The organism is Paraburkholderia tuberum STM678, from assembly GCF_902833905.1.
GTDB classification, from domain to species: domain Bacteria; phylum Pseudomonadota; class Gammaproteobacteria; order Burkholderiales; family Burkholderiaceae; genus Paraburkholderia; species Paraburkholderia tuberum.
Genome location: NZ_CADFGP010000004.1, coordinates 173014 through 228006, shown reverse-complemented (window position 1 = coordinate 228006; position 54993 = coordinate 173014). Strand labels below are relative to the sequence as shown.

Annotated in this window: 56 protein-coding genes and 1 riboswitch (2 of these 57 cut by a window edge); of the genes, 23 read left to right on the top strand and 33 right to left on the bottom strand. The window is 65.6% G+C overall.

What is annotated here, in order from left to right:
* A protein-coding gene (locus HWY30_RS05030; RefSeq protein WP_090802597.1) for an alkaline phosphatase family protein crosses the window boundary here: on the bottom strand, positions 1–641 show its 5' portion. 595 nt of this gene lie to the left of the window's left edge; 641 of the gene's 1236 nt are visible here — the first part of the coding sequence; its start codon is at positions 639–641; the stop codon falls past the left edge of the window.
* A 240-nt stretch (positions 642–881) separates the two neighbouring features.
* Here HWY30_RS05030 and HWY30_RS05025 point away from each other — a divergent pair, with 240 nt between their 5' ends.
* Positions 882–1142, top strand: coding sequence for a DUF6723 family protein (locus HWY30_RS05025; RefSeq protein ID WP_090805534.1), 261 nt, complete (start codon positions 882–884; stop codon positions 1140–1142).
* A 51-nt stretch (positions 1143–1193) separates the two neighbouring features.
* Here the strand turns inward: HWY30_RS05025 and HWY30_RS05020 are convergent, their stop codons facing one another.
* The 6 genes from HWY30_RS05020 to HWY30_RS04995 form a co-directional block, all read right to left on the bottom strand.
* Complete coding sequence (locus HWY30_RS05020) at positions 1194–1793, bottom strand: rhomboid family intramembrane serine protease (protein WP_090802595.1); 600 nt, start codon at positions 1791–1793, stop codon at positions 1194–1196.
* A 162-nt stretch (positions 1794–1955) separates the two neighbouring features.
* A complete protein-coding gene (glmS, locus tag HWY30_RS05015; protein WP_090802594.1) occupies positions 1956–3773 on the bottom strand; it encodes a glutamine--fructose-6-phosphate transaminase (isomerizing) in 1818 nt (605 codons plus the stop codon).
* A 59-nt stretch (positions 3774–3832) separates the two neighbouring features.
* Positions 3833–5194 (bottom strand): bifunctional UDP-N-acetylglucosamine diphosphorylase/glucosamine-1-phosphate N-acetyltransferase GlmU, encoded by a 1362-nt coding sequence (gene glmU, locus HWY30_RS05010; RefSeq protein WP_090802592.1) that lies wholly within the window; start codon positions 5192–5194, stop codon positions 3833–3835.
* A gap of 141 nt (positions 5195–5335) precedes the next feature.
* Entirely contained in the window at positions 5336–6337 is a 1002-nt protein-coding gene (ttcA, locus tag HWY30_RS05005) for a tRNA 2-thiocytidine(32) synthetase TtcA (protein WP_090802590.1), read from the bottom strand.
* Positions 6338–6340: 3 nt separating this feature from the next.
* Positions 6341–6736 (bottom strand): dihydroneopterin aldolase, encoded by a 396-nt coding sequence (locus HWY30_RS05000; protein ID WP_090802589.1) that lies wholly within the window; start codon positions 6734–6736, stop codon positions 6341–6343.
* Between the two features lie 91 nt (positions 6737–6827).
* Complete coding sequence (locus tag HWY30_RS04995) at positions 6828–7655, bottom strand: SDR family oxidoreductase (RefSeq protein ID WP_090802588.1); 828 nt, start codon at positions 7653–7655, stop codon at positions 6828–6830.
* A 13-nt stretch (positions 7656–7668) separates the two neighbouring features.
* Here HWY30_RS04995 and HWY30_RS04990 point away from each other — a divergent pair, with 13 nt between their 5' ends.
* Together HWY30_RS04990 and HWY30_RS04985 are read left to right on the top strand one after the other, a co-directional pair.
* Positions 7669–8871, top strand: a complete 1203-nt coding sequence (locus HWY30_RS04990) for a class I SAM-dependent methyltransferase (RefSeq protein WP_090805533.1) — start codon at positions 7669–7671, stop codon at positions 8869–8871.
* Positions 8872–8902: 31 nt separating this feature from the next.
* Complete coding sequence (locus HWY30_RS04985; protein WP_018418711.1) at positions 8903–9097, top strand: DUF2905 domain-containing protein; 195 nt, start codon at positions 8903–8905, stop codon at positions 9095–9097.
* 34 nt (positions 9098–9131) lie between these two features.
* On the opposite strand, the gene HWY30_RS04980 is transcribed toward HWY30_RS04985, so the two are convergent.
* The 4 genes from HWY30_RS04980 to HWY30_RS04965 all read right to left on the bottom strand — a co-directional run bounded on the left by HWY30_RS04980 (position 9132) and on the right by HWY30_RS04965 (position 14045).
* Complete coding sequence (locus tag HWY30_RS04980) at positions 9132–10364, bottom strand: multifunctional CCA addition/repair protein (RefSeq protein WP_090802586.1); 1233 nt, start codon at positions 10362–10364, stop codon at positions 9132–9134.
* Positions 10361–11014, bottom strand: a complete 654-nt coding sequence (locus HWY30_RS04975; protein ID WP_090802585.1) for a glutathione S-transferase family protein — start codon at positions 11012–11014, stop codon at positions 10361–10363. The genes HWY30_RS04980 and HWY30_RS04975 overlap by 4 nt, the downstream gene beginning before the upstream one ends.
* Positions 11015–11041: 27 nt before the next feature.
* Positions 11042–11995: a complex I NDUFA9 subunit family protein gene (locus HWY30_RS04970; RefSeq protein ID WP_090802583.1), complete on the bottom strand. Its 954-nt coding sequence runs from the start codon at positions 11993–11995 to the stop codon at positions 11042–11044.
* Between the two features lie 82 nt (positions 11996–12077).
* Complete coding sequence (locus tag HWY30_RS04965; protein WP_090802581.1) at positions 12078–14045, bottom strand: lytic transglycosylase domain-containing protein; 1968 nt, start codon at positions 14043–14045, stop codon at positions 12078–12080.
* Between the two features lie 20 nt (positions 14046–14065).
* Here HWY30_RS04965 and HWY30_RS04960 point away from each other — a divergent pair, with 20 nt between their 5' ends.
* The gene (locus tag HWY30_RS04960; protein WP_167368669.1) at positions 14066–14665 is read left to right on the top strand and encodes a 5-formyltetrahydrofolate cyclo-ligase; all 600 of its coding nucleotides are present in this window, start codon (positions 14066–14068) and stop codon (positions 14663–14665) included.
* Between the two features lie 51 nt (positions 14666–14716).
* Here the strand turns inward: HWY30_RS04960 and HWY30_RS04955 are convergent, their stop codons facing one another.
* Complete coding sequence (locus tag HWY30_RS04955; RefSeq protein WP_018418717.1) at positions 14717–15229, bottom strand: winged helix DNA-binding protein; 513 nt, start codon at positions 15227–15229, stop codon at positions 14717–14719.
* A gap of 210 nt (positions 15230–15439) precedes the next feature.
* On the opposite strand from HWY30_RS04955, the gene pxpB reads away from it, so the two are divergent.
* The 3 genes from pxpB to pxpA are packed head-to-tail and all read left to right on the top strand — an operon-like array spanning position 15440 to position 17915.
* A complete protein-coding gene (pxpB, locus tag HWY30_RS04950) occupies positions 15440–16093 on the top strand; it encodes a 5-oxoprolinase subunit PxpB (RefSeq protein WP_090802580.1) in 654 nt (217 codons plus the stop codon).
* Positions 16090–17142, top strand: coding sequence for a 5-oxoprolinase subunit C family protein (locus tag HWY30_RS04945; protein ID WP_090802578.1), 1053 nt, complete (start codon positions 16090–16092; stop codon positions 17140–17142). Before pxpB ends, HWY30_RS04945 begins: the two co-directional genes overlap by 4 nt.
* Before the next feature lie 20 nt (positions 17143–17162).
* A complete protein-coding gene (pxpA, locus tag HWY30_RS04940; protein WP_090802577.1) occupies positions 17163–17915 on the top strand; it encodes a 5-oxoprolinase subunit PxpA in 753 nt (250 codons plus the stop codon).
* 119 nt (positions 17916–18034) lie between these two features.
* On the opposite strand, the gene HWY30_RS04935 is transcribed toward pxpA, so the two are convergent.
* The 15 genes from HWY30_RS04935 to HWY30_RS04865 form a co-directional block, all read right to left on the bottom strand.
* Positions 18035–18313 (bottom strand): hypothetical protein, encoded by a 279-nt coding sequence (locus HWY30_RS04935; RefSeq protein ID WP_090802575.1) that lies wholly within the window; start codon positions 18311–18313, stop codon positions 18035–18037.
* Positions 18310–18792, bottom strand: a complete 483-nt coding sequence (locus tag HWY30_RS04930) for a DUF2778 domain-containing protein (RefSeq protein WP_090802573.1) — start codon at positions 18790–18792, stop codon at positions 18310–18312. Before HWY30_RS04930 ends, HWY30_RS04935 begins: the two co-directional genes overlap by 4 nt.
* 4 nt (positions 18793–18796) lie before the next feature.
* Positions 18797–19273: an Hcp family type VI secretion system effector gene (locus tag HWY30_RS04925; RefSeq protein WP_090802572.1), complete on the bottom strand. Its 477-nt coding sequence runs from the start codon at positions 19271–19273 to the stop codon at positions 18797–18799.
* Positions 19274–19489: 216 nt separating this feature from the next.
* Positions 19490–20740 carry a TraB/GumN family protein gene (locus HWY30_RS04920; protein ID WP_090802570.1) on the bottom strand — a complete coding sequence of 417 codons (1251 nt, stop codon included), beginning with the start codon at positions 20738–20740 and terminating at the stop codon, positions 19490–19492.
* A complete protein-coding gene (locus HWY30_RS04915) occupies positions 20733–21752 on the bottom strand; it encodes a peptide ABC transporter ATP-binding protein (RefSeq protein WP_090802569.1) in 1020 nt (339 codons plus the stop codon). The genes HWY30_RS04920 and HWY30_RS04915 overlap by 8 nt, the downstream gene beginning before the upstream one ends.
* Positions 21749–22753, bottom strand: a complete 1005-nt coding sequence (locus tag HWY30_RS04910; RefSeq protein ID WP_090802567.1) for an ABC transporter ATP-binding protein — start codon at positions 22751–22753, stop codon at positions 21749–21751. Before HWY30_RS04910 ends, HWY30_RS04915 begins: the two co-directional genes overlap by 4 nt.
* Positions 22754–22755: 2 nt before the next feature.
* On the bottom strand, positions 22756–23673 hold the full coding sequence (locus HWY30_RS04905) for an ABC transporter permease subunit (protein WP_090802566.1): 918 nt from the start codon (positions 23671–23673) through the stop codon (positions 22756–22758).
* Between the two features lie 6 nt (positions 23674–23679).
* On the bottom strand, positions 23680–24690 hold the full coding sequence (locus tag HWY30_RS04900) for an ABC transporter permease subunit (protein ID WP_090802564.1): 1011 nt from the start codon (positions 24688–24690) through the stop codon (positions 23680–23682).
* A gap of 155 nt (positions 24691–24845) precedes the next feature.
* On the bottom strand, positions 24846–26477 hold the full coding sequence (locus HWY30_RS04895; RefSeq protein ID WP_090802563.1) for an ABC transporter substrate-binding protein: 1632 nt from the start codon (positions 26475–26477) through the stop codon (positions 24846–24848).
* A gap of 205 nt (positions 26478–26682) precedes the next feature.
* The gene (locus HWY30_RS04890; protein ID WP_090802561.1) at positions 26683–28341 is read right to left on the bottom strand and encodes an ABC transporter substrate-binding protein; all 1659 of its coding nucleotides are present in this window, start codon (positions 28339–28341) and stop codon (positions 26683–26685) included.
* Between the two features lie 158 nt (positions 28342–28499).
* On the bottom strand, positions 28500–29330 hold the full coding sequence (gene metF / locus HWY30_RS04885) for a methylenetetrahydrofolate reductase [NAD(P)H] (protein WP_176078847.1): 831 nt from the start codon (positions 29328–29330) through the stop codon (positions 28500–28502).
* Positions 29331–29341: 11 nt separating this feature from the next.
* On the bottom strand, positions 29342–29695 hold the full coding sequence (locus HWY30_RS04880; RefSeq protein WP_090805530.1) for a phage holin family protein: 354 nt from the start codon (positions 29693–29695) through the stop codon (positions 29342–29344).
* 173 nt (positions 29696–29868) lie between these two features.
* A complete protein-coding gene (ahcY, locus tag HWY30_RS04875) occupies positions 29869–31287 on the bottom strand; it encodes an adenosylhomocysteinase (RefSeq protein WP_090802559.1) in 1419 nt (472 codons plus the stop codon).
* Between the two features lie 33 nt (positions 31288–31320).
* Positions 31321–31455: riboswitch (S-adenosyl-L-homocysteine riboswitch) on the bottom strand.
* 65 nt (positions 31456–31520) lie between these two features.
* Positions 31521–32246: an LrgB family protein gene (locus HWY30_RS04870; RefSeq protein ID WP_090802557.1), complete on the bottom strand. Its 726-nt coding sequence runs from the start codon at positions 32244–32246 to the stop codon at positions 31521–31523.
* A complete protein-coding gene (locus tag HWY30_RS04865) occupies positions 32243–32734 on the bottom strand; it encodes a CidA/LrgA family protein (protein ID WP_090802556.1) in 492 nt (163 codons plus the stop codon). The genes HWY30_RS04870 and HWY30_RS04865 overlap by 4 nt, the downstream gene beginning before the upstream one ends.
* Before the next feature lie 112 nt (positions 32735–32846).
* Between HWY30_RS04865 and HWY30_RS04860 the strand changes: the two genes are divergently transcribed.
* Entirely contained in the window at positions 32847–33815 is a 969-nt protein-coding gene (locus HWY30_RS04860; protein WP_090802554.1) for a LysR family transcriptional regulator, read from the top strand.
* 66 nt (positions 33816–33881) lie between these two features.
* On the opposite strand, the gene HWY30_RS04855 is transcribed toward HWY30_RS04860, so the two are convergent.
* Positions 33882–35543 carry a GMC family oxidoreductase gene (locus HWY30_RS04855; protein ID WP_090802553.1) on the bottom strand — a complete coding sequence of 554 codons (1662 nt, stop codon included), beginning with the start codon at positions 35541–35543 and terminating at the stop codon, positions 33882–33884.
* Between the two features lie 314 nt (positions 35544–35857).
* On the opposite strand from HWY30_RS04855, the gene HWY30_RS04850 reads away from it, so the two are divergent.
* Positions 35858–37546, top strand: coding sequence for an isovaleryl-CoA dehydrogenase (locus HWY30_RS04850; protein WP_090802551.1), 1689 nt, complete (start codon positions 35858–35860; stop codon positions 37544–37546).
* Positions 37547–37655: 109 nt separating this feature from the next.
* On the top strand, positions 37656–39074 hold the full coding sequence (locus HWY30_RS04845) for a coniferyl aldehyde dehydrogenase (RefSeq protein WP_090802550.1): 1419 nt from the start codon (positions 37656–37658) through the stop codon (positions 39072–39074).
* A gap of 675 nt (positions 39075–39749) precedes the next feature.
* Here the strand turns inward: HWY30_RS04845 and HWY30_RS04840 are convergent.
* The 5 genes from HWY30_RS04840 to fliE all read right to left on the bottom strand — a co-directional run bounded on the left by HWY30_RS04840 (position 39750) and on the right by fliE (position 42922).
* Positions 39750–40109 carry an EscU/YscU/HrcU family type III secretion system export apparatus switch protein gene (locus HWY30_RS04840; protein WP_090802548.1) on the bottom strand — a complete coding sequence of 120 codons (360 nt, stop codon included), beginning with the start codon at positions 40107–40109 and terminating at the stop codon, positions 39750–39752.
* Positions 40109–41518: a flagellar hook-length control protein FliK gene (gene fliK, locus HWY30_RS04835; RefSeq protein WP_090802546.1), complete on the bottom strand. Its 1410-nt coding sequence runs from the start codon at positions 41516–41518 to the stop codon at positions 40109–40111. The genes HWY30_RS04840 and fliK overlap by 1 nt, the downstream gene beginning before the upstream one ends.
* 106 nt (positions 41519–41624) lie before the next feature.
* The gene (locus tag HWY30_RS04830; RefSeq protein WP_090802544.1) at positions 41625–41951 is read right to left on the bottom strand and encodes a flagellar protein FliT; all 327 of its coding nucleotides are present in this window, start codon (positions 41949–41951) and stop codon (positions 41625–41627) included.
* Entirely contained in the window at positions 41948–42382 is a 435-nt protein-coding gene (gene fliS, locus HWY30_RS04825) for a flagellar export chaperone FliS (protein ID WP_090802543.1), read from the bottom strand. Before fliS ends, HWY30_RS04830 begins: the two co-directional genes overlap by 4 nt.
* Before the next feature lie 204 nt (positions 42383–42586).
* Positions 42587–42922, bottom strand: a complete 336-nt coding sequence (fliE, locus tag HWY30_RS04820; protein ID WP_090802541.1) for a flagellar hook-basal body complex protein FliE — start codon at positions 42920–42922, stop codon at positions 42587–42589.
* A gap of 236 nt (positions 42923–43158) precedes the next feature.
* Between fliE and fliF the strand changes: the two genes are divergently transcribed.
* The 13 genes from fliF to fliR form a co-directional block, all read left to right on the top strand.
* Positions 43159–44955 carry a flagellar basal-body MS-ring/collar protein FliF gene (gene fliF, locus HWY30_RS04815; protein ID WP_090802540.1) on the top strand — a complete coding sequence of 599 codons (1797 nt, stop codon included), beginning with the start codon at positions 43159–43161 and terminating at the stop codon, positions 44953–44955.
* Positions 44945–45940 (top strand): flagellar motor switch protein FliG, encoded by a 996-nt coding sequence (fliG, locus tag HWY30_RS04810; RefSeq protein WP_018418745.1) that lies wholly within the window; start codon positions 44945–44947, stop codon positions 45938–45940. Before fliF ends, fliG begins: the two co-directional genes overlap by 11 nt.
* Positions 45927–46616 carry a flagellar assembly protein FliH gene (gene fliH, locus HWY30_RS04805; protein ID WP_176078844.1) on the top strand — a complete coding sequence of 230 codons (690 nt, stop codon included), beginning with the start codon at positions 45927–45929 and terminating at the stop codon, positions 46614–46616. Before fliG ends, fliH begins: the two co-directional genes overlap by 14 nt.
* Entirely contained in the window at positions 46610–48253 is a 1644-nt protein-coding gene (fliI, locus tag HWY30_RS04800) for a flagellar protein export ATPase FliI (protein WP_090802537.1), read from the top strand. The genes fliH and fliI overlap by 7 nt, the downstream gene beginning before the upstream one ends.
* A gap of 17 nt (positions 48254–48270) precedes the next feature.
* A complete protein-coding gene (gene fliJ, locus HWY30_RS04795; protein ID WP_090802535.1) occupies positions 48271–48720 on the top strand; it encodes a flagellar export protein FliJ in 450 nt (149 codons plus the stop codon).
* A gap of 61 nt (positions 48721–48781) precedes the next feature.
* On the top strand, positions 48782–50317 hold the full coding sequence (locus HWY30_RS04790) for a flagellar hook-length control protein FliK (RefSeq protein ID WP_090802534.1): 1536 nt from the start codon (positions 48782–48784) through the stop codon (positions 50315–50317).
* A 751-nt stretch (positions 50318–51068) separates the two neighbouring features.
* Positions 51069–51569, top strand: a complete 501-nt coding sequence (gene fliL / locus HWY30_RS04785; protein WP_090802533.1) for a flagellar basal body-associated protein FliL — start codon at positions 51069–51071, stop codon at positions 51567–51569.
* 58 nt (positions 51570–51627) lie between these two features.
* Positions 51628–52626 carry a flagellar motor switch protein FliM gene (gene fliM / locus HWY30_RS04780; RefSeq protein ID WP_090802531.1) on the top strand — a complete coding sequence of 333 codons (999 nt, stop codon included), beginning with the start codon at positions 51628–51630 and terminating at the stop codon, positions 52624–52626.
* Positions 52619–53083: a flagellar motor switch protein FliN gene (gene fliN, locus HWY30_RS04775; protein ID WP_090802529.1), complete on the top strand. Its 465-nt coding sequence runs from the start codon at positions 52619–52621 to the stop codon at positions 53081–53083. Before fliM ends, fliN begins: the two co-directional genes overlap by 8 nt.
* Complete coding sequence (gene fliO / locus HWY30_RS04770; protein ID WP_090802528.1) at positions 53080–53607, top strand: flagellar biosynthetic protein FliO; 528 nt, start codon at positions 53080–53082, stop codon at positions 53605–53607. Before fliN ends, fliO begins: the two co-directional genes overlap by 4 nt.
* The gene (fliP, locus tag HWY30_RS04765; protein WP_090802526.1) at positions 53607–54416 is read left to right on the top strand and encodes a flagellar type III secretion system pore protein FliP; all 810 of its coding nucleotides are present in this window, start codon (positions 53607–53609) and stop codon (positions 54414–54416) included. Before fliO ends, fliP begins: the two co-directional genes overlap by 1 nt.
* A 35-nt stretch (positions 54417–54451) precedes the next feature.
* Positions 54452–54721 carry a flagellar biosynthesis protein FliQ gene (fliQ, locus tag HWY30_RS04760; protein WP_090802525.1) on the top strand — a complete coding sequence of 90 codons (270 nt, stop codon included), beginning with the start codon at positions 54452–54454 and terminating at the stop codon, positions 54719–54721.
* Between the two features lie 31 nt (positions 54722–54752).
* A protein-coding gene (fliR, locus tag HWY30_RS04755) for a flagellar biosynthetic protein FliR (RefSeq protein ID WP_090802523.1) crosses the window boundary here: on the top strand, positions 54753–54993 show its 5' end (the start). Its footprint extends 542 nt past the window's final position; 241 of the gene's 783 nt are visible here — the first part of the coding sequence; it begins with the start codon at positions 54753–54755; its stop codon lies beyond the right edge, outside the window.

The following is a 54993-nucleotide window of genomic DNA, read 5'->3' as shown; positions in this document are numbered from 1 at the left end:
GAATCGATGATCGAGTGGAAGTACATGAACGGATTGTGGCGCGTCGCATACTGGTCGCCGAGCGGCACGGCCGCGCTCGGCGCTTCGGCCGACTGCGTGAGGTCCGTCGTGTTCAGCGTCGGATGGCCGCAGGTGGCCGCTTCGCGCGACGGATCGTTGCCCATGTCGCCTTCATAGCCCTTCCACGTATAGCCCGCTGCCTTCAGTTGGTCCGGCAACGTCTTCACGCTCGCCGGATACACACAGCCCGAGCCGATCGCCTGGCCATCGGACGTCATGCCGGTCAGCTTGAAGTCCTGATAGGTCATGCAGTCGTTGTCGGTCTCGTTGGTCGGCGACTGGCCGCTGATCATCGAGATGTAGTTGTCGAGACTCACGTGGCCCGTGCCGTAGTACTGCTGCACGAGCGCGCCTTGCGATGCCAGTGTTTGCGCGAGATACGGCGCTTTGGTGTTGGCGCCGAATGTGGTCGCGTAGTTTTCGTTTTCGAGCGTGATCACGAAGACGTGGCGAATCTGCTGCTGTCCGGTCAGTTGCAGCCCACCGGACGAAGAAGACGAGCCGCAGGCGGCCACGATCAAAGCGATTAAAGCCGCGCAAGCGGCCATGATGAGTGCGCGTAGCCCAATGCGGTGTGACATGTTCGTGGCCCTCTGTTGCTGTCTCTTTGTTGCCCTGTCGGGAATGCGGTTTTATTTGCGGGCAGACTTTATGGAGCGCCTATGACATTGCCGTGAAAGTTGACGTTAGTTCACCGATAAAACCATTGGCGAACCAGCGGGTTGCCGACTCGATTCACGCTTCGCGCCGATTTGAGACAATGCGCGTCGGCCGCGCGCATCGTTGCATGCCGCCTCAACGAACAACCGATGTTTTCAGCTATGAGCAAGACCGCGTTTATTCCCAGCGTCCCCGGCACGTCGGAGGACGACTTCGAGATTTCGGCGAGCGCGAAAATGGCCGGCTACCGGCGCTTCTTCGGCGTATTGAAAGTGGTGCGCACGACCGACGGCCGCGTGCTGTTTCCATTCGATGGCGCACCCGAACTGGGCCCACACGCGAGCCGACTCGAAGCGCTCGCGGCCGCGCAGGTGTATGGCGAACACATCGTCGCGAGCGATCTGGCGCGGCCGGAGTTATAGGATTCGTCGATCACCCGGCGATATGCCGATACGCGAAAAAATGCGGGTGGGTCAGCGCACGCGTACCCGGTTTGCCGCGCCGGCCCCCGCACGCGCGGCGAGCACCCCACCGAGCACGCCGCCGACATGGCTCTGCCACGACACATCCGGATAGATCGGCAGTACGCCGAACAGCAGGCTCAGACCGTAGCTGCTGACGACGACCAGGGCCACGAGGATCGACACGAGATTGCGCGTGTAGTAACCACGCGCAACCAGGTGACCCGCATAGCCGAACACCAGCCCGCTCGCGCCGATATGCACCGAATACGGCGCGCCGAATAGCCACGCGCAAAGACCGGCGCCGAGCATCGCGCCGATGGTCGCGCGCCAGAAGCCGGCGATGTTCGGCCACGTACACAGCCAGCCGAGTACGACGAGCCCGCTCGTGTTGGCGGCGATGTGTCCGACGCTCGCATGCAGCCACGGCGCGAACAGGATGCCCTGCAAGCCGTCGAGCGAACGCGGCACGACGCCGTGCTCGTTCAGATGCAGGAACGGCAACGCAACCGACAGAAAGAACACCGCCCACATCGAACCGACGAACAGCGCGATCAGCACGACGCGTGACTTCAGCTTTTCGGTTAGCGTGTTGGGAGATGAGGTCTTCATGATGACGAGGCCACGTGGGATGTCGACAGAGGGTAGTCGATGTGGCGTCGTCACGTCGAGGCATCGTGGCAAGACAGATGCCGATGGTGTTTCGTCCGCCGGACCGCACGGCAGTGCGGCTGATTGCGTGAGCTTGCGGCCCGGTTTGCCGCTACGTCTTCGTCACTCCACCGTCACCGACTTCGCCAGGTTCCGCGGCTTATCCACATCCGTGCCACGCGCACAAGCGGTGTGATACGCGAGCAACTGCAGCGGCACGACGTGCAGGATCGGCGACAGCAAGCCATAGTGCTCTGGCATCCGGATCACATGCAGCCCTTCGCCGTTGACGATCTTCGTATCGGCATCGGCGAACACATAAAGCTCGCCGCCGCGCGCGCGCACTTCCTGGATGTTCGACTTCAGCTTTTCGAGCAGCGCGTCGTTCGGCGCGACCGTCACCACCGGCATCGCTTCGGTCACGAGCGCCAGCGGCCCGTGCTTCAGCTCGCCAGCCGGATACGCCTCGGCGTGGATATACGAAATCTCCTTGAGCTTCAGCGCGCCTTCGAGCGCGATCGGATAGTGCATGCCGCGGCCGAGGAACAACGCATGTTCCTTGCGCGAAAACTCCTCCGACCACGCGATGATCTGCGGCTCCAGCGCGAGCACGCTGTTGAGCGCCGCCGGCAGGTGGCGCAACTGCTTCAGATAACTCGCTTCCTGCTCGTCGTTCAAACGTCCGCGCAGCTTCGCGAGCGTTGCCGCCAGCGTGAACAGCGCAACCAGCTGCGTCGTGAATGCCTTGGTCGACGCGACGCCGATCTCGCGGCCCGCGTGCGTGAGGAACGACAACTCGGTCTGCCGCACCATCGCGCTCGTGCCGACGTTGCAGATCGCGAGCGTGTGCTTGTGGCCGAGCTCCTGCGCGTGCTTGAGCGCCGCGAGCGTGTCGGCGGTTTCGCCCGACTGCGAAATCACCACCACCAGCGACTTCGGATTCGGCACCGACTCGCGATAGCGATACTCGCTCGCGATCTCGACCTGAGTCGGAATCTTCGCGAGCGATTCGAGCCAGTACTTGGCGGTGAGCCCCGAGTAGTAGCTGGTGCCGCACGCGAGAATCAGCAGGCTGTCGATGTCCGCGAACACCTGGCGCGCGCCTTCGCCGAAGATCGACGCATCGAACGCGTCGGCCTGCGGAATCGTGTCGGTGATCGCGCGCGGCTGCTCGAAGATTTCCTTCTGCATGAAGTGGCGATACGGGCCGAGTTCGACCGCGCCGCCATAGGCGGCGACCTGGCGCACCTCGCGTTGCGCGGCCTCGCCCTGGCGATCGGCGATGCGCACGCCATCGAGCGACAGTTCGCAGACGTCGCCTTCCTCGAGGAAGATGAAGCGCTCGGTGCTGCCTGCGAGCGCGAGCGCGTCCGATGCGAGGAAGTTTTCGCCGTCCCCGAGCCCGACCACGAGCGGCGAGCCCTGACGCGCGCCGACCACCGTATGCGGCTGATCCTCGTGCAGCACCGCGATCGCATACGCGCCGTGCAGTTGCGCGATCGCCTCGCGCACCGCGGCGAACAGGTCGCCGCGATACAGGCTATGGACCAGGTGCGCGATAACCTCGGTGTCGGTCTGCGAGACGAACTCGTAACCCTTGCCGCGCAGCATTTCGCGCAAGGCCTCGTAGTTTTCGATGATGCCGTTGTGTACCAACGCCAGCGCATCCCGCGAGAAGATCGGGTGCGCGTTGTCGGTGACCGGTGCGCCATGCGTGGCCCAGCGTGTATGCGCGATGCCCGTCACGCCTTCGAGGCGACCGTCGCGCACCTGGCCTTCGAGGTCGGCCACGCGCGCGACGCTGCGCGCGCGGCTCGGCCCGCGAGCGCCGAGCACGGCGACGCCGCACGAATCGTAGCCGCGATATTCGAGGCGTCGCAGTCCTTCGATCAGGACGGGAACGATATTACGTTGCGCAACCGCGCCGACAATGCCGCACATGGTGTATTCCTTTTCAGTGCCGGATTCAGTGAGCGCGCCTCGTGGGCACGCCGTATCGATCAGCTTTTCTTTTTGACAGGGCGCACGTAGCCCGTCTTGCTCGTCTGGGTTTTATCGTTCAACACCAGCGCGTCGGCGGCGACGTCCTTCCACACCGTGGTGCCGGCCGCGATCGTCGCGCCGCGCTGCACGCGCACCGGTGCGACCAGTTGCGTGTCCGAGCCGACGAACACGTCGTCCTCGATCACGGTGCGGAATTTGTTGGCGCCGTCGTAGTTGCAGGTGATCGTGCCCGCGCCGATATTCACGCGCGCGCCGACATCCGCATCGCCGAGGTAGGTGAGGTGGTTGGCCTTCGAGCCATGACCGAGCACCGCGTTCTTGATCTCGACGAAGTTCCCTACATGAGACTCGTCTTGCAGCGCCGCGCCTGTGCGCAAGCGCGCATATGGACCGACAACGGCCTTCGCGCCGACTTGCGCGCCTTCGATGTGCGTGAACGCATCGACACGCGTACCGGCGCCGATACTCGCGTTGCGAATCACGCAGTTCGGCCCGATGCTGACGTTGTCGGCCAGCGTCACACGGCCTTCGAACACGCAGTTGACGTCGATCGACACGTCGCGGCCGCATTCGAGCGTGCCGCGCACGTCGACGCGCGCCGGGTCGGCGAGCGTCACGCCCGCGACGAGTAGTGCGTCGGCGACATTGCGCTGATGAATCCGCTCGAGCTCGGCGAGCTGCTGCTTGCTGTTGACGCCGAGCGTTTCCCACTCGTCGTCGGGCTGCGTGGTGACGACTTCGAGGCCGGCTTCGATCGCCATTTCGACCGCGTCGGTCAGATAGAACTCGCCTTGCGCGTTGTCGTTTTTGAGCGCCGCGAGCCAGCCGGCAAGGCGCGCGGTCGGCGCGACGATGATGCCGGTGTTGATTTCGGCGATCTTCAGCTGCTCGGGACTCGCGTCCTTCTGCTCGACGATGCGTTGCACGTTGCCGTGCTGATCGCGCACGATGCGACCGTAACCGGTCGGGTCGTCGAGCGTGACGGTGAGCACGCCGTAGCCGTCCTGGCCGGCACGCCCGGTCAGTGCGCGCAGCGTCTGGGCACGCGTGAGCGGCACGTCGCCATAAAGCACCAGCGTGGGCAACGATGGATCGAGCAGCGGCAGCGCCTGCTGCACCGCGTGGCCGGTGCCGAGCTGTTGCTCCTGCACCGCGAACTGGATATCGGGCGCCGCGACGGCTTCGCGCACGGCTTCGGCGCCGTGGCCGATCACGACGATCAGGCGGGCGGGCTTCAGCGCGCGGGCGGTGTCGATGACATGAGCGAGGAGCGGCCGGCCGGCCAGAGGATGGAGCACCTTGGGAAGCGCGGACCGCATGCGCTTGCCGGTACCTGCCGCCAAAATGACGATGTTCATGGCGTCGGCAAATAGACGAGTTTGGAGCGGACGATTCTATCATGCTGCACCTGCAAAAAAGGCCGCAGACGCGGCCTCGGCAGGGCTTGCAAGCCAGCGGAAAAGCGCCGGAATGCCGCCGGAACAGGCACTTTTCGCTCGTTACAGGTCGTCGAACTGGACCAGCGAAATGGTCTTCGCACTGGTGAGCGGCGCACCTTCGTCGCCGCTCGAGCATGGTTCTTCGTCGAACGCGATGTCACCTTGCGGGTCGGCTTCGCCGCTCGCGCGCAGCCCCGCGAACGCAAACAGCTGGTGATCCATCAGATGCGACGGCACCACGTTCGACAACGCATTGAACATGTTCTCGATGCGGCCCGGGAAACGCTTTTCCCAGTCGCGGACCAGCGCCTTCATTTCCGCGCGCTTAAGGTTTGGTTGGCTACCGCACAGATTGCACGGAATGATCGGGAATTCACGCAGCTCGGCGTACTTCTCCAGATCGGTTTCCTTCACGTAGGCGAGCGGCCGGATCACGATGTTCTTGCCGTCGTCCGATTGCAGCTTGGGCGGCATGCCCTTCAACTTGCCGCCGTAGAACAGGTTCAGCAGCAGCGTTTGCAGGATGTCGTCGCGATGATGGCCGAGCGCGATCTTGGTCGCGCCGAGCTCGCCGGCGACGCGATACAGGATGCCGCGCCGCAGCCGCGAGCACAGCGAACAGGTGGTCTTGCCCTCCGGCACGAGCCGCTTGACGATGCTGTAGGTGTCCTGATTCTCGATGTGAAACGGGATGTCGAGTTGGGTCAGATACTCGGGCAGCACGTGCTCGGGGAAGCCCGGCTGCTTCTGGTCGAGGTTTACCGCGACGATGTCGAAATTGATCGGCGCGCGCTCGCGCAGCCGCATCAGGATCTCGAGCATCGCGTAACTGTCCTTGCCGCCCGACAGGCACACCATCACCTTGTCGCCGTCCTCGATCATGTTGTAGTCGCCGATCGCCTGGCCGACCTGGCGCGCGAGACGCTTGAAGAGCTTGTTGTTCTCGTACGCTTCCTTCTGCTCGCGGCGCGTGAGCGGCGATTTCGGGGCGCGGGCGGCGCTCGGTGCCGCGGTGGCGTCAGCGGCTTCGTTGTCTGCGGTCAGGATTTCCGGTGCGTTCATCGCTCAGTCCTCCTTGATGCGGAAGACTTCGACGCCGACCGCATCGCAGTCCGGATACACGTCCGGCTTTTCGGTCGACACGCGCGCGCCGCGCACCTGCGGATGTTCGAGCATCGCGCGCACGAGGTCGTCGCACAGCGTTTCCTGCAGATGAATATGGCCTTGCGAGACGCGCCTCGCGATCGTCGAGCGCATGAAGTCGTAGTCGACGACTTCGGTGAGCTTGTCGTGCACCGGCGTGGACATCGCGAGCGGCACGAACAGTTCGACGTTGATCACGACGCGCTGCTCGCCGCGCTTTTCGAAGTCGTGCACGCCGATATTGATGTGCACTTCGTAATTGCGCAGAAAAAGCCGGCGGCAATCGGCGAGCCGGGGGTGCGAAAGAGCGGCAAACATGTTCGTTCCAGTCCAAAAAAGCGTGCGGGGCACGCAAAGGGGCGCTTCGCCACACGCGATGACCGCCTCGAAGGCCGGCCACGCGCACGTGTCAGGCGCCCGTCAAAAACATCACGTCGCGCGGCAGCGGCACGAGATGCTGCCCGCCGTCGACCACCAGCGTCGTTCCGGTCACGCCGGCTGCATCCGCGAGATACAGCGCGGCGGCGACGATATCCTCGGGCCGCGACGCACGGCCAAGAGGCGTCATACGGTGAGCGGCCTCGAACCCGTGCTGGGTCTGGTCGCCCGATTGCATGGTCAGCCCGGGCGCGAGCCCGACCACCCGGAGCTTCGGCGCGAGCGCCTGAGCGAGCGCGACCGTCGCGGTCTGCAGCGCCGCCTTCGACAGCGTGTACGACAGATAGTCCGGGTTCATGTTGTACAGCTTCTGATCCAGCACATTGATGACGACGCCGCGCTGGCTTTCGTCGCGCAACGCCGCATCGGGCGTCGCGTCGTAAAGCATGCGCGCGAGCACGAGCGGCGCGCCGACGTTCGTCGCGGTCAGCTTCAGCAGCAGCTCGTAGCCGACGTCGCGCGCCGTGTCTTCCTCGAAGCGCGACGCGTTATTGACGATGCACGACGGCCGCCCGAGCGCAGCGGCGCAGTCCGGCAGCAACCGGGCGACCTGCGCCTCGTCGCCGAGCTCGGCGTGCAGCGCGACCGCGCGGCGGCCGAGCGCGACGATCTGCGCGACCACTTCGTCGGCGTCCTCACGCGAGGCACCGTAGTGCACGGCCACGTCCCAGCCGCGCGCGGCGAAGCCGAGGGCGAGCGCGCGCCCGATGCGGCGCGCGGCGCCCGTAATCAGCACGACGCGGGGCGTTTCGGGCGGCAGTTCAGCCGCGCGGGCAGCGATGTCCGGAGAAACGGTCATTTACAATGCGGGGATGAATCCCAAAGCTCACCAACCCGATAGTTTACCTGCTCCCGGCCCGAGCGCGCTCGCGCAGTCCGACGCGCTCGTCGCCGAGATCCGCGCGCAGCTCGACGCGGCCGGCGGCTGGCTGCCGTTCGACCGCTACATGGAGCGCGCGTTGTACGCGCCGGGTCTCGGCTACTACAGCGGCGGTGCGCGTAAATTCGGCCTGCGCGCCGACGACGGCAGCGACTTCGTCACCGCGCCGGAATTGTCGCCGCTGTTCGCCGCGACGCTCGCGCGCCCGCTCGCCGAAGCGTTGGAGGCGAGTGGCACGCGCGATGTGATGGAGTTCGGCGCCGGCACCGGCAAGCTCGCCGCGGGCTTGCTCAATGCGCTCGACACGCTCGGCGCCGGGTTCGACAGCTATTCGATCATCGATCTATCGGGTGAGCTGCGCGAGCGGCAGCGCGAAACGATCGCGGCGGCCGCGCCCGCGCTGCTCGCGAAAGTGCGCTGGCTCGACGCGTTGCCGCAGCGCTTCGAAGGCGTGGTGATCGGCAACGAGGTGCTCGATGCGATGCCGGTGCGGCTCTTCGCGCAAAACGGCGGTGTCTGGCGCGAGCGCGGCGTGGTGTGGCGCGACGGCGCCTTCGCGTTCGACGACCGGCCCGTCGCGGCCGCCGCGGACCTCGCGCTGCTGACCGAAATCGATGCGACCCGCGAACCGGCCGGCGACGACTACGTGACAGAAACGCACGAAGCCGCGCGCGCCTTCACGCGCACCATCTGCACGATGCTCGCGCGCGGCGCGATCTTGCTGATCGACTACGGTTTTCCGCGCCACGAGTACTACCACGACCAGCGCGCGCAGGGCACGCTGATGTGCCACTACCGGCACCGCGCGCACGGCGACCCGTTCCTGTACCCCGGTCTGCAGGACATCACCGCGCACGTCGAATTCACCGGCATCGCCGAGGCGGGCGTCGAGACCGGCGCGGACCTGCTCGGCTTCACATCGCAAGCGCGCTTCCTGCTGAACGCGGGCGTCACCGAGGTGCTCGGCGAAATCGATCCCGCCGACGCCGCGCGCTTTCTTCCCGCCGCCAACGCGGTACAGAAGCTGCTGTCCGAGGCGGAGATGGGCGAGCTCTTCAAGGTGATCGCGTTTTCGCGCGGACTCGACGATACGCTGCGCGCCTTTTCGAGCGGCGATCGTTCGCATACGCTGTGATCGTGAATCCGCTCTGGATCGAGGACTCGCGATGATTCGCTGGCTTTTGACTACCTTCGTTGCCGTCGCGGTGCTGTCGTCGTGCTGGCCGTGGCTGAGGAAGCTCGGCATCGGCCGGATGCCCGGCGACGTGACCTTGCGGCTGTTCGGCCGCGAGTATCCGTTTCCGTTCATGTCGACGCTGGTGCTGTCGATGCTGTTGTCGCTGTTGGCGCGGGTGTTGTAGGCGCCGTCGCGCGCTACTTTACGCCCGCGCGACTTCAAGCCAGCGCAGCCTCTACCGCACGCACGCGCTCCTCATGCACGGCGTCCTTGATGCCGGCCGGCGCATCGGCGAGCCGCTGCGCCACTGCCCCTGCATCCACGCCTCGCGCGGCCACCAGTGCAAGCCTCAGCCGCTCGGCCTGCGGGTACGCGCTCATCTCGAGGCCGAGCCGCCCGCGTGCATCCGACTCGCAGGCCTGCAGCGCCTCGGCGAAGCGCGCCGGCTTCCTGATCGCGTCGCTGCGCTCGAGCAGGCGCACCAGAGCCGCCGCCCCCATCTCCATCACGCGATGAATATTGCCGTGCTCGCGCGCGACCAGCACCGCCAGATCGCGGCACTCGTTCGGCACGCGCAGCCGCTCGCACAGCGGCTTCAGCAGATCGACGCTGCGGCCCTCGTGGCCGATGTGCCGCGGCAGCAGGTCCTCCGGCGTGGTCGCCTTGCCGAGGTCGTGCGTCAGCGCCGCGAAGCGCACCGGCAGCGCGTAGCCCTGCTGCGCGGCATGGTCCAGCACCATCATCACGTGGACACCGGTATCGACCTCGGGGTGATAGTCGGCGCGCTGCGGCACGCCGAACAGCGCGTCGATCTCCGGCAGAATCCGCGCGAGCGCGCCGCAGTCGCGCAGCACGCCGAACATCCGCGACGGCTTCTTCTCCATCAACCCGCGCGACACCTCCTGCCACACGCGCTCGGCCACCAGCGCATCGGCTTCGCCGTCGGCGACCATCTCGCGCATCAGCGCCAGCGTTTCCGGCGCGACCGTGAAATCGACGAAACGCGCCGCGAAACGCGCGATGCGCAGAATCCGCACTGGGTCTTCGAGGAACGCGGCGCTGACATGGCGAAAAAGCCGCGCCTGCAAGTCAGCCTGGCCGTTGAACGGATCGATAACGGGGCCGGTCAGCTCGCCGTCCGGGCGCACCTCGCGCGCCATCGCGTTGATCGTCAGATCGCGGCGCGCGAGGTCTTCTTCGAGCGTCACGTCGGGCGCATAGAAAAACTGGAAGCCGTGATAGCCGGCCGCCGTCTTGCGCTCGGTGCGCGCGAGCGCGTACTCTTCCTGCGTCTGCGGATGCAGGAATACCGGAAAGTCCTTGCCCACCGGCCGATAGCCCTGCGCGACCATCTGCTCGGGTGTCGCTCCCACCACCACGTAGTCGCGGTCCTGCACCGGCACGCCGAGCAGCTCGTCGCGGACCGCGCCACCTACCGCATAGATGTTCATGGGCATTCGTCTTGATAGGCGATCGCGTGCGTTTCGCGGCGCGAGGCTTCGATCCATGCATTGACCGCGGGCAGCTCGGTGAGCCGCTCGACATAGGCGGCTGCGGTCTCCGACAACGCCGGCTTCCACGTGTTGAAGCGCATCGCGACCGGCGCGAACATCGCGTCGGCAATGCCGAATTCGCCGAACAGGAACGGACCGCCGTAGGTCTCGAGGCAGTCGCGCCAGATCGTCTCGATCCGCGCGATATCGGCGAGCGCGCCCGGCGTCGCGTTCTTGCCCGGGAACGACGCACGGATGTTCATCCACATCTTCGAGCGCAACTCGCCGAACCCCGCATGCATCTCGGCGCTGACGCTGCGCGCATGCGCGCGCGCCGCCGCGTCTCGCGGCCACAGCGCGTGTTGCGGGAAGCGCTCGGCGAGCGTTTCGGCGATCGCCAGCGAATCCCACACGGCCTGCCCGGCGTCGTCGATCAGGCACGGCACCTTGCCCGGTCCGCGCGGCGCCTGAGCGCGGATCTTCGCATTCGTGTCCGCTTCGTACAGCAGGATCAGTTCCTCGTCGAACGGAATGCCGAAGTGCGTGAGCAGCAGCCACGGACGCATCGACCACGACGAATAGTTCTTGTCACCAATCAGCAGTTTCATACTTGTTATCAGGTAGAGGGAAAGGCTTCAGCGCCCGGCGTTGGCGCGGAACGTGTCGAGTCGCGAACCCGAGGCAGCACCGGTCAGGTACGTCGGCACGATCGCTTCGATGCTGACCGGTTCGAGTCCGAGCTCGGGCGCGAGCGGCCCGCTCAGAATGTTGGCAACCTTCATCGAATCGAGATTGTCGCGCGAAATCACCGGTTCGCCCGGCGCCATTTCGAAGCTCAACGCCTGCAGGCGCGCGAGCGGCTCGGGCAGACGGATGATGCGCGCATGCTTGCCGATCACGTCGCCGCAGTACGAAACCAGGTCTTCGAGCGTGTAGACGGTCGGACCGCCGAGCTCGTAGGTGCGGCCGCTCGCGCCATCGAGATCGAGCACGTTGACGATCGCCTTCGCGACGTCGCCGACATAGACCGGTTGGAACTGCGCGTCCGGCATCGCGAGCGGAATGGCCGGAAACACGCGCTGCAGGAACGCGAACTTGTTCAGAAACGCGTCCTCGGGTCCGAACACGACGGACGGCCGGAAGATCGTCCACGCGACGTTGGCCGCATGCACGGCTTTCTCGCCGTCGGCCTTCGAGCGCGAATACATGCTCGGGCCGTTCGGATTGGCGCCTAGCGCGCTCAGATGAATCAGCCGATGCACGCCCTTGCCTTCGCAGGCGGCGACGATGCGCGTCGGCAGCTCGACGTGCGCATGCGCGAACTCCCGCCCATAGGGCTTGCCGCGTTTGCCGTTCAGGATACCGACCAGATTGATTACGCAATCCGCGCCCTCGACGAAGCGCGCGAGTTGCACCGGATCGAACACGTCGGTTTCGAGCACGTCGATCGGCAGCATGGTCAGATGTCGCGCGTTGTAGCGTCGCCGTGTGGCGACGCGCACGTCCTTGCCCGTCTCGACGAGCGCGTTGACGAGGTAGCTGCCGATAAACCCTGAACCGCCGATGACCGCGATGGCTTGATGTCGCATTTTTCGACTCCCTGATGGAAGCCGCGGCAACGGCTGGCGAAGCGCGCCGCAACCTCGAAGCGAGATTGCGGCGCCAAGGCGCTTACGGTGCGATGTAACCCAGGCGCGCCTTCAGCGATTGCGGACGGCCTTCGAACAATGCCGCGTAGTAGACCGTGTTGGACAACACATTTTTCACGTAGTCGCGAGTTTCCTGAAACGGAATCGCCTCGGCGAAGACCGCGCCTTCGACCGGGCGCTGCAGCGACTGCCGCCAGTTGCGCGGACGGCCCGGACCTGCGTTATAGCCAGCGGTGGCCAGCACGGCGGACCCGTCGAACTGATTGTAGATCATCGCCAGGTAGTTCGTGCCGAGCAGGATGTTGGTGTTGATGTCGTTCATCTGCTCGCGCGACACCGGTCCCAGACCGATCTTCTTCGCGACCAGTTGCGCGGTGGCGGGCATCAGCTGCATCAGTCCGCCCGCGCCGACCTCAGAGCGCGCGTTGATGATGAAGCGCGACTCCTGGCGAATCAGCCCGTACGCCCACTCGACGTCGAGCCCGCTCGACTGCGCATCCTGCTCGACGATGTTGCGGAACGGCGATAGATAGCGCAGCGAAAAATCGTGCTCGCTCTTCGTGCGGTCCGCGGTGTTGACGGTGCGGTCGTACAGCTCGATGCGGCGCGCGTACTCGGCGGCGGCGAGCAGTTGCCGGTCGGACATGTTGCGCAACGGCCAGTTCCATTCGCGATTGCCTTCGAGCCGCAGATTCAGCCCATAGAAGCGCTGCGCGAGACCGAAGCCCGGCGTGGTGCCGGCTTGCTGCACTTCGGCGTCGGTCACGGTGGTTTTCGGCGGCACGGTGATCTTCTGGCCGAGCTCTTCGAGCGCGAGCTGGCCGTAGAAGTTGAAGTTCGACGCGATCGACTGGAATTCCTGACTGGCCGTAGCCGTGTCGCCGGCCTGCTTCAGCGCGCGCGCGTGCCAGTACACCCACGACGGTTGCTTGCGCAGCGACTCGGGCATCTGCTCGATCGACCAGCGCACCATGTTCCAGTCGCCTGCGAGTAGCGCGCTGCGTGTGCGCCATTCATACGCGGGATTCGACAGCGGCGCGTTGGCCGACAGCCGGAACCAGTCGACCGCGCCAGGCATCTGCTTGAGCGCGCCCTGATAGCCGATCGTGCCCCAGCCGATCGCGCGCTCCGGCGAATTCAGCGACGGCGCGACCGACGCGAACGTGGCCGCGGCCATGGCCGGATCGTTGCGCGCCATGCGTGTGATGGCGAGCAGCGCCAGTTGATGCGATTGCGCATCCGGTCCGACGCCGCGCGCGAGCAATAGCGGCGGCGCATTGGTCGCCTGGCCGAACAGCACCGGGTCGGGCGGCTGGTCGCCGAGCGCGTCGACGAGCTTGCTGCCGGTGCTCGTGTAGTTCTGCTCGTACGCGAGACGAATTTGCGCCCAGATGTCGTCGGCGCTGAACTGGTGGTTCACGCCGAGCACCGTGATCAGATCGACGCAGCCGTCGCCGTACCACTTCGGCTCGACGAGCAGCGCGCGCGCCGCGTCCGCGACGTTCTCGCCGCGCGACGCGCGCGATTCGAGCGCGTAGCACTTGACCTGAGTGTCGTCGTCGAGCACGAACTTCGCGTACTGCTGGTCGAAGTTGCGCCAGTCGTGACGCGTGCCGAGCACCGTCAGGTAGTCGTTGCGCATGCGATCGGCGATCGCCTGGCCGTCGTACTTCTGCAGGAACGCGAGCACGGGCGCGTCCGGCGCGTCGATGCGCGCATGGCCGGTCGAATCGAACAGTTGCGGCTTGATCTGGAAGTACTCCAGATACGAGGGCGCCGGATAATTCGGGATCATGCTCGCGAGCTGGGCTGCGCGCGCCGCGTCGTTAGTACGCGAGGCTTCGCGAAGCTGGACGAAAATCTGGTCGTCGTTCGTGAGTTGCGAGATCGGAAGGGGCTTGACGGCCGAGGCAGTGCTGCAGGCCACGAGTGCCGCTGCGGCAAGCGCGATACTGGCCGCGCGATATACTCGAAAAAGGCGTTTTGACATCGTTGTTTCTGGAGCGCGAATTGGACCCAAGCATAGCATGCAACCCTGTCCCGGCAACGAAAAAGGCGCTGCGCCGGAGGTTGCTGGAAAGCCGTCTGCAAGCGGCTTCCGAGCCGGCGAAGAATGCCGCGCTCGGGCGTCGGATGCTCGACGCGCTGAAGCACTACGCGGTACGCAGCGCGGGATTCTACTGGCCGCTTGCCGGCGAGTTCGACGCGCGCGGGGCGATTGCGCTCTGGCTTGCCGCGGACTCGCACCACGAAGCCAGCCTGCCAATCGTTAAAGAACGTGGCATGGCGCTCGAATTCCATGCCTGGACGCCCGCGACGCCGATGAAAATCGGCCATCACAAGATTGCCGAGCCCACCTCGGGGCGCGTGGTGCTGCCCGAGCTGCTGTTCGTGCCCTGCGTGGGTTTCGACTCGGACGGCTACCGCCTCGGCTACGGCGGCGGCTATTACGACCGCACGCTGGCCGGCTGGCCGGCGGCGCACAAGCCGATCACGGTCGGCATCGCCTACGAAGCGTGCCGCACCGACACGCTGGAACGCGAGGCGCATGACATTGCGCTCGATCTGATCGTCACGGAGGCGGGGTTTCATCCGGCGCTGCCGGGCTGAACGCGCGATGCGCGGCGTGTGACGCGCCGGCGCTTGCGCGGTGTTTCGTCGTTACAGCGAAGCCGCCGCGCGCGCCGCCGTGTCGTACAGGCCCGACGCATTGCGCATCAACTGCGCGGCCTCGCCGATCTGCTGGTTGGTCAGGCCGCTTTCCTTGAGCGTCGAGATCAGGCAGTTTTCGCGCACCTCGCGATACTTCAGGCATAGTTCGCGGCCCGCGTCGGTTGCGGAAAAGAACACTTCCTTGCCGGTCTTTTCGCTTTTTACGTACCCTCTAGCTACGAGCTTTTTCAACGCGTACGTCGCGACGTGCGTGTCCTCGATGTTCAGCACGAAGCAGATGTCCGCGAGCTTCTTGCGGCGTTCGCGATGGCTCACGTGGTGCAGCAGCGACACTTCGATCGCGGTCATGTCCTTGTCGCCCGCCGCCGACATGCAGCGCACCATCCAGCGGTTGAACGCATTGCCCGCCATGATCAGCGCGTATTCGAGTTCCGAGAGTTCCGCGCTGCTCTCGGAGACGAGATGTTCCGACGAAACGATCTTGGTGGGATGACGCGTCATACGAGGGTCCCGTGACGAAAATGGGCTGGAAAAGTGTCGCAAGTGTACGACGATGCCCGCCGCCGACGAGCCTGGCAAAAACGCTTATTGGTAAATCGTCAATATTTTATTGATAATGTACGCTCCAAACGTCGCCGACTCCGTGCCGGGCATGCGCCAACGCACCGCGCTGTCCGCCTCATCCTCCGACTCGATCCGGGCCGCCCAGTCATGAGCCAACCACGAATTTTTCCCCTCGGCGATGCCGCGCTCGTCTGCGAAGCGCCGCCGCCCGCCACGCTGGAGTGCCAGCAGCGCGTGTGGGCTGCGGCCGAAGCCGCGCGCGACTGGCCGCAGGTGCTCGAAGTCGTGCCCGGCATGAACAATCTGACGCTCGTGTTCGACCCGCTCTCGACCGACGCCGACGCGCTCGCCGAGCAGTTGCTGACGGCCTGGAACGCAGCGGCCAAAGCCGTCGCGCCCGGGCGCGACGTCGAGATTGCAGTGCAGTACGGCGGCGCATTCGGCCCCGATCTGCAGGCGGTCGCCGAACATACGGGCTTGAGCGCGCGCGAGGTCGTCGAACGTCATGCGGGCGGCGTCTACGTGGTGTTCTTTCTCGGCTTCCAGCCCGGCTTCGCCTATATGGGTGGGCTCGACACCGCGCTGCACACGCCGCGCCGCGCGTCGCCGCGGCTCGAGGTGCCGGCGGGCTCGGTCGGCATCGGCGGGGAGCAGACTGGCATCTATCCGGCGGTGTCGCCGGGCGGCTGGCAGTTGATCGGCCGCACCGAGGTGCCGCTGTTCGATCCGGCGCGCCGTCCGCCCACGCTGCTGCAGCCCGGCGACCGGGTGCGCTTCACGATCGCGGGGATGCACGCATGATCGACGTGATCCGCGCGGGTCTCCAGACCACGATTCAGGACCTCGGCCGCCACGGCTATCGGCATCTCGGCGTCGCGATGGGGGGGGCGCTCGACCGGCTGTCGCTCGAAGTCGGCAACCGGCTGGTCGGCAACCGCCCCGACGCGGCCGGCCTCGAAATCACCTTCGGCCCGACCGCGCTGCGCTTTTTGCGCGCGACGCGCGTCGCGATCACCGGCACCGAGTTCGGCGCGACGCTCGACGGCAAACCCGTCTATTCGTTTTGGAGTCTGCCCGTGCAGGCCGGCCAGGAGCTCGTGCTGCACGCGGCGAAGCGCGGCATGCGCGGCTATGTCTGCGTGGCGGGCGGCATCGACGTGCTGCCGATGCTCGGCTCGCGCAGCACCGACCTTGCCGGCCATTTCGGCGGACTCGGCGGCCGCGCGCTCAACGACGGCGACCGTCTGCCGGTCGGCGCGCCGCAGCAGCGCGGCCACCTCGGCTTCACGCCCGAGGCGCCCGAGTTCGGCGTGAAGGCGCCCGCCTGGTGCAAGTTCGTGCTGGTCAACGAGCCGCTGCGGCGCGGTCGTCATCCGTCGGGCGTGCCGTGGGCCATACCGATCCGCGTGCTGCGCGGCCCCGAATACGACAGCTTCACCGCGGATGCACAGCAGTCGTTCTGGTCCGACGAGTGGCTCGTGACGCCGAACAGCAACCGCATGGGCTATCGCCTTGCCGGCACCGAGCTGAAGCGCACGCACAAGACTGACCTGCTGTCCCACGCGGTACTGCCCGGCACGATCCAGGTGCCCCCGAACGGTCAGCCGATCGTGCTGATGAGCGACGCGCAGACCACCGGCGGCTATCCGAAGATCGGCGCGGTGATTCAGGCCGATCTGTGGAAGCTCGCGCAGGTGCGCCTGAACGGTGCTGTCCGTTTCATCCCGACGACGCCCTACGAAGCGCGCCAGGCTTTGCTGGAAGAACGCACGTATCTGCGGCAGATCGATGCCGCGATCGCGATGCATGAAGAGCGTTGCGCGCGCCGGGTGGCGCTCGCGGCGCTGTGACACTAAGTAAAGGAATCCCCATGGAAATCGATCTGAACGCCGATCTCGGCGAAGGCTGCGGCTCCGACGAGGCGCTGCTCGACCTCGTGAGCTCGGCCAACATCGCATGCGGCTGGCATGCGGGCAGCCCCAACGCGATGCGCGACTGCGTGCGCTGGGCCGTGCAGAAAGGCGTGTCGATCGGCGCGCATCCGAGCTTCAACGATCCCGAGAATTTCGGCCGCAAGGAAATGGATCTGCCGGCGGGCGAGATCTATGCGGGCGTGCTGTATCAGCTCGGCGCGCTGTCGGCGATCGCGCAGGCCGAGGGCGGGCGCATCGCGCACGTAAAGCCGCACGGCGCACTGTACAACCAGGCCGCGCGCGAGGCGAAGATCGCTGACGCGATCGTCTCCGCCGTGCACGATTTCGATCCGTCCGTGGCGGTGTTCGCGCTCGCCAACAGCGGGCTCGTGAGCGCCGCGCGCAACGCGGGCCTGACCGCGATCGAGGAAGTGTTCGCCGACCGCGGCTATCGCGCGGACGGCTCGCTCGTGCCGCGCAAGGAGCCGGGCGCGCTGCTCGACGACGAGGACGAAGTGCTCGCGCGCACGCTCGCGATGATCCGCGAGCATCGCGTGAAAGCCGTCGACGGACAGTGGGTGCCGTTGAACGCGCAGACCATCTGCCTGCACGGCGACGGCCCGCATGCGCTGGCGTTCGCGCGACGCATTCGCGGCGCGCTCGCCGACGCCGGCATCGAAGTGCATGCGGCGGCCGCCGCGCGCGTCTGAGCGTTCGCATCACCGTCGATCACACCGCACGCCGATCCGATGCGGCGGTTCCTTTCATATCGACGAGGTGCTGGCCATCTGACGCAGTATCTCGTCGTCCGAAAGCTGCTGCTGTCCAATCAACGGTGGCGGGGCCGACGCAAATGACTAACGATCGCTAATAGAGCGACGGCCAATATCAACGAGACCAGAAAACTGACAACGAGCAACGTTGCGACGATGATGTCCGTGTTGTTTTCTCCGCCAACCGAATCCAGCACTTTGAAAAGCGGCGCAAAAAACTCAGAGCCCGCGCCGCTCGCAAACCATTCATCAATACCCGGCATGCGGGCAATTCCCACTGCGATGGGAAGCGTCAGCGCCAGTGCGAGCGCAATACAAATCAGCGCCTTTTTCATTTCACGTTGATCGTGCCGTAGTATCGGGTCATCGTTCCGGGAATGAACGCGGGCGGCTGTGCTTTCAGGTATGACCGCAGTGCCTTGAATTGTTCGCGGGACGAAAGCGTAATACAACCGTCGCTTTCTCCGGATCGTCCTACCGGGTGCAATCGAAAGCTACCGCGTCGCACACCGTCCACGAACATCCAATCATCAATGTGTTGGTCGATGTGGTAAAGAGCAAACCATTCCGCGCGGTGCGTGTCCACCAATAGGTCCTTGGCAGAATCCCAGAGCCAACCGAAATGTCCCCCGCTTTCCCTATCGACGATGTAATACTCGCCCGCGGGAATAGCGCCAGCGCTTACCACTTTCGTGGAATCTGGGTCATCGATATATCGCCCCTTACCCGAAAATGCGGGAACGCTACCAAAACCGGAACAAAGCAATCGCGACATGGGGCGTCGATTCAATGTGAAAGTGCAAGACACAGGCATTTGATTAACCCTGCCTGTTTGCCCGGATGTCTATGAGGGCAGTCACCGTGCCCCCGCTTCTACCCTGATTGTTCTGCAATATGTATTCGTGCCTCATCCGTGCAAACGACAGACGCACCTGTTCGTGGCAGCAATGACCGCCTCCAATCGGTTCAACGTACGAGACAATCACGTCGTACATCGTGATTCTTGCGTACTCGTGAGGAACGCCGCCGGCCCTTCGCACCGTAAGTTTCGCTTCGGAGATATGCTCTCCGGAGAAGCAGTATTTCGCCAGATTCGGACTGGCACGGTCCATCAAATGAGTAAATTCAAGGTCGGAAACAGTGGCTGTTGGGACATGTCGGCTTGAACCGGCGAGCATCCCGGTCGGTTGTGTAACTTGCCAGCGCCATCCGATTACATCGATCTCGTTGAGATGAGCCGCGTCCTGCGATTCGCCATCGATACCATCGATCTTGATAAAGATGTCCTGTTCCATCCTTGGATCTCCTTCCTGTTAGTCGCTTGCGAAAAAAAAGTTCTGACGAAGCTAACAGGCACAGGATGCAAAACGACTCGGACGCCTCCGAGAAATGCGCCAGAGATTCACGGCGCTGATCGCGATGGCCTGGCTCAGCACGGCGATCGCGCTATACGGTGGTCTGCAGTTGCCTTCTGATCGATCCCGCCGCTACGGCCGCAGTCTCGAACCGGCTCAACCCGCCTCAACCACGAAGCCGTGCTGCCGCAACAACTGCAGCACGCCCTTCGGCCCACCCAGATGCAGCGCGCCGATCGCGACGAACAGCGGCTTGTTCGGCGCGGCGATCTGCAACATTCTCGCGACGAAGCGGCGATTGCGCTCGTAGACGATCCGGTTGTCGATCGAATTGGAGACGCGCAGGTCGCGCGCGAGCTTCTCCGATTTGGCAGCCTGCCACGCGGCGATCGCATCGGCATCGCCGACCCGCCACAGCCGGTGCAGCGTGCGCACGTCCTCGACGTTCTGCGCGGGCGTCTGCACCAGATCCTGCGCGAGCATCTCCCGCTGCTGCGCGGCCGACAGTCCGGTGAACGCGCGCATCTGTTGCGCGAGCGTTTCGAGTCCGACGATCTTGCCGCGCGTCTTCAGATAGACGTTCTGCAATTGCGCTTCGGTGCCGTATTCCGTTTGCAGACCCGCAGACAGCGAGTCGTAGGTCTCGACCACCAGCGACGCGAGCCACGGCCGCATCTTTTTGATCGCATCGAGCGCGGCCGGGTTGCCGCGCAGCCGCAACGCGAGCTTGTGCCACAGCGGCTCGGGCAGCAGACCCGGCAGGCAGTCGTGCTTGCATACGCCGTACTTCGACACGTCGTCCTGCGACACCAGCAGTTCGTCGGGCGACAGTTCGAGCGCGAGCGTCGGCGACGCGGCGAGCGCCGCGAGGATCGGCGCGCGGAACGGCTGCCCCGCCGGATAGTCGGCGGGATCGCCGACGTGCAGCGTGCCGAGCACGTAGATCGTCGTACTGCCGCGCGTCGCGACATAGAACGGCATGCGCGCCGGTTGCTGGCGCACCGGGCCGCTCGCCGTGGTGCCGGGGACCGGGGGCGGCGCAATTGACGGCGGTGGCGGTCTTGGCGCCGTGACGGCAGGACGGGCCGCCTGGGCTGGCGCCTTGGCCGCCGCGCCGGCCGCGTGAGCGATGCAGGGTACGGCCGCGCCGACCGACAGCGCGCAGCCTACGCGAAATAAAGCGGACAGCGACGCGGGAAGAAATACGGAGAAAAAGGCGCGCGCGAGCGCATGAACAAACGCGCAGAGAAACGTGCGAAAAAACTTGCCGGCGAACCTTCCAGCAAATGCGCCGCAGGGCGCGGCGCCTCCCAGCGCACGCGCCCCGCGGCGCCGCGCGAAGGCGGCTATCCAGCCGCCCTCACACAAGCGGCGCGCAAGACGACGCGCCGCCACCACATCAGGCATCCACGTCCCCCACCTCTTCAGCGCGGTGACAGGAGACCAGGCGGCCATCCACTTCTCGCAGCTTCGGCTCCTCGCTGCGGCAGCGGTCGATCACGTACGGGCAGCGCTGATGGAACGTGCAGCCCGACGGCGGATTCAGCGGCGACGGCATTTCGCCTTGCAGCTTGATCTTGATCGTGCGGTCGGCCTCGAAGATCGACGGGGTCGCCGACATCAGCGCGCGCGTGTACGGATGGCGCGGCTTCGAGAAGATGCGCTGCTTGTCGCCGAGTTCAGCGACGCCGCCGAAGTACATGACCATCACGTCGTCGGCGATATGCTCGACCACTGACAGGTTGTGCGAGATGAACACGTAGCTCGTCTTGAACTCGTCCTGCAGGTCCATGAACAGGTTCAGGATCTGCGCCTGGATCGAGACGTCGAGCGCCGAGACCGGTTCGTCGGCGACCACGATCTGCGGATCGAGGATCATCGCGCGCGCGATCGCGACACGCTGACGCTGGCCGCCGGAGAACATGTGCGGATAGCGCTTCGCGTGCTCGGGCCGCAGGCCGACCGTGCGCATCATCTGCGCGATGCGCTCGGCGCGCTCGGTCGCGCTCATCTGCGTGTTGATCGCGAGCGGTTCGCCGAGCGTCTGCTCGACGGTCTTGCGCGGATTGAGCGACGCAAACGGGTTCTGGAACACCATCTGCACGCGGCGCCTGAGCGCCGCGATCTTCTCGTGATTCGCGCCGGCCACGTCCTCGCCGTCGATCAGCAGGCGGCCCGCGCTCGGCGTTTCGATCATCGTCAGCTGACGCGCGAGCGTCGACTTGCCGCAGCCGGACTCGCCGACTACCGCCAGCGTCTTGCCGCGGTCGAGCGCGAACGACACGCCGTTCAGCGCCTTCACCGTGCCGTGCGCGAACATGCCGCGCTTGACCGTGTAGTAGCGCGCGAGCTGGTCGGCGACGAGCACGTGATCGCCAGTACGATCCGACTGGCGACGGGTTTCGGGTACTGCGCTCATCGGGCGCCTCCTTGCGTGTGAACGTTGGCGTCCTTCTCGAGGTTCAGCGGCTTGATGCAACGCACGCGCGTGAGCTCGGCGTGCGCGGGCAGCGGCGCGAGCGCGGGGCGGGCCTTCATGCAGTCGTCGACCACGTACTTGCAGCGCGGCGCGAACAGGCACCCCTTGGGCCGGTCGTCGCGGCCCGGCACCATGCCCGGCAGCGCCGCGAGCCGCACCGCGCCGACGTTGTGCTCGGGAATCGCGGCCAACAGCGCTTCCGTGTACGGATGATGAGGCGCGGCGAAGATGTCCGGCACCTTGTTCGTCTCGATCACCTCGCCCGCATACATCACGGCGACGCGCTGCGCGACCTCGGACACCACGGCCAGATCGTGCGAAATCAGCACGAGCGCCATGCCGCGTTCCTTCTGCAGGCGCATCAGCAATTCCATGATCTGCGCCTGGATCGTCACGTCGAGCGCGGTGGTCGGCTCATCGGCGATCAGCAGCTTCGGGTTGCAGGCGATCGCCATCGCGATCATCACGCGCTGGTTCATGCCGCCCGACATCTGATGCGGAAACGAGCCGATACGGTTCTTCGCGTCCGGAATGCCGACCTGATCGAGCAGTTCGAGCGCGCGTTTGTCCAGCGCGCTGCCGCGCAGGCCCTCGTGCAGCTTCAGCACTTCCTTGATCTGATAGCCGACCGTGTAGCTCGGGTTCAGGCTCGTCAGCGCGTCCTGGAACACCATCGCGATGTCCTTGCCGATGATCTTGCGGCGTTCCCTCGCGGAAGCCTTCAGCAGGTTCTTGCCGTCGAACGTGATTTCGTCGGCGGAGACCTTGCCGGGCGCGTCGATCAGGCCCATCAGCGCCATCATCGTCACGCTCTTGCCCGAGCCCGATTCGCCGACCACGCCGACCACTTCACCGGCCGCAACGTCGAGATTGATGCGGTCGACCGCCGGCAGGCCACCGAAGTTGACCGCGAGATTGCGGATGGTCAGTAAGTTGCTCATGGTCAGGCCATCCGTTTCAGTTTGGGGTCGAGCGCGTCACGCAGCCCGTCGCCGAGCAGGTTGATCGCAAGCACCGAGATCAGGATGGACAGACCGGGCATCGTGACGATCCACCATGCGCTGTCGATGTAATCGCGCGCCGACGCGAGCATCGCGCCCCACTCCGCCGACGGCGGCTGCACGCCGAGGCCGAGGAAGCCGAGCGCGGCGGCATCGAGAATCGCCGACGAAAAGCCAAGGGTTGCCTGCACGATCAGCGGCGCGGTGCAGTTCGGCAGCACCTGCGAGAACATCAGCCGCAACGTGCTCGCACCCGCGACGCGTGAAGCGGTCACATACTCCTTCTGCAACTCGCCCTGGGCGGACGCGCGCGTCAGACGCACATAGCCCGGCAGCGCGACGATCGCGATCGCGAGCATCGTGTTGACGAGACCCGGACCGATGATCGCGACCACTGCGACCGCGAGCAGCAGCGACGGCAGCGCGAGCAGCACGTCCATGATGCGCATGATCGGCGTGTCGGCCCATTTCTCGAAGAACGCGGCGACGAGGCCGAGCACGACGCCCGGAATCAGCGCGAGGACCACCGAGACGAAACCGATCCAGAACGACAGTCGCGCGCCGTACATCAGACGCGAAAGGATGTCGCGGCCCGCTTCGTCGGTGCCGAGAATGAACTTCCAGTTGCCGCCGTCGAGCCACGCCGGCGGGATCTTCACGGAGTCCCGGTATTGCTCGATCGGGCTGTGCGGCGCGATCAGCGGCGCGAAGATCGCGATGAAGACCAGCACCAGCACGATGATGCCCGCGCCGACCGCACCGCGGTTGCGCGAGAAGTTCGCCCAGAATTCGCGTGCCGCGATGCCGCGGCCGCTCGGCGGGGTAACCGCTTGGGGGACGGTGTTTTGAATGTCAGCCATCGTGATTTACCTCGTATGGCGAATGCGCGGGTTGAGCACGCCGTACAGCAGATCGACGACGAGGTTCACGACGATCACCAGCGTGGCGATCAACAGGATACCGCCCTGCACGACCGGATAATCGCGCCGGCCGATCGCGTCGATCAGCCACTTGCCGATGCCCGGCCATGAAAACAGCGTTTCGGTCAGCACCGCGCCCGCAAGCAGTGTGCCGACCTGCAGGCCGATCACGGTGACGACCGGAATCAGCGCATTGCGCAGCGCATGCACGACGATCACGCGTCCCGGCGACAGCCCCTTCGCGCGCGCGGTGCGGATGTAGTCCTCGCGCAGCACTTCGAGCATCGACGAGCGCGTCATGCGCGCGACGACCGCGAGCGGAATCGTGCCGAGCACGATCGCGGGCAGGATCAGGTGACTGAGTGCGGATTTGAACGCGCCTTCGTCGGTGGACATCAGCGAGTCGATCAGCATGAAACCGGTCACGTGCGGAATGTCGTATTCGACCGCGATGCGGCCCGACACCGGCGTCAAGCCGAGCTTGACCGAGAACACCATGATGAGGATCAAGCCCCACCAGAAGATCGGCATCGAGTAGCCGGTCAGGGCGGTGCCCATCACGCCGTGATCGACCACCGTGCCGCGCCTCAGCGCCGCGAACACGCCCGCCGGCAGGCCGACGATCAGCGCGAACAGCATCGCGCAGAACGACAGTTCGACGGTGGCGGGAAAGCGCGCGAGGAATTCGCCCATCACGCTCGTGTTGGTGATGATCGAAGTGCCGAGGTCGCCGTGCACGGCGCGCACGATGTAGTGGAAGTACTGCATTGGCAAGGGCTCGTCGAGCCCGAGGCGGTGCATCGCGGCCGCATGCATGGCCGGATCGACGCCGCGCTCGCCCATCATCACTTCGATGGGGTCGCCCGGGATCAGGTGAATCAGCGCGAACGCGAGGATCGTGATGCCGATAAACGTCGGTATCACCATGCCGATGCGGCGCAAAACGAAGCGGAACATGGTTCGCTCCCATGGTACTGGTGATGAAAAAACGCAACCGGCGACGAGGGCTCGTGACCCCGGTCGCCGGACCATTTCGACCAGTTTTCTAACCGTGCGAAAAGTGTACTGTGTTGCGGCGTACTGTATTGCGGCCTACTGCGCGAACTTTACGATTACTTGACGCTGACGCCGTCGAAGCGCGCGTAGCCGAGCGGTTCGATGCGCATGTCGACCACCTTCTTGCTGACCGGCTGATAGACGGTCGAGTGCGCGATCGGCGAGAACGGCAGTTGCTGCGCGAAAATATATTGCGCTTCGCCGTAGATCTTCGTGCGCGTCGCCACGTCCGAAGTCGTGCGGCCCTTCTGGATCAGATCGTCGAACGGCTTGTAGCACCACTTCGAGAAGTTGTTGCCGTTGATCGCCTCGCAGCCGAGCAGCGTGCCGAGCCAGTTGTCCGGATCGCCGTTGTCGCCGGTCCAGCCGATCAGCATCGTGTCGTCTTCGCCCGCGTGCGCGCGCTTGATGTACTCACCCCATTCGTACGTGACGATCTTCGCCTTCACGCCGATCTTCGCCCAGTCCGCCTGGATCATTTCCGCCATCAGACGCGCGTTCGGGTTGTACGCGCGCTGCACCGGCATCGCCCACAGCGTGATGTCGAAGCCGTTCGGGTAGCCGGCCTTCGCGAGCAGATCCTTCGCCTTGGCCGGATCGTACGAGGCGGCCGGCAGGTTCTTGACGTACGACCATTGCGTCGGCGGCATCGGGTTCGTGGCCAACTGGCCCGCGCCCTGGTAGACCGACTCGATGATCGCCTTCTTGTTGATCGCCATGTCGAGCGCCTGACGCACTTCGAGCTTGTCGACCGGCTTGTGCGTCACGTTGTACGCGAGGTAGCCCAGGTTGAAGCCCGGCTGCGACGGCATGTCGATGTTCGGCTCGGCCTTCAGCGGCGCGATGTCGGCCGGGCGCGGATAGCTCATCACCTGGCATTCGTCGCGCTTGATCTTCTGCACGCGCACGCCGGCGTCCGGCGTGATCGAGAAGATCAGCTTCGAGATCTTCACCGCGCCCGGCTTCCAGTAGTCGGGATTGCCATCGAAGCGGATCGTCGCGTCCTTCGTGTAGCTGCGGAAGATGAACGGACCGGTGCCGACCGGGTACTGATTGATGTCGGCGGCCTTGCCTGCCTTGAGCAGCTGATCCGCATATTCAGCCGACAGGATCGACGCGTATTCCATCGCCAGATTCTGGATGAACGGCGCGTTGACTTCCTTCAGCGTGAACTTGACCGTGTACGGGTCGACTTTCTCGACGCTCGTGATCAGCTTGTCGAGGCCCATGTCGGTGAAGTACGGGAACTGCACCGGATACGCCTTGCGGAACGGCTGGTTCGGGTCGAGCATGCGCTGGAACGAGAAGACCACGTCGTCCGCGTTGAATTCGCGCGTCGGCTTGAAGAACGAGGTGGTCTGGAACTTCACGCCATGACGCAGATGGAACGTGTAGGTCTTGCCATCGGGCGACACGTCCCACTTCTCCGCGAGGCCGGGCTCGACCTTGGTGCCGCCGCGTTCGAACTCGACGAGGCGGTTATAGACGGTGAACGTGTTGGCCGTGAAGTCGACGCCCGTCGTGTATTGGGCCGGATCGAAACCCGCGGGACTGCCTTCCGAGCAGTAAACGAGGGTTTTGTTCGGGATCCCAGCGGCCTGCGCGCTCGTGACGCCAAGCAGGGATGCCGCTGCGGCAGCGACGAGCGTGGACCTACGCGCGACGCGCAACAGATTGTTTTGCTTCATGTTTCCTCCAGGTTCAGGGCCGGCTTGCGCCGGCGTAGCGGGATATTACTTGAGCTTGGGCCGGCTACCAAGCGGAGCAAAATCCCTCTGTTGACGACAGGAAACACTTCGTGCAAACGTTTTGCCACGGTTTTGTCACGGGCCGGGCGGGCTCATTCGAGCCGCCCGGCGACGAATGCGGCGCAAAAAAGCGCGCCGCGCCCGCTTATTTCACCCCAACCCCCAGGAATTGCGTCGGCCCGAACGGATCGATCTTGAAGCCCGTCACGTTCTTGCTGATCGGCTGATAGACGGTCGAATGCGCGATCGGTGTGAACGGCACCTGGTCCTTGAAGATCTCCTGCGCCTGCGTATAGGCCTTGGTGCGATCGGCCATGTTGGTGGTGCTGCGGCCCTGCTTGATCAGATCGTCGTAAGGCTTGTAGCACCACTTCGAGAAGTTGCTGCCGTTGACCGCGTCGCAGCCGAGCAACACGCCGAGCCAGTTGTCAGGGTCGCCGTAGTCACCCGTCCAGCCGATCAGCATCGCCTGATGCTCGCCGGCGTGCGCGCGGCGAATGTACTCGCCCCATTCGTACGTGACGATATTCACCTTGACGCCGATCTTCGCCCAGTCCGCCTGCAGCATTTCGGCCATCAGGCGCGCGTTCGGGTTATACGGGCGCTGTACCGGCATCGCCCACAGCGTCAGCTCGAAGCCGTCGGGGTAGCCCGCCTGCTTCAGCAGCGCTTTCGCTTTGTCGACGTCGTAGGGCGCGTCCTTCAGGTTCTTGTCGTAACCCCATTGCGTCGGCGGCATCGGGTTCGTCGCGAGCTGGCCCGCGCCCTGGTAGACCGCTTCGATGATCGCCTTCTTGTTGACCGACATGTCGAGCGCGCGGCGCACGAGGACGTTGTCGAGCGGCTTTTTGGTCGTGTTGTACGCGATATAGCCGAGGTTGAAGCCCACTTCGCTTGGCATCGCGAGCGACGCATCGGCCTTCACGGTGGGGATGTCGGCCGGGCGCGGATACGACATCACCTGGCATTCGCCGCGCTTCAGCTTTTGCAGGCGCACGGCCGGATCGACCGTGATCGCGAAGATCAGCTTGCCGAGCTTCGCGACGCCCGGCTTCCAGTAGTCGGGATTGCCGTCAAAGCGGATCGTGTCGTCCTTCGTATAGCTGCGGAAGATGAACGGACCGGTGCCGACCGGGTACTGGTTGATGTCGGACGCCTTGCCCGCCTTGAGCAGCTGATCCGTGTATTCAGCCGACAGGATCGACGCGAACGGCATCGCGATCTGCTGCAGGAACGGCGCGTCGACTTCCTTCAGCGTGAAGCGCACCGTGTACGGATCGACCTTCTCGATTTTGGCGATGTTCTTCGCGAGACCGAGGTCGTTGAAATACGGGAAATTGACTGGATACGCCTTGCGGAACGGGTTCTCGGGATCGAGCATGCGTTCATAGGTGAACACGACGTCGTCCGCGTTGAATTCGCGGGTCGGCTTGAAGTACGACGTGGTCTGGAATTTGACGCCGTGGCGCAGATGGAACGTATAGGTGAGGCCGTCGGGCGACACGTCCCACTTTTCGGCGAGTCCTGGCTCGATGTCTGTGCTGCCGTGCGCAAATTCGACGAGCCGGTTATAGACCGTGTACGAGCCGGCGCTGAATTCGACGCTGGTCGTGTATTGCGCGGTATCGAAGCCCGCCGGGCTGCCTTCGGAGCAGAACACCAGCGTCTTGTCGGGCAGCGTGGCCGCCTGCGACGCGGCGGGCGCGAGGCCGCTCGTGGCGACCGCGAGCGCGGCGAGCGCCGGCAGGCAGAACTGGTGAAGCGCGAACCGCCGGTGTGTCGCAGTCTTTCTTGTCACTGTCATATCGTCCTCCGCACAGCAGCCGGGTTGGCTGCGTTTCGATGATAGACAGCCCAAAAATGAGCTTCAACAGGGACTTACCACGCTATTTGGGACAAATTTGCGACCCATGCCAGACTGGCGGGGACCGCGCGGCCGTTGCAGCCGCGCGGGCATCGCAATTACACGGCGAGCCGTTCGCAGATCGCCTTGGTCGACGCGGCCGCGTTCAGCGTATAGAAGTGCAGACCGGGCACCTTCGCATCGACGAGCCGTTGACACAGAGCCGTCACCACGTCGAGCCCGAACGCGCGGATCGACTCGCGGTCGTCGCCGAAGCTCTCTAGCCGGCGCGCGATCCAGCGCGGCACTTCGGCGCCGCACATTTCGGAGAAGCGCATCAGCTGCGAGAAGTTCGTGATCGGCATGATGCCGGGCACGATCGGCACGTCGACGCCCAGCTGGCGCGCATCGTCGACGAAACGGAAGTACGCGTCCGCGTTGAAGAAGTACTGCGTGATCGCCGAATTCGCGCCGGCTTTCACCTTGCGCGCGAAGTTTTCGAGATCGTGACGCGGCGAGCGCGACTGCGGATGGTATTCCGGATAGCCCGCCACCTCGATCCAGAACCAGTCGCCGAACTCGGCACGGATGAAGCTGACGAGCTCCGACGCATAGCGCAGCTCGCCGACCGCGCCCATGCCCGAGGGCAGATCGCCGCGCAGCGCGACGATATGGCGGATGCCGTACGCGCGGTACTCGTTGAGGATCGCACGCAGGCTGTCCTTCGACGAGCCGATGCACGACAGATGCGGCGCCGCCTCGAGCCCTTCCTTCGCCATGTCGACGACGGTATCGAGCGTGCCTTGCTGGGTCGAGCCGCCGGCGCCGAACGTGACGGACACGAACTTCGGTTTGAGCGACACGAGTTCCGCGCGCGTCGCGCGCAGTTTGTCGATGCCTTCCTGCGTTTTCGGCGGGAAGAATTCGAATGAGAGTTCGATCGGATTCATAGTCAAAAAGGTCAACCGAGACTGCGGTTGCCGAAAATGAGCGCGGACAGTAGCCACGACACGATGCTGTACAGGATCGAGCCGAAGAACGCCGACCAGAAGCCCGACACCTCGAAGCCCTTCAGCAGCGACGCGCACAGCCAGAAGCACAGCGCATTGACGACCAGAATGAAGAGTCCGAGCGTGAGGATCGTGACCGGCAGCGTCAGCAGGATCAGCAGCGGCCGCAGCAGCGTATTGATGAGGCCGAGCACGATCGCGACGATCAGCGCGGTACCAAAACTACGGATATGGATCGACGGAACGATGTAGGTGATGATCAGCAGCGCGAGCGCGTTGATGAGCCAGGTCAGCAGCACGGTCATGTAGAACTCCTTGTAAGCACCTGTGCGGAGAAGATGTCCAGCAAACGAAAAGCCGCGCGGGCGAACAAAGCGGCGCATTGCGCGCCGCCCCGGGATCGGACCGTCAAGCTTTTACCGCCGCCCGCGTGGCCGGGCGCGCGAACGCGCGCATCGAGCCGCGGACGGCCGCGTGCTTAATAGCGGTAGTGGTTCGGCTTGAACGGACCGTTCCTGTCGACGCCGATGTAGCCGGCCTGCGCGTCGGACAGCACGGTCAGATTCGCGCCGATGCGCGCCAGATGCAGACGCGCGACCTTCTCGTCGAGATGCTTCGGCAGCACGTACACCTTGTTTTCGTACTTCGCGCCCTGCGTGAACAGTTCGATCTGCGCGAGCGTCTGGTTCGTGAACGAGTTCGACATCACGAACGACGGGTGGCCCGTCGCGCAGCCGAGGTTCACGAGGCGGCCTTCGGCCAGCAGGATCACGCGCTTGCCGTCCGGGAAAATGATGTGGTCGACTTGCGGCTTGATGTTTTCCCACTGGTACTGACGGGTCGACGCGACGTCGATTTCCGAGTCGAAGTGGCCGATGTTGCAGACGATCGCGTTATGACGCATCGCCTTCATGTGATCGTGGTTGATCACGTGGTAGTTGCCGGTCGCGGTCACGAAGATGTCGGCCTTGTCGGCCGCGTATTCCATCGTCACGACGCGGTAGCCTTCCATCGCCGCTTGCAGCGCGCAGATCGGATCGATTTCGGTGACCCACACGGTCGCGCCCAGACCGCGCAGCGATTGCGCGCAGCCTTTGCCCACGTCGCCGTAACCGGCCACGACCGCGATCTTGCCCGCGATCATCACGTCGGTCGCGCGCTTGATGCCGTCGACGAGCGACTCGCGGCAGCCATACAGGTTGTCGAACTTCGACTTCGTGACCGAGTCGTTGACATTGATGGCCGGGAACGGCAGGCGGCCTTCCTTTTCCATCTGGTACAGACGGTGCACGCCGGTGGTGGTTTCTTCGGTGACGCCCTTGATCGCCGCGAGGCGCTTCGAGTACCACGTCGGGTCGATCTCGAGGTGCGCGGCGATCGACTTGTACAGCGCGACTTCTTCTTCGTTGGTCGGTCTGGCGATCACCGAGCGGTCTTTTTCGGCCTTCGAGCCGAGGATCAGCAGCAGCGTCGCGTCGCCGCCGTCGTCGAGGATCATGTTGGCGAACTCGCCGTTCGGCCATTCGAAAATGCGGTGCGAGAACTCCCAGTATTCATCGAGCGATTCGCCCTTGAACGCGAACACCGGCGTGCCGGCCTGCGCGATCGCGGCGGCGGCATGGTCCTGAGTCGAGAAGATGTTGCACGAGGCCCAGCGTACGTCCGCGCCGAGCGCGGTCAGCGTCTCGATCAGCACGCCGGTCTGGATCGTCATGTGCAGCGAACCGGCGACGCGCGCGCCCTTCAGCGGCTGCTGCGCCTTGTACTCATCACGGGTCTGCATGAGGCCGGGCATTTCGGTCTCGGCGATCGTGAGTTCCTTGCGGCCCCAAGCGGCGAGCGACATGTCGGCGACAACGTAATCCTGCTTCTGGGAATCGATGACTGCGGCGTTCATCACGCCCTCCTTTCTAAGAAATTGACTAGAAATGTGACGTGAGCGCGGTTTGAGGCAGCGGTTCGGAATCGCGCAAGCGCGTTCCATGCTGCCAATTGAAGCCTTCGAGCCTGGCGGGCGGCCGGCGAATGCGGATTCGCGGTACCCGTCGCAACGCTCCTCGAAGACGAACGGCGATTGTAGCAAATCGAGATGACTTCGGCGCGCGCCGGATGGCGTGGCAGCGCGCTGGTTCAGATCGGCAGCAGCCCCAGCATCGGCGCGAGCAGCACCATGGCGAGACCGGCGATCATCATCGTCAGGCTGGACACTACGCCCTCCTCGCTGCCGAGCTCGCGTGCCTTCGCGGTGCCGACGCCGTGCGCGGCCGCACCGAACAGCGCGCCGCGCGCGAGCCGCGTGCGCAGCGGCACGAACGCGAGCACGATTTCGCCGAACAGCATGCCGCAGACGCCGGTCGCGATCACGAACAGCGCGGTCAGGTCCTTCGGCGCGTGAATCCTGTCGGACACCGCGAGCGCGAATGGCGTCGACACCGAACGCGTCATCAGGCTGCGCTGCAAGTCCGGCGACAGGTGCAGCAGCTTCGCGAGCATCAGCGAGCCGCCGACGCCGACCAGAATGCCCACCGTCACGCCGACGGACAGCGAGATCCAGTGGCGCTTCAAGAGTGCGCGGTACTCGTAGATCGGCACGGCGAACGCGACCGTCGCGGGGCCGAGCAGCCACATCAGCCAGCGCGTGTCCTCGAAGTAAAGCGAATACGGAATGTGCGCGAGTACGACGATCGCGACGAGCGCGGCCGGCACCGTCAGCATCGGCGTGAGCCACGGCGAGCGCACGCGCGCATACAGCGCCTTCGACGCGAAGCACAGCGCGATCGTCAGCACGAGGCAGCCGGCCGCGATCAGGCGCGAGGCGTCGTCGGCCAACAGCGAAGCAAACGGGAGCGGGTTCATCGGCGCTCGCGCGACAGACTGCCTGCCTTACGCGCAACCCGCACGCGGCGCAGCGCGAAACGCCGTTCGACGCGCGCGGCCTGATCGACAGCGAACGCCACCGCGACCATCACCATCAGCGTGCCGGCGATCACCACCAGCGCAAGGCGCCAGCCGTCCGCGCGGAACAGGCCGCCGTATTGCACGGCGGCGACTGCCGCCGGAATGAAGAACAGCAGCATGTCGGACAGCAGCCAGTCCGCGCCGGCCTTGACCCAGCGCGGCGCGATACCGCCACAGAACAGCAGCGCGAGCAGCACGACGAGGCCGACCACGCCGCCCGGCACCGGCAGATGCAGCCGCCGCACGATGAAATCGGCGCCAATCCACAGCGCCGCGATCGCGGCGCTTTGCACGGCGATGCGTGCGACACGGCCGAAGCCACCCGCGTCCCCACTTGAGCCGCCACCGGCGGGACGCACGGAACGGGCGAAAACTGGCGCGGACATGACATCCCCTGGCTGGCGTGGAAGGCACTTAGTATGGGGCCCGCCGCGCCATAAACAAAATGACTTACAATCATCGAAATCATTCCAAACTGGAATTCTGGAGACCACGCTCATGGAACTCCGCGCGCTGCGCTATTTCGTCGAAGTGGTCCGTCAGCAAAGCTTCACCGTCGCCGCTGAGCAGATGTTCGTCACGCAGCCGACCATCAGCAAGATGGTCAAGTCGCTGGAAGACGAAATCGGCTCGCCGCTGCTGCTGCGCGACGGCCGCCAGATGGTTCTCACCGACGTGGGCCGGATCGTCTATCAGCGCGGCCAGGACGTGCTCGCCGCACACGCGCAACTGCAGGCCGAGCTGAACGATCTCGACACGCTCGGGCGCGGTGAACTGGCAATCGGCATTCCGCCGATGGGCGGTGCGCTCTTCACCCCCGCAATCGCCGCGTTCCGCCAGCGCTATCCGAAGATCGAGCTGAAGCTGTTCGAGCAGGGCTCGCGCGCGATCGAAGCCGCGCTGATCAACGGTGAACTGGAACTGGGCGGTGTGCTGCAGCCGGTCGACCCCGACAACATCGACGTGCTGCCGATGTCGCGCGAGCTGTTGTGGCTCGTCGCGCGCGCCGGCTCGCGCTGGGATGCGTTGAACGAGGTGCCGCTCGCGCAACTCGCCGATGAGCCGTTCGTGTTTTACGGCGAAAGCCTCGCGCTGAACGACGTCGTGTTGAACGCATGTCGCGCGGCGGGATTTGCGCCTGCGATCGTCGGACGCAGCGCGCATTGGGACTTCATGGCGGCGCTGGTGCTGGCTGGCGTCGGCATCGCCCTGCTGCCCGCGCCCTATTGCCGGCGGCTCGATCCCGCGCAGTTCACCTGCCGCCCGGTCGTCGAACCGGAGATCCCGTGGGAGATGGCGATCGGCTGGCGCCGCAACGGCTATCTGTCGCACGCGGCGCGCGCGTGGCTCGACGTCGCGCGCGAAACGCTGCCGACACACGCCAGCGACGATTTCATACTCGGACCTGGGATCGGCTTTAACGGAATCACAGCGCCGCAAGGAGCTCTGCCACCCTCGGGCGAGTGACGGGCGGCGGCCGGCCGCCGGCCGCGTTACGCCGCTCGCGTTTGCCGACCTCCTTGCAAACGGCGATCAAACCGCCTGCGCCGGCATGTCACCTGGGTTCGGGGGCGTCACCGTCGCCGACCTCCCCGCTCCCTCTCGCCGGCTCGTCGCGATCAACTCCGCCGCCCGTTCGCCGATCATCACCGTCGGCGAATTGGTGTTGCCGCCGATCAGGGTCGGCATGACCGACGCATCGACGATCCTCAACCCCGTCACGCCGCGCACGCGCAATTGCGGATCGACGATCGAGCGCGCGTCGCCGCCCATCCGGCAGGTCGCGACCGGGTGATAGATCGTGTCCGCGCGCTCGACGATCGTCTGGCGCAGTTCCGCATCCGATTGCCCTGGCCGCGTGTACAACTCCTCGCCGCCGTGCAGCGCGAGCGACGGCGCGCCGAGAATGCGCCGCGCCATCTTCGCGCCCTCGACGAGCAGATCGAGATCGCGCGCATCGCTCAGAAAGCGCGGATCGATCAGCGGCGCGGCACGCGCATCGGCGCTTGCGAGCATCACGGTGCCGCGGCTATGCGGACGCAGCACGCATACATGCAGCGAATAGCCGTGGCCCCAGTGCATATGGCGGTTGTGATCGTCGACGATCGCCGCGCAGAAATGCAGTTGCAGATCGGGCCGCGCGAGCGTCGGCCGGCTCTTCAGAAAACCGCCCGCCTCGGCGACGTTGCTCGACAGCATGCCGCGCCCGTGTCGTATGAAGGTCACGAATTGCGGCAGCATCCGCGCGATGCCGCGCACCGAAAAACCGGTGGGCTCGATCGACCTCACGCGCTTGTTGATCGTGAAATCGATGTGATCGATCAGGTTCTGGCCGACCTCGGGGGCATCGTGAAGCACGTCGATGCCGAGCGAGCGCAGATGCGCGGCCGGCCCGATGCCCGAGCACATCAACAGTTGCGGCGAGTTGAACGCCCCAGCGGCGAGCACGACCTCGGCGCGCGCCGCGAGCGTTTCGGTGCGGCCGCCGCGCACGATTTCGACGCCGCTCGCGCGCTTGCGGTCGAACACGACGCGCAGCACGGTCGCGTCGGCCATCGTGTGCAGATTCGCGCGCGGCCGGTCGTAGATGTACGCGCGCGCGACGCTGCAACGGCGCCCGTCACGTTGCGTGACCTGATAGAAGCCGATGCCTTCCTGATCCGCGCCGTTGAAGTCGTCGTTCGCTTGGTAGCCCGCTTCGAGCGCGGCCTGCACGAAGCGCCTGGAAAACGGATTCCTGAAGCGCAGATCGGACACGGTCAGCGGACCGGCCTCGCCATGCCACGCATCGGCGCCGCGCTCGTTGTCTTCGGCGCGGCGAAAATACGGCAGCACCTCGGCCCACGACCAGCCGTCGCAGCCGAGCCGCGCCCACTCGTCGTAATCGAGCGGATGGCCGCGCGTGTAGATCATCGCGTTGATCGCGCTCGATCCGCCGAAACCGCGTCCGCGCGGCTGATAGCCCTGGCGACCGGCGAGCCCCGGCTGTGGCGTGGTCAGGTAGCCGTAGTTGGTCTTCAGTCTATTCGGCACCACGGCCGCGACGCCGACCGGCATGTTCACCAACAGATTGCGCCCGGTATGCGGACCGGCCTCGATCAGCGCGATGGTCGCGTCGGGACAGCTATCCGCGAGACGGCTCGCGAGCGTGCAGCCGCCCGAGCCCGCTCCGACGATGATGTAGTCGTATTGCATGCGCTCCTCCTGATGGGCCGCGTTGCTCGCGGACCCTGTCTCGTGCACACTTGTCTACGTGTGTTTTCTGCGCATTGTAGGGAGCGTATTGGGGCTGCGGCGGCTCCCTGAAAGAACGATTCCTCTAAACGCCGGCGGCAACGCGCCCCTATGATGAAAGGCGCGAACGGCCCGCGCGCGGCTTCCAGACATGGCGCGACGCGCGCCCTCCTTCCGGCATGCGGCATCACGCGCGGCGCTCGAACAGATGCGACAAAGCGCATCGGGGATGCCGTCGGCGAAGCGGCGCACAATAGCGAAAAAGGAGACAGCAGATGGAACGGCACGGCTTCGGCCAGACTCACGAGGTGACGAATCAGGCACCGCCGCTCGCGGACTACAACCTGTTCTCGAGCGACGCCGCTTTGAGCGCGGCCGTCGATCGCGACGGCGCGAGCTGGCATCGCGAGGCGCTGCTGCGACACGGCGCGACGCTGACGACGCCCGACACGCTCGCGCTCGCGGAGCTCGCCAACCGCCATACGCCGGAGCTGGTCACGCATAGTCCGCGCGGCGAGCGCATCGACGCGCTCGAGTTCCATCCCGCGTGGCATGAACTGCTCGCGCTGCTGCGCCGCGAAGGGCTACACGCGCTGCCGTTCGCCGAGCCGCGAAGCGGCGCGATGGCCGCGCGCTGCGCCGGCTACTTCATGCATGCGCAGATCGAATCCGGCTCGCTATGCCCACTGACGATGACATTCGCGAGCATTCCGGTGTTGCAGCGCGAATCCACGTTGTTCGATACGCTGCGCGACCAGTTGTACACACGCGAGCACGATCCGCGCGACGTGCCGCTCACGCAAAAGCGCTCGGCGATGATCGGCATGGGCATGACCGAGAAACAGGGCGGCTCCGACGTGCGCAGCAACCGGACGCGCGCCCATGCGTTCGACGGTGCCGGCGGACGCGGCGGCGCCTACCGGCTCGTCGGTCATAAATGGTTCTTCTCGGCGCCGCAGTGCGACGCGCATCTGGTGCTCGCGCGCACCGACACGCACGAGGGACTGTCGTGCTTTTTCGTGCCGCGCTTCGCGCCGGACGGCAGCAAGAACGCGGTGCAGATCCAGCGTCTGAAGGACAAGCTCGGCAATCGCTCCAACGCAAGCAGCGAAGTCGAATTTCTCGACGCGTACGGTGTGATGATCGGCGACGAAGGACGCGGCGTGCCGACCATCATCGAAATGGCGAGCTACACGCGGCTCGACTGCGTGATCGGCAGCGCCGCGCTGATGCGTGCCGCGCTCGTGCAGGCGGTCCATCATGCGCGGCATCGCAGCGCGTTCGGCCGGCACCTTGCCGAGCAGCCGCTGATGCGCAACGTGCTCGCCGATCTCGCGCTCGAATCCGAAGCGGCTACGGTGCTGTTCATGCGTCTCGCGCGCGCGTTCGAGGAATCCGCCGACGCGTCGTCGGCTTCATCGGCCGAACGCGCCTGGCGGCGCATCGCTACGCCTGCCGCGAAATACTGGGTCTGCAAGCGCGCGCTCGAATTCACCGGCGAGGCGATGGAAGTCTGGGGCGGCAACGGCTACGTCGAAACCGGGCCGATGGCGCGCTTCTATCGCGAGGCGCCGGTCAACTCGATCTGGGAAGGCTCGGGCAACGTGATGTGCCTCGACGTGCTGCGCGCGATGGAGCGCGAGCCGCAGGCCGCGCAAGCGCTGTTCGCCGCCTGGCAGGACGTCGCGCGCGCGCATCCGGCGTTGGGCGCGGCACTCGCGCGCCTCGCCGCGACGCTGAACGGACCGGCCGAACAGCGCGAGGCGTCGGCGCGACGTATCGCGCAGCAGATCGTGCTGATCGCGCAGGCGACGCTGCTCGCGCAGCACGCGCCCGCCGAGGTCGCCGACGAGTTCATCGCGACGCGTCTCGCCGACGGCTGCGGCGAAAGCGGCCGCGTGTACGGCACGCTGCCGGCCACGTTCGATCACGCGGCGATCGTCAAGCGCGCCTTTCCCGCGTAACCGCGGCGGGCGCGCAAACCCCGAGCGCACCGCTCGCAACTCCGACTCAACCTCACACCAATATAAGTGCGCTCGACGCGCACGGTCATCCATCTGGGAGTGGACTCACATGAAGAACGATGTGCCGGAGGTCGCCGCGCTCCAAGCACTGTTGCGCGATCAACGTCATGCGTATCTGCGCGCGCCGTATCCGTCGTGGGACACGCGCGCGACGCATCTGCGTGCGCTGCGCAAGCTGATGCTCGACAATCGCGACGCGCTCGCCGACGCGATGCACGCGGACTTCGGCAATCGCGCGAAGGAAGAAGTGCTGCTCGCCGAATTCCTGCTCGTGAAGGAAGAGATCGACGCCGCACTGCGTCACGGCAAGCGCTGGATGAAAGCGCAGCGCCGCCGCACCAACAAGTGGCTGCTGCCGGCGCGCGCGAAGGTGGTGCCGCAGCCGCTCGGCGTGGTCGGCATCATCGTGCCGTGGAATTATCCGGTGCTGCTCGCGGTTGGCCCGTTGATCAGCGCGCTGACGGCCGGCAATCGCGCGATCATCAAGATGTCCGAGCTGACGCCGCGCACCTCGGCGCTATTCGAGCTGCTGATCGGTCAGACGTTCGCGCGCACTCACGTCGCGGTCGTCAACGGCGATGCGGCGCTCGCGGCCGCGTTCAGCGCGCTGCCGTTCGATCATCTGCTGTTCACCGGCTCGACGAAGGTCGGTCACGAAGTGATGCGCGCGGCGGCCGAGCATCTGACGCCGGTCACGCTCGAACTCGGCGGCAAATCGCCGGCGCTGATCGGCGCGCATGCGCGTTTCGACAACGCGGTCGACAATCTGATCGCCGGCAAGACGCTGAACGCGGGGCAGACCTGTGTGGCGCCCGACTACGTGCTGGTGCCGCGCGGCAAGGAGCAGGCGTTCATCGAACGGGCGCGCGTGCGGATGGCGAGGATGTATCCGGACTTCGCGCAGAACCCGGATTACACGTCGATCATTTCTTCGCGGCACTTCGAGCGGCTCGAACGTCTCGCCGACGAAGCGCGGGCTGCGGGCGCGCAATTGCATGCGCTGACCAACGCGACGCCCGATGCCGGGAGCCGGCGCTTTCCGCTGATCGCCGTGACTGGCGCGCCGGACGAATGCGCCCTGATGCAGGAGGAGATTTTCGGGCCGCTGTTGCCGCTCGTGCCGTACGACACGCTCGACGACGCGATCGCGTGGATCAATGCGCGGCCGCGGCCGCTGGCGCTTTATCTCTATGCCGACGACGCGCGGACGGTTGAGCGTGTCACGCATGAAACGATCGCCGGCGGCATGGCGGTTAACGAGACGCTGATGCATCTGGCATGTGAGAGTTTGCCGTTCGGCGGGGTCGGGGCGAGTGGGATGGGGGCGTACCACGGGTATGAGGGGTTCGTTACTTTTTCCAAGATGAAGCCCGTGCTCGTGCAGGCGCGCTTGAATGCGCGCGGGTTGATTTCGCCACCGTACGGGAGACGCGTGAACGCGGTGTTGAAGTTGATGATGAGATTCTGATTTAGCCCCTGGGCGGGGTGAGGCCTTTTTTTGTCTTTGTTCTTTGCGGTGTTGGCCTTTCCTTGTTGTCTTATCGGTCTATTAGCGTTGCCCCTGTGCGGGGCGGCACCTACTTTCTTTGCTGCTGCAAAGAAAGTAGGCAAAGAAGACAGCTAAAACCGCCAACTCTTAAGCGGGTCCCTCGGTCTGCATGAGGTAGTGGTGCATCTGGAATCCGTGCTCCCGCACATTCCGCGCCAGTGACAAGGCAGTCATTCTTCCGGCGGCGCTACGCGCGCCGAAACCCCGTTCAAAACCCACCGGTTGTTTCGGCGCATCGCCGAGGCGCAGCCGACGGCCCCCGCTGCGCGGGCCAAACCATTGGTTTCCCTGGCAGACCCGTCCGCGACGCACGTAGTGCGGAGTGGGAGGGATGATGGCTTTGTCACGAACGGGGAATGTGCGGGGGCCCGGATTCCAGATGCACCACTACCCCTTCCAAGCCAGGGGACCCGCTTATGAGCTTGCGGTTTGAGCTGTCTTCTTTGCCTACTTTCTTTGCAGCAGCAAAGAAAGTAGGTGCCGCCCCGCACAGGGGCAACGCTAATAGACCGATAAGACAACAAGGAAAGGCCAACACCGCAAAGAACAACGACAAAAAAGCGCCCCGCCCTGCCAAAGGGCAAACACACACCTTCAGTGATCCACAGTACTAGCACCGCCAGGCACATCAGTAGCAACAACATCAACCACATCCGGCGCGCCAGCGCCATTGCCCGTCTCAGCATCGGCCCCACTCTCGAGCCGATGCAACCAGGCCAGCAACTCGGCGACAGCCTGATAAAGCTGCGGTGGAATCCGCGCATCCAGATCGACTTGCATCAGCAGCGACACCATCTCGGGCGCCTCATGCACATAGAGCCCTGCCTCCTTCGCGCGCTGCACGATCATCTCAGCGAGCAGCCCATACCCCTTGGCGACCAGACGCGGGGCGGCCTCGCCGCCATGAGCGTCATAAACAAGCGCAGCCGCGCTGCGACGTTGGGTGCGGCTCATCAGATATCCCAATCGAGGTCGTCGCGCGATGCGGCGCCCGACGCCGACGCCGTCGACGTGGCCACAGCCGCCGACGCCGACCGTGCATACGCGCCCGCGGCCTGCGCTCCCGCCGCCGAAGTGCCCGCCGCGGTAGTACCAGGCACACCGCCGCCGATCTCGCGAATCGTCAATCCCTGCAACTCGAGCCCCGCCGCCGCGAGCCGCTGACGGAAACCGTCCCCCTGCATCGCGAGCCGCGCGGCGCCCCGCGGGCTCGCCTGCACGCGCGCGGTCAGCCGCGTGCCGGTCAGCGTCAGTTCGGCATCGACGGTGCCGAGCGTCGGCAGCGACAGCGTCAGGCGCGTGCGCCACGGCTGGTCGTCCTCGCTCGCGAGGCCGCCGCCGCTGCGGTCCCATTCGTCGCCATCCTGCTCGATCGTCCAGTCCAGACGCGCGCCGGGCCACGCCTCGCCGGTCCAGCGGAACTGTCCGGTCGCCAGCAGATCGAGCTGCTGGCGCACGAGCGGCACCGTCGCCGGATGCACCGCCGCCGCCATCGCCTGCGCGCTCTGCGACGAGCCGGCATCGGCCGCCTGGGACACCGCGCTGTGCAGCCCCGCGTGTGTGGACTGGCCATTCAGGTCGGACACCGAGCTGGCCAGCAGCTCGCCCGCGACGAGTCGCGCGGCCTGCGCGGTCAGGATCGACGGCATCGCGTGCATGGCAGGGTTGTTCTCGGCAACGTTCGCCGTGCCGCGTGGCGTTGCCTCGGGGGCTCCGTTCGCCGCAGCGGACCGCGCGCCCGCGTCGCCAGCGTCGGCGCTCCAGTCAGGAGGCAATTGAGAATCTGCGACGAGCTGGTTCTGCGCCTCGTTCGCCAGTTGGGCCGGCGAACGCTGGCCGACCAGCCACGCCGCGAGATGCGCCTCGTAGAACAGGCCGCTGTCGGCGACCGTCTGTTGCAGCGCGGCCGCGAGCGCCGCGACCGGCACTTCGGTCGCCGCCACGCTCGCGGTGGCGGCCGCGGTTGCGCTGGCGGCAGCGTTGGGATTGGTGTTGGCCGCAGCGGCGGAATCGCCGGCAGCGAAATTGACTGTCGCGGCGCCCGCCGCATCGGTCAGCGGCAAGCTTTCGATGGCGACGTCGAGCGCTGGCGCGGCCGCCCAGATCGGCGCGCGGCCGAGCACCGCCGGTGTGGCCTCGCCGCCTGAGTGCGCAATCGCATTCAGCGTCAGCGCAACGGCCGACAGCGCGGTTTGCGCGGACGGCTGGGGCGCGGGCGTCACGTTCGCAGGCGCCGCGGGAACCGCGGTATCGACGCCGGCCGCGCCGGTCTGCGAGGTGGTCGCGGTTCCCGGCGCGATGCTGAGCAGGCTGTCGATCCGGCTCGACAGCACCGAAGCGAGGGCCGAATCGATTCCGTTCATGCCGGTTCCTTGGTCGCATCGGCGGCAACGCGCGCGATGCTCTGATTGCTCCGATCCTTCAGACGCGTGCGGCGTGGCGCCAGCTCACGCGCGCGCGCGCTCGCGCTCAGCGCGCCCCGTACAACTCCTTCAGCACGCGCGTCGACCGGCCGGCGAACAGCGCCGACAGATGCGCCATGCGCGGATTCGCGAGATCGCGGATCGCGGCGTCGTCGGCGAGGATCTGGCGGATCAGCGCGTACTTGCGCAGGCGTTCGGCCTCGTCGAGCTTGACGCCCACGTCGGCTTCGCGCAGCGCTTCGACCAGCTGCCGATACTCTTCCTGCAAGTGCACCAGGTCGTTCCACAGTGCACGACGGGCCGCCATCAGCATGCGGCAGGACAGCGCCGCGATCGCCTCGTAGCGGGCAAAATATTCTGCGTTCGATGTCATCTCAGGCTTTCCGCGGCTGGCTGTGCTGCCATCCGCGCGATCTCCGGGGCTATCCCGATCCATGCCTCTTCGAGCGTCGCGAGCAGACGGTCCACTTCCACGAGCATCGCCTCGCTCTGATTGATATTGGCTTGCAACAGTCGACGCGCCATATAGTCGTACAAAGCATTGAGCCGTTCGGCGATTTCGCCGCCCACCTCGAGGTTGAGCGACTGCTGCAGCCCGCTTTCGATGATCCGGATCGCCTTGCTGATCGCCATGCCACGCTCGGCCACGTTGCCCTGCTGCAAATGCATGCGGCTTTGCGCGATCGCCTGGCGTGCGCCCTGGTACAGCAACACGATCAGACGATGCGGACTTGCGCCCATCACGGATGTCTCGATACCGACACGCGCATACGCGTTGGCTCCAGCGTGCCCTTGGGAAAACATCGGCGCTCCTCCTCTTATACTGGCTGCGGTTAAGTCGTGGCGTGGCCGCGCGGCGCGTCGACGCGCCGGTCGCTGACCTGTAATTGGGTTATCGGATGCGCGACGACAAAGCTTTAGTCCGGTGTAAGGAGGATCGAAAGCGCCGCTGGGCGAGCCCGGAAACACGGCACGAAGCCGCCGGCGCAAGCGCCAGCAGCGTCCCGCTCAGATCGACATCTGCGCGATGTCGTTGTACGCGGCGACCAGCTTGTTGCGCACCTGCAGGCCGAACTGGAAGCCGATGTTGGCCTTCTGCATGTCGACCATCACGTCGTTCAGCGAGACGTTCGACGCACCGAGCTCGAACGCCTGCGACTCGCCGACCGCCTTCTGCTGGTCGCCGCTGATCTTGTCGAGCGAAGCCTTCAGCGCCGCCGCGAAGTTGGTGGGCGTCGCCGCGCCGGATTGCTCCGCCGCCGGGGTCGCGTCGCCGGCCGCCTGCGCCGCCATCGCCTGCATCTGTTGCAGCGCCGACGATAGCGCGTTCACGGGCATGGTCATGTTTTCTCCGTTGGATGTGCGATCGGACCGCCGGACGGTGTACCGATCTGGACGAAAGCATAGCAGCGGCTCCTCGCGGAAAGTCCCGAAACTAGAGGGAAAACCCGGCTCTATTCAAGCAATCGGGTTCAGCGGCGCTGCGGATAATTTCAAAGGTGAAAGTCTCTGTCCGTCCGCCCAGCCCCGGCGCGGCATCACGACAGAACGCCAAGGCATTCCCCGGAGAAACCCGACGCATGGATTCGTCAGCCAACTCGTTGATCAACCCCGACGCCCGTATGGGGCTCGCCGGCGCGCAGGCCGCTGCCGGTCAGGCCGGTAGCGGCCAGGCCGGCGGCACGGCCGACCTCGGTGGCCTCGGCGGCCTGGGAGGTATCGGCGGCAATTTCGGCCAGCGTCTGTCCGGACTCGCGCAGATGCGCGGCAACCCGCGCGCGCCGCTCGTGTTCGCGGTCGCGCTGCTGGTGGCGGTCGTCGCCGGCCTGTTCCTGTGGTCGCGCGCGCCCAGCTACAAGGTGCTCTACAGCAATCTGTCCGACCGCGACGGCGGCTCGATCATCACCGCGCTGCAGCAGGCCAATATTCCGTACAAGCTGTCCGAAAGCGGCAGCGCGATCCTCGTGCCGGCCGAGCAGGTCCACGAGATGCGCCTGCGCCTCGCATCACAGGGGCTGCCGAAGAGTGGCTCGGTCGGCTTCGAGCTGATGGACAACCAGAAATTCGGCATCAGCCAGTTCGACGAGCAGATCAACTATCAGCGCGCGCTCGAAGGCGAACTCGAACGCACGATCGAAGCGATCTCGAGCGTCAAATCGGCGCGCGTGCATCTCGCGATTCCGAAGCCGAGCGTGTTCGTGCGCGACAAGGAAGCGCCGTCGGCGGCGGTGCTCGTGAACCTGTACCCGGGCCGCGTGCTCGACGAAGGGCAGGTCGTCGCGATTACGCACATGGTGGCGTCGGCGGTGCCGGAAATGCCGGTGCGCGGCGTGACGATCCTCGACCAGGACGGCAACCTGCTCACGCAGCCCACCAATGGCAGCGGACTCGATGCGACCCAGCTGAAGTTCCGCCAGCAGATCGAGCGCAACACCCAGCAGCGCATCGACACGATCCTCGCGCCGCTGTTCGGCGCCGGCAACGCGCGCTCGCAGGTCAGCGCCGACATCGACTTCTCGCACAGCGAGCAGACCTCGGAGAACTACGGCCCGAACGGCAATCCGCAGCAGGCCGCGATCCGCAGCCAGCAGTCGAGCAGCGCCACCGAAATGTCGCAAGGCGGCGCCTCGGGGGTGCCGGGCGCGCTGTCGAACCAGCCGCCGCAGCCGGCCTCCGCACCGATCGTGGCGGGCAACGGCGCGAGCTCGGTCACCACGACGCCGGTCAGCGACCGCAAGGATTCGACCACCAACTACGAGCTCGACAAGACCGTGCGCCACGTCGACCAGCCGATGGGCGGCATCCGCCGGCTGTCGGTCGCGGTAGTCGTCAATTATCTGCGGGTCGTCGATCCGAAGGGTCACGTGACGATGCAGCCGGTCAGCGCCGACAAGCTCGCGCAGATCACCCAGCTCGTGAAGGACGCGATGGGCTTCGACGCGTCGCGCGGCGACTCGGTCAACGTGGTCAACAGCGCGTTTACCACCGAGCTCGACCCGAACGCCGACCTGCCATGGTGGCGCACGCCCGACATGCTCGCGCTGTACAAGCAGATCGCGACGTACCTCGGCATCGGCGCGGTGGCCCTGTTCCTCTACTTCGTGATGGTGAAGCCGGCGTTGCGCCGCGCCTTCCCGCCGCCGCCCGAGCCGGTTGCCGCGCTGATGGCGCCCGACGAACCGGTGCTGCTCGACGGCATCCCGGCCGAGGAGCGCGATGGCGCGGTGGTCGAAATCGAAGCGGATAGCGAGCAGCTCGCGCTCGAAAACGCGAAGCACAAATACGAGCGGAACCTGGAGTTCGCGCGCAGCATCGCGCGTCAGGATCCGAAGGTCGTAGCAACCGTCGTCAAGAACTGGGTGTCCGATGAGCGCTGAAGGCGTAGTGAAGAGCGCGCTGCTGCTGATGTCGATCGGCGAGGAAGAGGCGGCGCAGGTGTTCAAGTTTCTGGGCCCCCGTGAGGTTCAGAAAATCGGCGTCGCGATGGCCGCGCTGAAGAACGTCACCCGCGAGCAGGTCGACGAGGTGCTGCAGGAGTTCGTGCGCGAGGCCGAGCAGCACACCGGCATGTCGCTCGATTCGAGCGATTACATCCGCTCCGTGCTGACCAAGGCGCTAGGCGACGACAAGGCCGGCGCGATCATCGACCGGATCCTGCAGGGCAGCGACACGAGCGGCATCGAAGGCCTGAAGTGGATGGACTCGGCGGCGGTCGCGGAACTGATCAAGAACGAGCATCCGCAGATCATCGCGACGATCCTCGTGCATCTGGACCGCGATCAGGCTTCGGAGATCGTCGGCTGTTTCACGGACCGGCTGCGCAACGACGTGCTGCTGCGGATCGCGACGCTCGACGGCATCCAGCCGGCCGCGCTGCGCGAGCTCGACGACGTGCTGACCGGCCTCTTGTCCGGCAGCGACAACCTGAAGCGCAGCCCGATGGGCGGTATCCGCACGGCGGCCGAGATTCTGAACTTCATGTCGAGCAACCACGAGGAAGGCGTCATCGAAAACGTGCGCCAGTACGACGCCGAGCTCGCGCAGAAGATCATCGACCAGATGTTCGTGTTCGAGAACCTGCTCGACCTCGAAGACCGCGCGATCCAGCTGCTGCTGAAGGAAGTCGAATCCGAAGCGCTGATCATCTCGCTGAAGGGCGCGGCGCCCGCGCTGCGTCAGAAGTTCCTGTCGAACATGTCGCAGCGCGCGGCCGAGTTGCTCGCCGAAGACCTCGACGCGCGCGGCCCGGTACGCGTGTCCGAAGTCGAGACGCAGCAGCGCCGCATCCTGCAGATCGTGCGCAACCTGGCCGAGAGCGGACAGATCGTTCTAGGCGGCAAGGCGGAAGATGCCTATGTCTGATCCGAACGCCCCGGCAAAGGAAAGCCTCTCGGCCTACCAGCGCTGGGAGATGGCGTCGTTCGACCCGGCTCCGCCGGCGCCGCCGCCGGCCGAACCCGAGTTCGACGAGCGCGCGTTCGAAGCCGAACTCGAGCACCGCCGCGAAGCCGCGCATGCACAGGGCGTCGCGTCCGGTCATGTGGCCGGCCAGGCGCTCGGCTATCAGGCGGGCTATGACCAGGGGCACGCGCAGGGTTTCGCGCAAGGCCAGACCGAGGCGCGCGAGGAAGCGATGCGGCTCGCCGCGCTCGCCGAAACCTTCAAGAGCGCGCTCGATGGCGCGCAGCACGCGATCTCCGAAACGCTGATCGCACTCGCGCTCGACATCGCGCAGCAGGTCGTGCGCCAGCACGTGCAGCACGACCCGACCGCACTGATCGCGGCCGCGCGCGAGGTACTCGCGGCCGAGCCCGCGCTCGCCGGCGCGCCGGCGCTGATCGTGAGTCCCGCCGATCTGCCGGTCGTCGAGGCGTACCTGCTCGATGAATTGCAAACGCGCGGCTGGACCGTGCGCACCGATGCATCGGTGGAGCGTGGCGGTTGCCGCGCGCAAGCCGGCACCGGCGAGGTCGACGCGGGCATCGACACGCGCTGGCAGCGCGTCGCCGCCGCGCTCGGCAAGGTGAGCACGTGGTGAAGCCGACGCTCGACGAGATCCGCGCGAGCGATCTGACGCCGCTCGAACGCGAGCTCGCGTTGGCGTCGTTCGGCGCCGAGGCGCTGGCCGATGTCGAGTCGGCCGGTATTCCGGAGCCCCCGGATGCGGCTTGGCACGCTCCTGCGAGCGCACATCCGGCGACAGGCGCGGCGGCGAGCCGCGAGTCCGCCGCGACGGACCACGCCGCGCGCAGTGCTTGCGCCGCTCACGCTGCGCACGCGCCGTCCTACGATCCCGCGCTCGACATCAATCCCCACATGCAGGCATGGCGCGGCCAGCTCGACGCGCTGCGCGCGCGCAACGCGATCGCGAAGCCGCTGCGCGCGTGCGGGCGTCTCACACGCGCGGCCGGTCTCGTGCTCGAAGCGGTCGGCCTGCGTCTGTCGGTCGGCGCCGAAGTGATGATCGAGTTGCCGCCCGGCAGTTCGCTGCCGATGGCCGAAGCCGAAGTGGTCGGCTTCTCCGGCGACAAGCTGTTCCTGATGCCGACCACCGAAGTGATCGGCCTGTTGCCCGGCGCGCGGGTCTTTCCGCTCGAAAGCGCGCCGATCGCCGACCCGCTCGCGGGCGCGAAGCGTCTGCCGGTCGGCTGGGAATTGCTCGGCCGCGTGCTCGACGCATCCGGCCGTCCGCTCGACGGGCTCGGCCCGCTCGGCACGCAAAGGGACGCGCCGCTGTCCGCGCCGGTCATCAATCCGCTCAATCGCGAGCCGATTCACAAGGTGCTCGACGTCGGCGTGCGCGCGATCAACTCGCTGTTGACCGTCGGTCGCGGTCAACGGATGGGGCTGTTCGCGGGTTCGGGCGTCGGTAAATCGGTGCTGCTCGGCACGATGGCGCGCTACACCAGCGCCGAGGTGATCGTGATCGGCCTGATCGGCGAACGTGGCCGCGAAGTGAAGGAGTTCATCGAACAGATTCTCGGCGAGGAAGGGTTGGCGCGCTCGGTCGTGGTCGCCGCGCCGGCCGACGTGTCGCCGCTGTTGCGGATGCAGGCCGCCGCGTACTCGACCTCGCTCGCCGAATACTTCCGCGACCAGGGCAAGCACGTGCTGCTGCTAATGGATTCGCTGACCCGTTACGCGATGGCGCAGCGCGAGATCGCGCTCGCGATCGGCGAGCCGCCCGCGACCAAGGGGTATCCGCCGTCGGTGTTCGCGAAGCTGCCGGCGCTCGTCGAGCGCACCGGCAACGGACCGGCGGGCGGCGGCTCGATCACCGCGTTCTACACGGTGCTCACCGAAGGCGACGACCAGCAGGACCCGATCGCCGACTCGGCGCGCGCGATTCTCGACGGCCACATCGTGCTGTCGCGCTCGCTCGCCGAAGCCGGCCACTACCCTGCGATCGATATCGAAGCGTCGATTAGCCGGGCAATGACCGCGCTGATCGACGATAACCATCTGAATAAAACGCGTATGTTCAAGCAGATGCTGTCGCGCTATCAGCGTAACCGCGATCTGATCAACGTCGGCGCGTATTCGAGCGGGCGCGACGCGGTGCTCGATCGCGCGATCGCGCTGTATCCGCGGATGGAAGCGTTCCTGCAGCAAGGCTTTCGCGAGTGCGCGAACTTCCAGCCGAGCATCGACATGCTGAACGCGCTGTTTGCTTAGGGCCGAGGAGGCTGACGATGTCGAAACATTTTCCGATCAAGACGCTGATCGGTCTCGCGCAGGACGATGTGGATGCCGCCGCGCAGCGGCTCGGCCGCGCGCAGCGCGAGCGTAACGACGTACAGGCGCAACTCGATGCGCTCGTGCAGTACCGCGACGAATACTACGCACGCTTCATGGAGAGCGCGCAGTCGGGCATGCCGGCCGGCAACATGCGCAACTTCCAGGCGTTCATCGATACGCTCGATGCCGCGATCGAGCAGCAGCGCAGCCTGCTCGCGGCGGCGAGCGCGCGCCTCGAGGCGGCGAAGCCCGACTGGCAGCGCCACAAGCAGAAGCTCGGCTCGTACGAAGTGCTGCAGGCGCGCGGCGAGGCGGCCGAGGCGAAGGTTGCGGCGCGGCGCGAACAGCGCGACGCCGACGAATTTGCGGCGCGGAGTCTGCGCATGCGAGCCGACGGCGCATGAGGCCTTGCCTCGCGGCTAACGCCCTACGGCACACCCGTTCGACCGATTCACAGGATTCTTTATGTCGCTTCTTTCACAGATCGGCTCCCAACTGAGCACGCTGCTCGACACGAGCGGCAATGGGTCGAGCAGCGCGTCCGCGAACGCCGCGGTCTCGAGCCCGTTCGCGCAGACCTTGCAGCAAAGCATCGACCAGCAGAACAGCGCGAATCAACAGCAGACCAGTTCAGCGACGGCGTCGCAAGCCTCGGCGCCGAGCGCGCCCAGTGCGCCGCCGCCCGCTTCCACGTCCGCTCCCGCTTCCTCGCAGCAGAGCGCGAGCGGCAGCCAGAACGGCAACGGCACAGCGAGCAACGCGGCGAGCAGCAGCGCGTCATCGCCGTCGTCCACGCCGTCGACGACACCGACGCAGCAGGCATCGAACAGCCAGACGACCGCGACGCAAGCCAGGCAGAAAGACACCAAGGCGCAAACCGACGCTGGCGCGCTCGCCGCCGCTGCGGCTGCCGCCCAGGCTCAGGCGCAAGCGCAGGCACAGGTCGTCGCCAACAACGCCGACTCGAACGCCACCACCACGACCGATGCCGCGAGCTCCGCCGCCGATGCGGTGAGCGCGCTGGCCGGCACGGCCACGAGCGCGCTCGCGGCGACCGCGGCAAGCAGGAAAGGCGCGGTCGATCCGAAGTCGCTGCAGGATGCGTTGCAGCGTGCGCTGTCCGCGCTGTCGAGCGGCCAGGGCGCGGTGCCCGCGGCCGCGCTTGCTGCCGGCGCGGCCGCAAAGGCCGCGAGCGTGTCGAGCGCGGCGGGCGGCTTGGGCAGCACGAAAAACGGCCTGAACGGCACGTCGGACGACAAGACGCTCGCGAGCGGCCTGTTCGGCAACGGCAAGGGGGCCTCGACGACCCACACGACGTCGACGGCGACGGCCGCCGCGACCGCGCTGGCCGATCCGTCGGCAGCGAAGTCGGCCACCGATGCGTTGAGCGCCGCGGCCGCGACGAGCGGCCAGGCGGACAACCTCGCATCGGCGCGCAGCGCGTCCGAGGCGGCGAACGCCGCGCTGGCCGCGACGCAGGCGGCAGCGAACGCCGCGAGCACGACGGCGGCAGCGCAGAGTACGGGCAATGCGAGCGCGGCCGCCGCCGCGAATGCGTTGACGCCGCAGGTCGGCACGAGCGACTGGGAAGACGCGCTGAGCCAGAAGGTGGTGTTTTTGTCGAATGCGCATTCGCAGAGTGCTGAGCTGACGCTCAATCCGAAGGATCTGGGGCCGTTGCAGGTCGTGTTGCAGGTGGCGGATAACCATGCGCATGCGCTGTTCGTTTCGCAGCACCAGTCGGTGCGGGAGGCGGTCGAGGCGGCGTTGCCGAAGCTTCGCGAGGCGATGGAGTCGAATGGGATTGGGCTCGGCAGTGCGAGTGTGAGTGATGGGTTTGCGCGGCAGAGCGGGCAACAACAGCAGAGCGCTGGCGCGGGTGGGGGGAATGGGAAGAGGGGCAGTGGTGGTGGGGGCGCCCTTGCAGGGGACAGTTCCAGCGATGCCATCGGGAATGTTGCCGTGCGGCAGCAGGTTGGATTGGTCGATACGTTTGCCTGAAGCGAGGCGGGCGCTTTTTTGTCGTTGTTCTGGCTTTGTTGGCCTTTCCTTGCTTTGTTATCGGTCTATTAGCGTTGCCCCTGTGCGGGGCGGCACCTACTTTCTTTGCTGCTGCAAAGAAAGTAGGCAAAGAAGACAGCTAAAACCGCCAACTCTTAAGCGGGTCCCCTGGCTTGGAGGGGGTAGTGGTGCATCTGGAATCCGGGCCGCCGCACATTCCCCGTTCGTGACAAAGCCGTCATCCCTCCCACTCCGCACTACGTGCGTCGCGGACGGGGCTGCCAGGGAAACCAATGGTTTTGCCCGCGCGGGGGCCCTCGGCTGCGCCTCGGCGATGCGCCGAAACCACCAGTGGTTTTTGAACGGGGTTTCGGCGCGCGTAGCGCCGCCGGAAGAATGACTGCCTTGTCACTGGCGCCGAATGTGCGAGGGCACGGATTCCAGATGCACCACTACCTCATGCAGACCGAGGGACCCGCTTAAGAGTTTGCGGTTTGAGCTGTCTTCTTTGCCTACTTTCTTTGCAGCAGCAAAGAAAGTAGGTGCCGCCCCGCACAGGGGCAACGCTAATAGACCGATAAGTCAGCAAGGAAAGGCCAACAAAGCCAGAACAACGACAAAAAAAAACCCAAAAACCAGAAACAGCCAGAAATAGCCAGAAATAGCCCTTCTTTTCGACCCATAGCGCCGCAGGCAAATCAACAACAATCACCCTAACCCTTACTAGGCCAGCAACAAGCTGGCAAACCAAATGGCAACCACGACCGCCCCGCAACAAGCCGCGCCCGCCTCGCCGGGCCCCATGAAGCGCATCATCCTGATCGTCCTCATTGCGCTGATCGCCGCGGGCGCTGCCGGTGCCGGCGTGTGGTTCTTCATGTCGAAGCGCGCACCCGTCGCCGTATCGGCCGAAGCCGCGCCGGCGCAATCCGCCGTGCCGCTGTTCTTCCCGCTCGAATCGATGACCGTCAACCTGCAATCGGACGACGGCCAGCAACACTTCCTGCGCATCGGCCTCACGCTCAAGCTCGGCGATGCCGCCACCCAGCAGGCGCTCACCGATCACATGCCGGAAGTGCGCAGCCGCATCCTGCTCGCGCTGTCGAACAAGCACCCCGAAGAACTCGCGCCGCTCGAAGGCAAGCGCGCGCTCGCCGAAGAGCTGAAGACGCTGATCACCGAGCCGATCGACAAGGGCGCCGCACCGATCCGCGTGCAGGACGTGCTGTTCACCGAATTCGTCGTGCAGTGACGTGACGTTGTCAAGCGCTGCCATCATCAATCGCCAAGGGACGCACGAGGAATAAGCAATGGGCCACGAAGAGTTCATGTCCCAGGAGGAGGTCGATGCCCTTCTGAAGGGCGTCACCGGCGAATCCGACACGGAATCCGAGCAAACCGACCGCACGGGCGTGCGGCCGTACAACATCGCCACGCAGGAACGTATCGTCCGTGGCCGGATGCCGGGCCTCGAAATCATCAACGACCGCTTCGCGCGCCTGTTGCGCGTCGGCATTTTCAACTTCATGCGGCGCTCGGCGGAAATTTCCGTCGGCCCGGTGAAGGTGCAGAAGTACAGCGAGTTCACGCGCAACCTGCCGATCCCGACCAACCTGAACCTGGTCCACGTGAAGCCGCTGCGCGGCACGTCGCTGTTCGTATTCGATCCGAACCTCGTGTTCTTCGTGGTCGACAACCTGTTCGGCGGCGACGGCCGTTTCCATACGCGCGTCGAAGGACGCGATTTCACGCAGACCGAGCAGCGCATCATCACGAAGCTGCTCAATCTGACGTTCGAGCACTACGCGGCGTCGTGGAAGAGCGTGCGTCCGCTGCAGTTCGAATACGTGCGCTCGGAAATGCACACGCAGTTCGCCAACGTCGCGACGCCGAACGAAATCGTCATCGTCACGCAGTTCTCGATCGAGTTCGGCTCGACGGGCGGCACGCTGCACATCTGCATGCCCTACTCGATGATCGAGCCGATCCGCGACATTCTCTCGTCGCCGATCCAGGGCGAGGCGATGGACGTCGACCGACGCTGGGTGCGCGTGCTGTCGCAGCAGGTGCAGGCCGCCGAAGTGCAGCTGAGCGCCGATCTCGCGCAGGTGCCGGTCACGTTCGAACAGATCCTGAACATGCGCAAAGGCGATGTTCTGCCGATCAACATCCCCGAGCACATCACCGCGAAAGTGGACGGTGTGCCGGTGATGGAGTGCGGCTACGGAATTTTCAATGGTCAGTACGCGTTGCGGGTCCAGAAGATGATCAGCGCAGCCGACACGATGAAGGAAGGTGGATATGAGTGACCTGAACGCAAAGCCCGAGACCGATCTCGCGGCAGCCGAGCAACTCGCCGCCGGCGAGCTGTCCGCCGTGGAAGACGACGCGGCGATGGCCGACTGGGCAAGCGCGCTCGCCGAGCAGAACGGCAACGACGAAATCAACCCGGCCGCGGGCGCCGTGTTCCAGCCGCTGTCGAAGGCCGCGCCGACCTCGACGCACAACGATATCGACATGATCCTGGACATTCCCGTCCAGATGACGGTCGAACTCGGCCGCACCAAGATCGCGATCCGTAACCTGCTGCAGCTCGCGCAGGGCTCGGTCGTCGAACTCGACGGCATGGCCGGTGAGCCGATGGACGTGCTCGTCAACGGCTGCCTGATCGCGCAGGGCGAGGTGGTGGTCGTCAACGACAAGTTCGGTATCCGGCTGACCGACATCATCACGCCGTCCGAACGCATCCGGAAACTCAATCGATGAAACGTTTGGCAGGTCGGGGCGTGCTGCTCGCGTCGTTTTTCGCGTCCACCGTCGCGTCCACCGTCGCGCACGCCGCCGACATGAACGCGGTCAACAACGCCGCGAAGATCGCCTCCAGTGTCGGCGCGGGTAGCGCGGTACCGGCGCTCGGCGTCGGCGCGGTCCTGCAAACCTTCGTCGGGCTCGCGGTCGTGATCGGCCTCGTGTTCGGCTGCGCGTGGCTCGCGCGACGCTTCGGCCTGCAACCGGGCCAGCGCGGCGCTCTTGTGAAGACGGTCGGCGGCGCTTCGCTCGGTGGCAAGGAACGCGTCGCGGTCGTCGAGATCGGCGATACGTGGCTCGTGCTCGGCGCCGCGCCCGGCAACGTGCGGCTGCTGCATACGATGCCGGCGGGTTCCGTCGCGGCCGATATGGTTGCCGCTTCGCCAACACCGCTTTCCGGCACTTTTGGTCAACGCTTTCGCGACGCCCTGAAAGGCGAAGTGGGCAAACGTTTCAACGCGCACCGCGGCGGGGATCGGTAATGCAGGTCAGTTTCAGGCAGTCAGCCTGGTTCTTCACGCTTACGCGCCGTGCGGGGCGGGCGCTCCCCGCAGCGCTTCAACTCGCGCTGCCGGCACTGCTGTTCGCGCTGCCGACGCTGTCTTTCGCGCAAACCGCCGGCCTGCCGGCGTTCACGACGAGCCCCGGCCCCAACGGCGGCACCACCTACTCGCTGAGCGTGCAGACGATGCTGCTGCTCACGATGCTGTCGTTCCTGCCCGCGATGGTGCTGATGATGACGAGCTTCACGCGCATCGTGATCGTGTTGTCGCTGCTGCGCCAGGCGCTCGGCACGACCACGACGCCGCCGAACCAGGTGGTCGTCGGTCTCGCGCTGTTTCTGACGCTGTTCGTGATGTCGCCGGTGCTCGATAAAGCCTATAACGAAGGTTACAAGCCGTTCTCCGAAGGCACGATGTCGATGGATCAGGCGATGGCGCGCGGCGTCGCGCCGTTCAAGACCTTCATGCTGCGTCAGACCCGTGAAAGCGACCTTGCGCTGTTCGCGCGCATCTCGCACGCGGCGCCGATGCAGGGGCCCGAAGACGTGCCGCTGTCGCTGCTGGTGCCGTCGTTCGTGACGAGCGAGTTGAAGACCGGCTTCACGATCGGCTTCACGATCTTCATTCCGTTCCTGATCATCGACATGGTGGTCGCGAGCGTGCTGATGTCGATGGGCATGATGATGGTGTCGCCGGCGACGATTTCGCTGCCGTTCAAGCTGATGCTGTTCGTGCTCGTCGACGGCTGGCAGTTGCTGCTCGGCTCGCTCGCGCAGAGCTTCGTCTGATATTTTTTCGACTCCTTGTTCCTCAGGCACTCACGATGACACCCGAAGCAGTCATGACGCTGGCCCACCAGGCCATGTACGTCGGCCTCGTGCTGGCCGCCCCGCTGCTGCTCGTCGCGCTCGTCGTCGGTCTGGTCGTGAGCCTGTTCCAGGCGGCCACGCAGATCAACGAAAGCACGCTGTCGTTCATCCCGAAGCTGCTCGCGATCGCGCTCACACTGGTGATCGCCGGACCATGGATGCTGACCACGATGCTCGACTATCTGCGCCACACGATCACCAGCATTCCGACGCTCGTCAACTGAGCGCCGCTGGCACGCCCGCCCTCCCCACTCCATGTTCACGGTCACCTACGCGCAACTGAACGTCTGGCTGACCGCGTTCCTGTGGCCGTTCGCGCGCATCGCCGCGCTGATCGCGACCGCGCCGGTGCTCGGCAACATGTCGCTGCCCTCGCGCGTGAAAATCGGTCTCGCCGCGTTCGCGACGATCATCGTCGCCCCGACGATCGGCGCGCTGCCGCAGGTCACCGTGTTTTCCGCGGCCGGCGTGTGGATTCTCGTCAACCAGTTCCTGA

Bases quoted from the DNA above. Each gene is read 5' to 3' on its own strand.
- HWY30_RS05025 (WP_090805534.1), top strand. From the start codon at position 882: ATGAGCAAGACCGCGTTTATTCCCAGCGTCCCCGGCACGTCGGAGGAC.
- HWY30_RS05020 (WP_090802595.1), bottom strand. From the start codon at position 1,793: ATGAAGACCTCATCTCCCAACACGCTAACCGAAAAGCTGAAGTCACGC.
- glmS (WP_090802594.1), bottom strand. From the start codon at position 3,773: ATGTGCGGCATTGTCGGCGCGGTTGCGCAACGTAATATCGTTCCCGTC.
- glmU (WP_090802592.1), bottom strand. From the start codon at position 5,194: ATGAACATCGTCATTTTGGCGGCAGGTACCGGCAAGCGCATGCGGTCC.
- ttcA (WP_090802590.1), bottom strand. From the start codon at position 6,337: ATGAACGCACCGGAAATCCTGACCGCAGACAACGAAGCCGCTGACGCC.
- HWY30_RS05000 (WP_090802589.1), bottom strand. From the start codon at position 6,736: ATGTTTGCCGCTCTTTCGCACCCCCGGCTCGCCGATTGCCGCCGGCTT.
- HWY30_RS04995 (WP_090802588.1), bottom strand. From the start codon at position 7,655: ATGACCGTTTCTCCGGACATCGCTGCCCGCGCGGCTGAACTGCCGCCC.
- HWY30_RS04990 (WP_090805533.1), top strand. From the start codon at position 7,669: ATGAATCCCAAAGCTCACCAACCCGATAGTTTACCTGCTCCCGGCCCG.
- HWY30_RS04985 (WP_018418711.1), top strand. From the start codon at position 8,903: ATGATTCGCTGGCTTTTGACTACCTTCGTTGCCGTCGCGGTGCTGTCG.
- HWY30_RS04980 (WP_090802586.1), bottom strand. From the start codon at position 10,364: ATGAACATCTATGCGGTAGGTGGCGCGGTCCGCGACGAGCTGCTCGGC.
- HWY30_RS04975 (WP_090802585.1), bottom strand. From the start codon at position 11,014: ATGAAACTGCTGATTGGTGACAAGAACTATTCGTCGTGGTCGATGCGT.
- HWY30_RS04970 (WP_090802583.1), bottom strand. From the start codon at position 11,995: ATGCGACATCAAGCCATCGCGGTCATCGGCGGTTCAGGGTTTATCGGC.
- HWY30_RS04965 (WP_090802581.1), bottom strand. From the start codon at position 14,045: ATGTCAAAACGCCTTTTTCGAGTATATCGCGCGGCCAGTATCGCGCTT.
- HWY30_RS04955 (WP_018418717.1), bottom strand. From the start codon at position 15,229: ATGACGCGTCATCCCACCAAGATCGTTTCGTCGGAACATCTCGTCTCC.
- pxpB (WP_090802580.1), top strand. From the start codon at position 15,440: ATGAGCCAACCACGAATTTTTCCCCTCGGCGATGCCGCGCTCGTCTGC.
- HWY30_RS04945 (WP_090802578.1), top strand. From the start codon at position 16,090: ATGATCGACGTGATCCGCGCGGGTCTCCAGACCACGATTCAGGACCTC.
- pxpA (WP_090802577.1), top strand. From the start codon at position 17,163: ATGGAAATCGATCTGAACGCCGATCTCGGCGAAGGCTGCGGCTCCGAC.
- HWY30_RS04935 (WP_090802575.1), bottom strand. From the start codon at position 18,313: ATGAAAAAGGCGCTGATTTGTATTGCGCTCGCACTGGCGCTGACGCTT.
- HWY30_RS04930 (WP_090802573.1), bottom strand. From the start codon at position 18,792: ATGCCTGTGTCTTGCACTTTCACATTGAATCGACGCCCCATGTCGCGA.
- HWY30_RS04925 (WP_090802572.1), bottom strand. From the start codon at position 19,273: ATGGAACAGGACATCTTTATCAAGATCGATGGTATCGATGGCGAATCG.
- HWY30_RS04920 (WP_090802570.1), bottom strand. From the start codon at position 20,740: ATGCCTGATGTGGTGGCGGCGCGTCGTCTTGCGCGCCGCTTGTGTGAG.
- HWY30_RS04915 (WP_090802569.1), bottom strand. From the start codon at position 21,752: ATGAGCGCAGTACCCGAAACCCGTCGCCAGTCGGATCGTACTGGCGAT.
- HWY30_RS04910 (WP_090802567.1), bottom strand. From the start codon at position 22,753: ATGAGCAACTTACTGACCATCCGCAATCTCGCGGTCAACTTCGGTGGC.
- HWY30_RS04905 (WP_090802566.1), bottom strand. From the start codon at position 23,673: ATGGCTGACATTCAAAACACCGTCCCCCAAGCGGTTACCCCGCCGAGC.
- HWY30_RS04900 (WP_090802564.1), bottom strand. From the start codon at position 24,690: ATGTTCCGCTTCGTTTTGCGCCGCATCGGCATGGTGATACCGACGTTT.
- HWY30_RS04895 (WP_090802563.1), bottom strand. From the start codon at position 26,477: ATGAAGCAAAACAATCTGTTGCGCGTCGCGCGTAGGTCCACGCTCGTC.
- HWY30_RS04890 (WP_090802561.1), bottom strand. From the start codon at position 28,341: ATGACAGTGACAAGAAAGACTGCGACACACCGGCGGTTCGCGCTTCAC.
- metF (WP_176078847.1), bottom strand. From the start codon at position 29,330: ATGAATCCGATCGAACTCTCATTCGAATTCTTCCCGCCGAAAACGCAG.
- HWY30_RS04880 (WP_090805530.1), bottom strand. From the start codon at position 29,695: ATGACCGTGCTGCTGACCTGGCTCATCAACGCGCTCGCGCTGCTGATC.
- ahcY (WP_090802559.1), bottom strand. From the start codon at position 31,287: ATGAACGCCGCAGTCATCGATTCCCAGAAGCAGGATTACGTTGTCGCC.
- HWY30_RS04870 (WP_090802557.1), bottom strand. From the start codon at position 32,246: ATGAACCCGCTCCCGTTTGCTTCGCTGTTGGCCGACGACGCCTCGCGC.
- HWY30_RS04865 (WP_090802556.1), bottom strand. From the start codon at position 32,734: ATGTCCGCGCCAGTTTTCGCCCGTTCCGTGCGTCCCGCCGGTGGCGGC.
- HWY30_RS04860 (WP_090802554.1), top strand. From the start codon at position 32,847: ATGGAACTCCGCGCGCTGCGCTATTTCGTCGAAGTGGTCCGTCAGCAA.
- HWY30_RS04855 (WP_090802553.1), bottom strand. From the start codon at position 35,543: ATGCAATACGACTACATCATCGTCGGAGCGGGCTCGGGCGGCTGCACG.
- HWY30_RS04850 (WP_090802551.1), top strand. From the start codon at position 35,858: ATGGAACGGCACGGCTTCGGCCAGACTCACGAGGTGACGAATCAGGCA.
- HWY30_RS04845 (WP_090802550.1), top strand. From the start codon at position 37,656: ATGAAGAACGATGTGCCGGAGGTCGCCGCGCTCCAAGCACTGTTGCGC.
- HWY30_RS04840 (WP_090802548.1), bottom strand. From the start codon at position 40,109: ATGAGCCGCACCCAACGTCGCAGCGCGGCTGCGCTTGTTTATGACGCT.
- fliK (WP_090802546.1), bottom strand. From the start codon at position 41,518: ATGAACGGAATCGATTCGGCCCTCGCTTCGGTGCTGTCGAGCCGGATC.
- HWY30_RS04830 (WP_090802544.1), bottom strand. From the start codon at position 41,951: ATGACATCGAACGCAGAATATTTTGCCCGCTACGAGGCGATCGCGGCG.
- fliS (WP_090802543.1), bottom strand. From the start codon at position 42,382: ATGTTTTCCCAAGGGCACGCTGGAGCCAACGCGTATGCGCGTGTCGGT.
- fliE (WP_090802541.1), bottom strand. From the start codon at position 42,922: ATGACCATGCCCGTGAACGCGCTATCGTCGGCGCTGCAACAGATGCAG.
- fliF (WP_090802540.1), top strand. From the start codon at position 43,159: ATGGATTCGTCAGCCAACTCGTTGATCAACCCCGACGCCCGTATGGGG.
- fliG (WP_018418745.1), top strand. From the start codon at position 44,945: ATGAGCGCTGAAGGCGTAGTGAAGAGCGCGCTGCTGCTGATGTCGATC.
- fliH (WP_176078844.1), top strand. From the start codon at position 45,927: ATGCCTATGTCTGATCCGAACGCCCCGGCAAAGGAAAGCCTCTCGGCC.
- fliJ (WP_090802535.1), top strand. From the start codon at position 48,271: ATGTCGAAACATTTTCCGATCAAGACGCTGATCGGTCTCGCGCAGGAC.
- HWY30_RS04790 (WP_090802534.1), top strand. From the start codon at position 48,782: ATGTCGCTTCTTTCACAGATCGGCTCCCAACTGAGCACGCTGCTCGAC.
- fliL (WP_090802533.1), top strand. From the start codon at position 51,069: ATGGCAACCACGACCGCCCCGCAACAAGCCGCGCCCGCCTCGCCGGGC.
- fliM (WP_090802531.1), top strand. From the start codon at position 51,628: ATGGGCCACGAAGAGTTCATGTCCCAGGAGGAGGTCGATGCCCTTCTG.
- fliN (WP_090802529.1), top strand. From the start codon at position 52,619: ATGAGTGACCTGAACGCAAAGCCCGAGACCGATCTCGCGGCAGCCGAG.
- fliO (WP_090802528.1), top strand. From the start codon at position 53,080: ATGAAACGTTTGGCAGGTCGGGGCGTGCTGCTCGCGTCGTTTTTCGCG.
- fliP (WP_090802526.1), top strand. From the start codon at position 53,607: ATGCAGGTCAGTTTCAGGCAGTCAGCCTGGTTCTTCACGCTTACGCGC.
- fliQ (WP_090802525.1), top strand. From the start codon at position 54,452: ATGACACCCGAAGCAGTCATGACGCTGGCCCACCAGGCCATGTACGTC.